This is a genomic window from Paenibacillus sp. CAU 1782, assembly GCF_054551715.1.
This window is the reverse complement of record NZ_JBTOLL010000001.1, coordinates 230687-288357: the sequence shown is the minus strand read 5'-3', so window position 1 is coordinate 288357 and position 57671 is coordinate 230687. Positions and strand designations below refer to the sequence as shown.

The following is a 57671-nucleotide window of genomic DNA, read 5'->3' as shown; positions in this document are numbered from 1 at the left end:
CTTGGCCGCCAGAAACGGCAGCGACTCCGCTCCCCGAATATCCCGGTTGCTTTCGATTACCACATCCTTGTCCAGAATGCTGTATTGAACGCTGCTTCCTGCGCCGATTTGGCCATTTTGCATAATAATGCTGTCCTTTACAACCGCGCCCCGCTCCACATGCACGCCCCGGAAAATAACGCTGTTGATTACCGTGCCTTCGATCCGGCAGCCGTTTGCGATGAGGCTGTTGGTAACGGACGAGCCTTCACAATAACGGGCCGGCGGCTCATCCTTGCCTTTAGTGAAGATGGGACCAGGCTGGAAGAAGAGCTGGCGCCACACGTCGGGGTCCAGAAGCTTCTTGTTGTTGGCGTAATAGCTAGCGAGCGTGTTGACCACGCCAAGGTAGCCCTCGTACATATAGGCGTAAACGTTCAGTTGATCAAGCCTGGAGAAAATCGCATGGCGCACCAGATGGTCCTGACCTTGCGCCAACGAGGTTTCTACCAGCTCCATCAGCAGGTCTTTGCGCATAATGTACATTTCCATGCTGCTGACGTCGCTCAGCATCCGGCCGTAATGGTCCTGGATGGCGGTAATGCGGCCGTCTTCATCCATTCGCACTTTACGGGCTTTGCCCGCCAGCTCTTCGTCGTGCCGCTTGCATACAACCGTGATGTCGGCTCCTTTTTCCACATGGAAGGCCAGCACCTTTTCAAAATCGATATTGCATACCATATGGCTTCTCGTAATGACGACATATTCCAAGGGGGAGCGGTTAAAATAGTCCCGATGCTGATAGAAATGATAGAGATCGCCTCTGCTGATCTCCTGAATATCGTCCGTGGCCGGCGGAAGGATAAACAATCCGCTCTGCCTGTGCTGCAAATCCCAATGCTTGCCGGAACCCAAATGATCCATCAGGGAACGGTATTTGGTATGGGCAAACACGGCAACCTTGCTAATGCCCGAACCTACCATGCTGGAGAGAACAAAATCGATCAGGCGATAGCGCGCTCCAAACGGCACGGTTGCCAGGCAGCGCCCTTGGGTCAAGGATTCCAGCTCATCGGATTCGTGAATGAGATTGATGACGCCGAGTACATGGTGCTTCATGGCTGCTCCACCTCCTGAAGGTCATGATCGCTTGTAACGTACTGCTCCACGGCTACAACGGTAATGGCATCGTCAGCGGGATCGCCTATCACTACCCCTGCCTGAATGACCGCTCCTTCGCCAATAATCGCACGGTAGATTTGCGCTCCCGCGCCAATGACCACATTGGGCATAATGACGGATTCCTTAATGACGCTCCCCCGCTCCGCGGTCACCCCGTAAAATAAAACGGAGCTGTCCACCTTCCCTTCCAGTATGCAACCCTCCGTCACAATGGAGCCGGACAGCTCCGCCGTTGCCGAAACGAATTGGGCCGGACGATTGGGGCTGACGGAGTAGATCCGCCAGGAGGGATCATGCAAATTCAGGGGGGAGCTGTCATCCAGCAAATCCATGTTGGCTTCCCATAGACTCTCTATCGTTCCGACATCCTTCCAATACCCCTTGAAAGGATAGGAATGAAGACGCAAGCCGTCGCGCATCATCGCGGGAATCAAATCTTTGCCGAAATCATGTGAGGAGCCCCGGTTCGCCTCGTCATAGATCAAATATTTTTGAAGAGCCTTCCAGGTAAAAATATAAACGCCCATTGACGCAATATTGCTGGTGGGGTTTTTCGGTTTTTCCTCAAAGGCCGTAATCCGGTCCTCGTCATCGATGTGCATTACGCCAAAGCGGCTTGCTTCCTTCCAATCCACCTGAATACCCGCGATGGTTACGTCCGCCTTAGAGCGCTTGTGATGCTGCAGCATGAGGTCATAGTCCATTTTGTAAATATGGTCGCCGGATATGATCAACACATATTCCGGGTCGTACCGCTCGATAAAGCCCATGTTTTGATAAATCGCGTTAGCCGTTCCCTTATACCATACGCCGCCCTTCTGCTTGACGAACGGCGGCAAAATAGCCATGCCGCCGTCGCGGCGGTCAAGTCCCCAAGGTGTTCCAATGCCCAGATACCGATTGAGCTCCAACGGCTGATATTGCGTCAGCACGCCAACCGTGTCAATGCCGGAATGCGCGCAATTGCTGAGCGTAAAGTCAATTATCCGGTATTTGCCTCCAAAATAGACGGCGGGTTTGGCCAAATCCTTGGTCAACACCCCCAATCTTTTGCCTTCGCCTCCTGCAAGCAGCATGGCAACCATTTCTTTACGGCCCATTGACAACAACTCCTTGTTAGAATGTGTGTCCCCTAATGGCTAGTCGTTTACATACACGCCTTGGTGAGCAGTATGAAGGTAAATGGGGGCAGTTTAAGACAGATGCTTTGGTCCCGGCCGTGCCACGGAATATCCTCGGAAACTAATGACTCCAAAACGTCACTCCGGCTTCCGCCGTAGGTACTGTCGTCGCTGTTGATGACCATTTTGTATACGCCTTGCTCCGGAACGCCAACACGGTAATCGGCATGAGCCCGGCGCGAAAAATTGGCAATTGCAAGCGACGAACTGGAGAAACCTCGCCGGATAAAGGATATGATGGCGTGTTCGGCATTATGAACATCGACCCACTCAAAACCTTCCGGTTCGGCATCCCGCTCCCACAATGACGGCGTGTTGCGATAAGCGGCATTCAGCGCGGCAACGTATTCCCGCATGGCGGCGTGAGAGTCGTATTGAAGAACCATCCAGTCAAGCTGGTCTCCATCTTTCCATTCGTCAAACTGGCCCCACTCTCCTCCCATAAAAAGCAATTTTTTACCTGGATGGGAAATCCAGTAACCATAGAACAACCGCAGTTGATGGAATTTTTCGTTGTAAGTACCGGGCATTTTGTTTAGAAGCGAGCGCTTCCCGTGAACAACCTCGTCATGGGAAAGCGGAAGCACGTAATTTTCGGAGAACGCATAACAAAGCGAGAAGGTGATGAGATGATGATAGCTTGGCCGCTGATCCGGCTCCAGCTCCATGTATCGGAGCGAGTCGTTCATCCAGCCCATATTCCATTTGAAATTAAAGCCGAGACCTCCAAGGTAGGTCGGTGAAGTTACAGCCGGCCATGCCGATGAATCCTCGGCCAGCATCAACGTATCGGGGTAATAATGAAACACCGTTTCATTCAATTTTTTGAGGAAAGCCAACGCGTCCAGATTTTCTCTGCCGCCAAGCTTATTGTATGTTAGCAAGTGGTGTGGTTTGTCCATGTGCAGATTCAGCATGTTGGCGACCGCGTCGACCCGCAAGCCGTCAATGTGATAAACGTCCATCCAAAAAACCGCATTGGAAATGAGGAAGCTTGCAACCTCATGAACGGAAAAGTCAAATGCTGTCGTCCCCCAGAGCGGAAGCTCCGCAAGTCCCGGAATCGCGCTTTCAAATAGGGGTTCTCCGTCAAATAGCCGCAAGCCGTGGCTATCCCTGCAGAAATGACCCGGCACCCAGTCCAGAATGACGCCGATGTTATGTCGATGGCAGCTTTCCACCAGCTTTTTCAACTGGCGAGGCGTACCGTATCGGCTGGTCGGGCTATAAAATCCGATGATCTGATAACCCCACGACTGGTCAAGAGGGTGCTCGGCCAGCGGCATAAGCTCAATATGGGTATATCCCATTTTCGCCACATAAGGCACAAGCTCCGCAGCCAGCTCTTCGTACGTATAAAAATATTCTTTGCCTTTAATCTTCCAGGAACCAGCATGAACCTCATAAATAAGGAGAGGATTTGAATAAGGGGGTAATGAGGCTTTATGCTCCTGCCATGAGCCTTCATCCCAATCGTAGTCCAGGACGTTGGCAACAATGGATGCCGTGCCGGGACGCCGTTCGCTGTAGAAAGCATAAGGATCAGACTTGACAAGGGTTTCGCCCCTTGCCGTCAGCAGCTCGTACTTGTAGAATTCCCCTTCTCCTAGACGGGGAATAAATAAGATGTGTACTCCGGTATTGCCGAACGGAACCATAATATGTTCGCCGCCGTTCCAGCCGTTGAAATCGCCAACAACCGAAACGGATGCCGCATGGGGGGCCCACACCGCAAAACGAACGCCTTCCACGCCATCCTGTTTTTTGAGATGGGCTCCCATAAACCGGTAGCTGTGGTAGGACGACCCCGTATTGAACAAGTAAAGCTCTTCCTCGGTCAAGCCGTCTTTTATGCTGAGAGTCATGCGCTGCATCACCTCCCGGAGCCGTTTATTTCTTTTATTATACATGCATCTTTGAAAAAGAAACAGCACGTTTTCATTTTTTTATAGAGGATTGCGAGGTTTTATGTCAGAAAATATCACATGGACTTGAAGGAGCGTCGCATTATCTGGAGCCCTTTGCGACTGAGACGCGGTGAATATAATAATGCCTGGAACAAAAACCTTTAGACACGGCTTGTTCCCCGCAATTGACCCAACTGCACTCTACCGTTTTTTTAATTCGACGAGGCCGTACCGTATTTGGATCGCCGTGCCGCAGCATCCGTTGATGATGCATGGCACAAAGCGACTTGGCTTTGACCGACTTGTCGCAGCCCGCTATTCCGCATGTTTCCACTTTAAGTTCCCCCTTGTTTGTTGGGAAAAGCCGTTGCATACGGCTTTTCCGATATGTATCAGTGTCAATTACGGTTTATCCCAATACGAGTCTTAAGGTGAAAAAGGAGTCAGATTGCCGATCGACAACAAATGCAGTTCATGCATCGCGCGGGTGCAAGCCGTATAGAACAACCTGCGTTCGCTCTCTCGGCTGTAAACCGAGCTTCCCGCGTTTGCAATAACGACCGCATCAAATTCGACGCCTTTTGCCAGATAGACCGGAATAACAACCATTCCTTTTATGAAAGTGGACGTTTCTTTCTGAATCAGCCGGATCTCTGGCAGCAGTGGAAGCAGCGCTTTATGCACTTCCTCGCTTTCAAGCGCGGTCTTGCAAATAATGGCCAGCGATTCATAACCTTCGGAATGCCAGGACCGGAGCTTTGCGCTTAGCCGCTCGGGCTGATGCGCCGAGTCAGAGTATTCAATGACCGGCTCGGGACCGGTGCGGTTAAATGGAATGATCTCTTCGCCGCCCGGAACCATTTTCCTCGTAAAGTCAACGATTTGCCTGGTCGAGCGATAACTCCGCTTCAGCACAATTCTTTCGCATTCCTCTTGCGGAAACAGCCCCGAAGCTGCATCCCCATGTATGTCGCCTGTGCCATGGGCAAAAATGCTCTGGTTGAAATCTCCCAGCACCGTCATGCTGCTTCGCGGAAAAATCCGTTTCAAATAATGAAATTGGAAGGGGGAATAATCCTGCGCCTCGTCGATAAAAAGATGCTTAACTGTCGTGTTGGTATGGAAACCCTCCAGCTTTTCTTTTAAATATAAATAAGGAGTAGCATCCTCATAGCTCATCACGCCAGCATTAAGCTTTTTCAGGCTATTGCTGCAAATTTGCGGCCAATCCGGCGGATAAGGCGCCGATTCGTCCGAATCAAAACGTTGAGCTGGCGAATCAACTCCGTTCCGGAACAATGCTTTGTAAATTTCCGGCATGTCCACAAATTTTAGCAGCTTAACGCCGCGGCGCAGCTTCTTGAACTTCTTTTGCACAACTTGGGCCGCCAAAAATTGCCGCTCCGATTGGTAATCGTCAAATGAAAAATCCGAAAATTTCCCTTTGCCCCGAAGCTCCTCATAAGCGCTCCCGTAATTATGAGTATCAAGCAGTTCGATGGCTTCGTCAACCCATTCTTTGCTCTGTTCATCCTTGGAAATTTTCGACAGTTCCTTCAACAGCCAAATCGCCAATTTTTGCAGCCGGTTCGGAATGGTCATTGAAGACTCCAGACAATAGAACTGGCGGGCGATATCCTTGGCTCCAATAATTGTTTTTCCGCGAAAACGAATATCCTTGAACTGAATGCCGGACGCGCCAAGCGTTTGAACATAACGGTCGATTTGATCCATAAATGGCATTCCGGATTTATAAACGATGCCGGCCCTTCTGATCTCCAGCTCGGCGTCTTGAGGCGCGTTCAGCATTTCTTCAAGACCAAGGAAAGGATCCTCGAGTTCAAACTGTTCACCCAGCCGATGCTCCAGGTATTGCTGATACGTCGTTTGCGTCATATTTTGCTCTCCCAGCTCCGGCAAGACGCTGGAAACATAACTGTTGAACATCGGATTTGGCGAAAAGAGCACAATCTGCTCCGCGCTTAAATGACCGCGATAGCGATATAGCAAATACGCTACGCGCTGCAGGGCGGCTGATGTTTTGCCGCTGCCCGCGGCCCCCTGCACGACTAGCAATTTGGCTTTTTCATTGCGGATGATCGCATTTTGTTCGCTTTGGATCGTGGCAACGATGCTTTTCATTGCCGCATCGGAGCCTTTGCCAAGCACCTCTTGAAGCAATTCGTCGCCGATCGTTACTCCCGTATCGAACATGCTTTTTATTTTGCCGTTGCGGATCATATATTGGCGTTTCAGCGTCATCTCGCCGGTTATTTCGCCGGCAGGCGTTTGGTAGGACACCCGGCCGGGACCATAATCGTAATAAAGGCTGGAGACTGGCGCACGCCAATCATAAATAAGGTATTGCTCGCCGGAGTCATCCAGCAAGGAACCGATGCCCAGATAGATGGCATCCGGCTTGGCATCCTTCTCTCCATCTTCAACGATGTCGATACGGCCGAAGTAGGGATTCTGCTCCAGCTTAAGAAGCGTCTGCAGTTCCCGTTCCATATGCTTATGGCTGCGCTCCCGCTCCGATAGCAGCTCTGCTTGCTGTTTCATGCTGGCATGTGTTTCGGCTGACTCCGCGGAGTCCTCGAAATTAACGGTTACATCGTCCCAGAAATTGCGGCGGATATCTACAATTTCACCACGAATGCCGCTGGTTTTTGTCGTCAGATTATCAATTCGATTCCCAATCAGCCTCACAAGGCCGTTTACCCGCTCCTGCTCCTCCTGGAGTCCATCATGAGTTGTATTGTACATAAGAGCCTCCTTCAGGCAAAAATCCGATTTCATCAATTCTTATTTTTCCGGGACCGCTCAAAAAGCGGAATGTAATGGACTTGATGTCCGACGGGCTGAGCGCGGAACGATCCTGCTCTCCGCCTTGAGTGTCGCCAAATAAGCTAATGGGGGCAACAACCGTCCTCAGCACCTCTTCCACCGGTTTGCCGTATTTTCTGTTTTTTATTTCCCCTTCCAGCCATGACATCGATAAAAACGATGTGTAGGCAGGCGGATCGATTGGTGCTATATCATCAAGGAGCAAAGTCAGCTCCCCTCCGGAACGTTCCGTCAGTACAACCTCAACCACCGGCAATGGGGGAAGGACATCGTCTTCTGCTTCTGCCGAATCGACACGATCTCCTGCATGTCCCGAATCATTAGCGGCGGAACGTTCATCCGCGATAAGTTCGGACTCTTCCAGACCGGGAGCGATCAAATCCCATTCCAAATTCGACACTGCAAAAACCAGGCTGCCTCCATCCAGTTGCTCCAGTTGGCGTTCAGCCTCCTCCGACAACTGAATTTCGAAGGTTGCTCCCGGTTCCTCCCACTCCAGCACCAGTCCCGTTGTTCCCTTGACGTTGCCATCCCTGTCCCGTACGCTTTCGTCTTCGATAACCGTCACATCCGAAGACGATGTTGCCTCGACCAATGGAGCATGATCTTGAAAGCGGGTCACTTCCACAAAATCAGCGCCTTCGTACCGGCTCAAATAACGCGTTGTATCCGGCAGCCATTGTTCGCCGCTTCGGTAGTCCTGAAACAGCCCCTTATAGCTTTCATTGCCTTGCAGCGTCGCTTCAAGGAAAGAGGAGACATAAACTTGGGCGATTTTTTGCTGTTCCCCTTGCGACAGCAGGTTCCTGCTGTTCAGAAACAACCCGCCCGGGAGACGTTCGTCCATGCGTCCCCAGCTTGTATTAAACTGGCTATGATTGGCATTTTCGATATACAGCGATGCTTTGAAACGTTCCTTGCTGCCGCTGAACGTCACTCTATTATATTGCCGGTCTCCGTAAAAATTATTGACATCCGCATCCTTTGCGCCCTGAATCGTCAAATAATTAACATCCCTCAATTCCGCATATTCATCATCAACCGCCCGATCAACCGGAGCGATTGCCACAACGGTTGTAATATCCATCTCCTCCAGCCCCTGCAATTCCGAATCCTCGTCGAACCATCGCGGCCAATCAGCCGCCATCGCCGCCGCCTGCCCGCCTCGCGAATGGCCGATCAGCGCTACGTTGCTCCAGTCAACGGAGTCGGAAAAAGCAGTTGCTCCCGATTCGTCAAGATTATGAATGACTTGCAGATGCTTTAATAGAAGCCATGCCCGGACTTTCATGTCTTCCTCAGGAATGCCAGACCAAACGGAAAAGTTAAGAAAGTTGGCATCTACCGATACCGCAATTATCCCCTTGCTGGCAAGCAGCTCGCCCAAATAGCCATAACCATCGTCTGAAAAATCCTCCATCAGATGATTGCCATGAACAATGAGGGCAAGCGGATATGTTCCTTCTTCGGCAGGCATCCATACTCTGCCGTTAAGCGGCAGGTTCTTTTGGTCGAACCCCCAAAACAAAGACCGCAGCCAAGGCCATTCTTTTATGTACGATGACGCATTAACCGGGGCCGTTTCATAGCTGCTGTCATCACCAAACAACTCTCGATGCCGGTCAGAGCCGCTGCCGTATGAAAAAAAATCCACTTCAAATTGTCCAGACTGCGATGGGTCGGCCACATCCAGCTCCATCGTTTCCAGCAATGCTTCTTTTGGGAAACGCTCAGGCCATTCCTCAGGGCCAGCCCAAAGAAAAGCATTCAGCAGCAGCGCCGCCAACACGCCCGTTACAGCCGCAGCCCCCAGTTTAATCCAGGATCGAAGTCCGCTTTTAACCAGAATACCCAACAAGAAGCCTGAAGCAAGACCCAAGACAGCATAAGATAGACTCAGCACGAGACTTACTTTCCAGCCAAATTCGGCGTAATGAAGCATTAAATAGGTTTCTGCCCCTATCAGAACAAACAATGAGCTGAGTCTTCTAGGCAGAGGCAAATAGACCATCGAAAAAAGCAGAGTCAGGACATAACAAGCTGCACAACCAAGCAAAGCCGCCATCGTTAAAAAGATTAGCTGATCCGGTATGGTTCCAAGTCCTGTTGGAATACCGGAAACTTGCAGGGACATGGCAACCGCTCCGAATAACGCTAAGCTTCCGGTTGCAAATCGGGAAAGGAAACCCTCTCTATCAAGACGTTTGGCAAACCGATCCTTTAGCCACGCGATCATTAGCCGTGGCCAAGAAGTTTTGCTGTTTTCCACGGCCTCGGTCATGGATTCAGCCCGATTGTCGGCCAATACCGACCATTCCTTGTCTCTATGGCTATCGGAACATCAAAAAAAGAACTCATTTGGTCCGTTGTCAGAACATTCGCCGTTTCTCCCGCAGCATAAACCCTGCCATCCTTGAGCAGCAACGTGTGGGTGAAGATCGGCATGATTTCTTCCACATGATGAGTGACATAAATAATGGTTGGCGCTTGCTCTTCGCCAGCAATCGTAGAGATCATCTCCAGCAGCTGCTCTCTCGCAAACAGATCCAGCCCCGTACTAGGTTCATCCAGAATAAGGAGCCTCGGATTACCCATCAGAGCCCGTGCGATAAGAATACGCTGACGCTGTCCCTGCGATAGCGTCTCATAGGTTCTATCCTTGAGGGCGGAGCAGCCAAGCCGATCCATCAGCTCTGCCGCCCGCTCCAGATCCTCGGGAAGCATTTCATCATAAACGCCGATTGTGGAATTTTTGCCGCTCAGAACTGTTTTTAGCGCAATTTCTCTACCGTACAGCCGTTGCTGGAGCGAAGTGCTGACCCAGCCAATTTCTTTACGAAGCTCACGCAAGTCATATTCGCCGAAGGCATGTCCCAATACGCTGACAGATCCCGACGTAGGCCATATATATCCGTTAACCATATTAAGCAGCGTTGTTTTTCCCGAGCCGTTCAAGCCAAGCAAACACCAATGCTCGCCCGGCTTAACCTGCCAGCCAACGTTATCCAATATGGTGCTGTCTCCCCGTTCCCAGGTTACATTAGCTATATCTATAATCATGTCTATACCTCCCGAACGTACAACTCTAGCGAGCTTTTCTTTCCTTCCAACAGGAATGTATATAATAAGATTTCCATGAATCTTCCATTTCTATTTTCATTTCCATTCTACCATATTTTTTGGCATAGAACCGTAAAGCGGGCTCTCCCGTTTGGAAGAGCCCAGCTTTTTTCACGAATTTGACCAAAAGCTGTATGACGGATTATATCCCTACATGGCAAACAATGGCGCGGCAATCAACCGGATGACGATTGCGATCAGACCAAGCGCAATACTCCAGCTGCCTAATCCTTTAGCGCCTTGACGGTAAGCAATAAAGCCCAGGACGACCGAGGTAATACCCATCAGCATCGGCCAGATCAGCCAGGAAGCAATGGCAAATACCAATGCGACCCAGCCTACAGCGGAGCCGGAAGCGCTTCGGTCTCCCTCCGCTCGGTCGGAGGAACGGCTTTGCACGGCATCATCCTTGCCGGTGATCGGCATGCCGTAGGCAAAGTCCGCGCCGATTTCCTCGTTAAAAGCTGCCATTCCACCCGGAATTATGCTTCCTCCGCCGGAACGTTCCAGTATATCGGCGCCATAGCTTCCTCCATCTACGTGGCTCTCCGCTGCGGCTTCCTCATGACGCTCCGTCACGTCGCTGACAGGGGCATGGCCATCGCCGGCCAAATTTCCTTGAACGATATTGTTTTCCGAATGAAGTTCCGACGCAGCATGGTTGTGATGATCCGCGTCTTTTTCATGACGATGTTCGTTGCCGTGGTTGTTATGACCGCTCATGTCTCCTCAATCCTCCTTTGGTTTAAAGGTGTTGCAGCAGGTAGCGGCAGACTCCTTGGCCAAATCCTCATGGGGCAGACCTAAACGGTCGCTGGAAAATTCTTCATGGAATGACGGTGATGAATGTTGATCGATATCAATGGCAATGGCATTTGCTACACATTGATTGCCTTCTTCCCAAAACGAGCAGTTTGCTACGCTGCAGGAAACGCCCTTTGGCATAAAAATCACCTCCGCTAAGGAGTTTCCCTCAAGCGGAGGCAATTCATTCTGCCTTATTTTTGTCCCTGCATACGGCGCTGGGTCATGTAGTCACTTTCGTAGTAAGACAAGTCATCGCGCAAATCTTCGAAAATTTTGGAAACGCCCAGAACGATATTGCGCGCCTCCCGAACCGGCTTGTACCGGAAACGGATAGCATCCTGTCCCGTGTAAGCGTAACGCCCATCTTCGGAATAACATTCGTTTTTAGGATAAAAGAAAGCGTTGACGCATTGATGATACGCTTCATACAATACGCGTTCACCATACTCATTATCGAAATTGGGCCTTCTGAGCAGAACGCCCAGCTTTTCAACAGCAACTTCCGAAAAAACAAGCAGATGGCGCAGATCAGACAGCAGACCCTTGTAAAAAAGCTCAGCCGCTTCTTCGCTTTGATCTCCTACAAGCTGGGATAAAGCATTCTGATTCAGAAACGGCTCCAGCTGTTCAACCGCTTCCTTTAGTTTGTCGCGAGTGGATTCCGTCAGCGCTTTAACGTTCGTTGATGGCATGGTGGTAGTTCCCCTTTCTACATTGCACACAAAAAAACTATAAACATCAACATCGTACCACAAATTCCAGTGAAACGGTATCTGAATTGTGAAAATGTCCGCATAATTTAGTGACGCAGATGCGACTCTAAGGTTAATGCATCTCATTTTATCACAAGACGGAGGATTTCTCATGCGCAAATCAAAATGGACCGCTGCTTTTGTGATTTTGGCCGCGGCAGCATTATTAATACCGGCCACCCCGTTTTTTCTAAAAGACGGCGACTCTCCGCCCAAAACCGTACCTTTCTCCGCCAATAAGGAACAAAGGCTTAAGCTGGCGGCCCTGCAAAACGATATGGACGCCACGGCTACTCTGATGTTGCTGGAATGCGCCAAGGACTTCCGCAACATTATGGCGGCAGACGGAGATTCCCCCAAGAAGGCAGAAGGCGAAATCAAGGCGTTGATGAAAGAGCACCCTCATCTTTCCCATATCCGTTGGATAGGAGCGGGCAAGGACGTGCAATGGGGCAAGCTGCCGCCATCCGCCAAGGACGACGCGCAGATCTACAGCGCGGAAGCCGCTAAAAAGATTGCAAAAGGCGCGAACTATGAATCCAAGCCGTTTGAGTCCAGCGACGGCAGCCGCTACGTTGTGTTGGGCGTTCCCGATCAAACCGGGAGCGGGCATGGTATTGTCGGCATCATGAAGCAAGATATCGTCAAGCAGGTTGAAATGCACCAGAAGCGCAATTTGCGCCTGATCCCCTATCCGGCCGAAGGCAATTACCGGATTGAATCCGTCAAACCGAATTCCACCGTGGACACAACCGTGCGGACGGGCGAAGACAACGGCAATGCCAGCCATTATCACGTCAAGGATGCGGTTGTCCATTTTGCAGCCCAGCCTACCCCCGAGCAATTGTCCAAAATTAAAGCCGATGTAGGCGCTGCGGTTATTCAGCAGCTTGGCGACACGTACGTTTTCCGATCCGATAAGGTGGAAGCCGACAATCTGATCCAGTATTTTCAGAACAACTGGAAAATTGAATATACAGAGCCCCATTACCTCTATTTGACGAATGATGAACGGGCAGCCAAAATCGTGCCCAATGACGCATTGTATTCCCAATACCAATGGAATTTGCCCTCCATTGCCGTAGAGCAGGGCTGGACGCTTTCGCGGGGCGACGAGGGGGTTGTAATCGCCGTGCTCGACACCGGCGTTCAGAGCAGCCACCCCGATCTAAAAGGCAGGCTGCTTGATGGGACAAATATCGTCAATACGGGGAAAACGCCTGATGACGACGTTGGACACGGCACGCATGTAGCCGGAATTATCGGAGCAGCCGTCAATAACGGCGAAGGAGTGGCCGGCGTTTCCTGGTTTAACAAAATCATGCCCATTAAAGTGCTGGACAGCTCCGGCGCAGGCTCGACCTACTCCGTGGCTCAAGGCATTATTTGGGCGGTCGACCATGGAGCCAAAGTGATTAATATGAGCCTTGGCAATTACGCCAAAGCGGACTTTCTGCATGACGCCATCAAATATGCGTACGAGCGCGATGTTGTTTTAATTGCGGCAAGCGGCAACGACAACACAGACCGTCCCGGCTATCCGGCAGCATACCCTGAAGTTTTTGCGGTGGCGGCAACAGCGAGCAACGACCAGAAAGCCTCCTTCTCCAATTACGGCGATTATATCGATGTAGCGGCGCCTGGCGACAGCATCGCCAGCACTTATCCCGGCAGCCAATACGCAGCCTTGTCCGGCACGTCAATGGCTAGCCCGCATGTCGCCGCTTTGGCAGGATTGATCCGCTCCATTAACCCCGAGCTCAGCAATGAGGAAGTGATGGAAATTATGCGCGTATCCGCCAGAGATCTCGGAAAAGCAGGCAAAGACAATTATTTTGGCCATGGCGAAATAGACGTCGACAAAGCGCTTCAAGCCGCTGCCAATTACGGCGGCGCCTTGCAGACCTTCCCCCAACAAGTGAAACGGAAGCTGGAGCGCGTTGGATCTTAAGTAGTGAAACTATGAGGGAGGGCATATGCCCCCCCATTTTTTTATTAGCTCATGTAGTATGAAAAAAAATCAATTCATGTAAAAAAAGACATGATCTCCGCGTTATGCAGACTCATGTCTTTTGTCTTTAGTATGGTCGTGCGGAAAGTTTGCCGTAAGCCGGGTTCTGTACTTCTGGTGGTACAAACGGGAACGACCCTCCCACTAGGAAGCGACAATCATCTATCTAGGCCGTCCATTGCTGAACAGCTCAAGCAACCAACCCGGATGCGCCTCGGGCTAAGGCTGCAGCCTTGCGGCTGCCACATCCTCTCGGTCTTGCTCCAGATGGGGTTTACCAGGAATACAGTCACCTGTACTCCTCGTGGTCTCTTACACCACGGTTCCACCCTTGCCTGTGCCAGCCCTTGCGGGGGCCATCGGCGGTCCATTTCTGTGGCACTATCCTTCAGCTCGCGCTGACTGGACGTTATCCAGCATCCTGCCCTGTGGAGCCCGGACTTTCCTCTCGCAGCAACGAGGCTGCCAGCGATTGTCTGTCAAACTTTCCGTAACAGAAATATTATACAGGGTATTGCTGCAAAGCTCAACAGGAAAAAGCTAGATAAACACAAACGGCTCTGTACTTAATCGGGAGGCGACAACCTCCGTGTTTGATTTGCTCTTCGAAAGCTTATCGTTCAGCCAATCCGCTACCTTCTGCTTCATCACTTTTTCAATATTGTGGCCTGCGTCGATAATGGTCATGCCTGCTGCTAAAGCATCGTGGGCTGTATGATAATCGATATCTCCCGTAATGAGAACATCCGCACCCGCAAACATCGCCCGGTTGACATAGCGAGCCCCCGCTCCGCCAAGAACGGCAGCTTTATTAATTTGACGGTCCAGAGGCCCTACCACACGCAATGTTGGCACTTCAAACGCCGCTTTCAGCTTAAACGCCAGCTCTTCCAGTGTAGTTGGCTGCTTGAGCTTGCCACAGCGGCCTAATCCGAAGGTCCTGCCCTTCAAATCGACGGGATACAGGTCATAAGCCACCTCTTCGTAGGGATGGGCTTTTAGCATGGCGCTGACCGTCTTGCGGTGCAGGCTGTACGGAACAATGGTTTCGATTCGGACTTCGTCCGCCCGTTCAAGCTGCCCTTGAGATCCGATAAACGGATTGGTGCCTTCACCTGGCAAAAAGGTTCCCGTTCCTTTGCTCGTAAAGCTGCAGCAGCTGTAATTGCCGATTTCGCCAGCTCCCGTGCGCCAGATGCTTTGCAGCACCTCTTCAAGATGGGACTCCGGCACAAACACAACCAGCTTGTACAGTTTATCGGTATGGATATCCTCCAGAGACCGCCGCCCCTTTTCCTCTATCCCGGCTTGATCCGCAAGCCAGTCGTTGATGCCGCCTTCCGCTACATCCAGATTGGTATGGGAAATGTAGACGGCAATATCATGCTTGATCAGCTTTTCGTAAAGCTTGCCCGCCGGAGTCGACGTATCCAGCTTCGCAAGCGGACGGTAAATGATGGCATGATGGGCGATGATCAGATTGGCTCCCAGCGCGATAGCTTCATCCACCACCTCGTCAGTCACGTCCAAAGCAACAAGCGCCTTCGGCACCTCCTTGGACAAAGTGCCCAGCTGCAATCCGATTTTGTCGTTTTCAACCGCATAATGCTTTGGAGCCAGCTGCTCCATTAACGAAATGATGGTTTGTCCGTTGGCAAACAATCCAGCACCTCCTTCAATAGGTCAATTTCCTTCCGGAACTGCTCACGCTTCACCAGAGCTTCCTGCCCGCTGGACTCTGCCATCTGTCCCCAAATTCGCTCCAGCTTGATTATTTCAGACTGCCATTTTTCCGTTAGCACAGTTGTTGGCTGACGCAGCAAATGGGGCCCCATTCTGATCAAAATCATTTTTTTGAGCTCAGGATGCAACGGTACGGGCAAAAAAGCGCCGTCATAAAGCGCCTCATTTTTGAGACTTGCTTCCTCGTCGCGCACCGCATGAAGCACTTCATAGGTTTTGCCGTCTTCCTCCAAAATGTTTTCATCTTCCAAATACCAATTATGGCTCAATAGCCACACTCTGACTGCATCCTCGCCGATATTGGGCTGAAGCACCAACTCGGAGACGCCTTCCAGCTTTCCGGCTGCCCGTCCCGCTTCCAGGATGGAAGACATCAAAGCGCCGCCCATGCCCGCTATCGAAACGACATCGGCTTCACCTGGCTCAAGAACGGCCAGTCCATCGCCCCGGCGAACGGACAGCCTGTCCGCAAGACCAGCGGACAGAGCAGCTTTTTGCGCCGCCTGGAACGGCCCTGGATTAACCTCTCCGGCAATGGCTTTTGAAATTTTTCCGCTTTGCAGCATATAAACAGGCAGCAGCGCATGGTCGGAACCGATATCCGCCAACACCGCGCCTTGAGGAATGTAATCCGCGACAAGCCGCAGACGTTTTGACAATTCAATCATTAGGTTACCCACACCATCCATTGTTTGCGCAGGGTGAAGAGAAGTCCGCCCCCTAACGCGATTTTTGCAATCAGCTGCAATTGCAGCCATGCGGAATCATGAACAACAAGCTGCGTATACAATTCCGGAAGAAACCAGGCAAGCGCGCAAACAACAAACATAACGGCAGCAACCGATTTGCTGAAGCGATGCAGAAACCAGCTGCTCCAGCCAAACAAAATGGCGATCGGAAGCCAATAAAGCTGTACCTCGTACCATGCCGGCACTTGATCCAAGCGTGAAAGCAGCCAGCCATACAGCACCAGCGAGGACAACCAGCCGCATAAGTGCAGCATAGGGAGTTTTCTCCAAATGCCGTATATGATCCAGAAAAGCGCACAGCCGCCCAATACGCCCATTTTCCAGCCCCAGGCGTCTAGCTCATGAAGCTCCAGAATATGTAATCCGCCGCCAAGCAACAACAGCGCCCCTACGCTAACCAACATGCTGGACATCGCCTTGCTGCGGTCTCTGAACCGATGGCCGAACCATAAAAAAGCCAGTGTGCCAAGCAAAACAATTCCGATTTGCAATGCCGGATGAAAAGAGCTAAAATAAAGCACAACAAAGGAAATTAAGGTAAAAGTTCCAAAAGTAAGCAACCATTGTTTGCCTGTTGCCCGTTGCACCGCTGCTATCGCTTTACCGACGGCATGATTCGGCTGCGGCGCTTGCCTTGGTGTTTCGGGATCGCTGTACAGATTAAGCAGAAATTCGCAATATTGCTCAGGCAACAGCTTACTGCGACTCCAATGCTGTATTTCCTTGAGAACGATTGCTCTGCGATCCTGTTCCATTGGACGCCATCCTTTCCTGTCCTTGCCTTGTTCTCATCTGAAAAAAAGACCTCGCTGCAAACGCAGAAAGGTCGATTTTCGGCATAGTGCCGTTATTCCAGAAAGTCTTTAAGCCGTTTGCTGCGGCTTGGATGGCGAAGCTTGCGAAGGGCCTTGGCTTCAATCTGCCGAATTCTCTCGCGCGTTACGCCAAATACTTTGCCCACTTCCTCCAGCGTACGAGTACGACCGTCATCCAGACCGAAACGAAGGCGAAGCACGTTTTCCTCACGTTCAGTAAGCGTGTCGAGCACATCCTCAAGCTGTTCCTTGAGCAGTTCGTAGGCAGCAGCATCTGCGGGCGCCAGCGCTTCCTGATCCTCGATAAAGTCTCCAAGATGCGAATCGTCTTCTTCCCCAATAGGAGTTTCCAGCGATACGGGCTCTTGAGCGATCTTCATGATTTCGCGGACCTTCTCCGTGCTTAGCTCCATTTCAACCGCAATTTCTTCCGGCGTGGGTTCACGCCCAAGCTCTTGCAGCAGCTGACGCGAAACGCGTATCAGCTTGTTAATGGTTTCAACCATATGAACCGGGATCCGGATAGTACGCGCCTGATCCGCGATCGCCCGCGTAATGGCCTGGCGAATCCACCAGGTTGCGTAGGTACTGAACTTGAAGCCCTTCTGGTGGTCGAACTTTTCAACCGCCTTGATCAAGCCCATATTGCCTTCCTGAATCAAGTCCAGGAATAACATGCCCCTGCCTACATAACGCTTGGCAATGCTGACGACAAGACGAAGATTAGCTTCAGCAAGTCGGCGCTTCGCCTCCTCGTCGCCATTTTCGATCCGGATTGCAAGCTCGATTTCATCATCCGCAGACAAAAGCGGCACACGACCGATTTCCTTCAGATACATTCTGACGGGATCGTTGATTTTAATGCCCGGCGGCAATGCCAAATCATCGTCGAAATTAAAATCGTCGCTTTCGCGCTCCTGCTCTTCAGCAGCCGGTCTGAGGGGATTCTCCTCATCGCTTTCGTTCAATACCTCGATGCCTAAATCGTCAAGCTGCTCAAAAAACTCGTCGATCTGCTCCGGGTCCTGATCAAAGGGAGACAGTTTCTCCATAATTTCTTTATACGTTAAGGAGGATCTTTTTTTGCCCTGCTCAATGAGCTGATCCTTCACGTGATCCAACTTTTGCTCGGTATCCAGCTCAGTATGTTGATCATTCGCCATATTCCGACTCCCTCCTCCCTGGAAACAACCATCCGGTCAACCTTTAAGCCCTCTTTCCAGGGTTATAATCTCAATGCCCAGCTGCGCTGCCGTCAAGGCATCGCCTGCGCGCTCGGCGCGTGCAAACTCTTCTTTCTTGCGTTCAATATTCCGAAGCAACGGCTCCCTCAGAATGGTTTCAATATATGCATTGAGCGACGTTTCATCCCGGGACGAGTTGTCTTCCATCAGCAGAATGGAAGATGCCGTCTCCTCCAGACCGGGGTCCTCAAGGGTTTGCACAAACCGGGCGGCGTCCGGCTCGTAGCCTTGTGCGTAGTAGGCGTACAAATAAGCGGCAAGCGCGGCGTGATCCCTTGCATTAAAGGCATCTCCCACACGCTCATGCACAATTTCGGCGATCTCTTGATCCTGCATCATCACATGCAGCAGTCTCCGCTCCGCATACATGTAAGCAGGCAAAATCTTGGGAGCACCGGGCGCACGGCGCTTTTCATTCCTACCATTATTCCACGAATTGTCGTTATTATCCCTTTGCGGTTTCTTTTTTTGCAGTTCCATTCGTATTCCATGGCAATCCTGCTTCAGCGCGTCAAGCGAAATGTCGAACTCGCGGGATAATTCCTTCAAATAGACTTCGCGTTCCGTGGAGGACTCCACGCCGGCTACAATTTCTACTGCTTCCATCAGGTAATTCTTGCGTCCCTCTTCTTTTAGCAGTATATGGTTTTTCCTTGAATATATAAGCTTAAATTTTGTAACTGAAACCGGACTGTCGATAATTTCCCTCAGGAAGGCGTCCGGACCGTATTCGCTTATATAATCATCGGGGTCTTTGCCCTTCGGCAAAACGGCCATTACCACCTTAAGTCCGGCGGCCTCGAGCAGCGGAATATTTTTGAAAGCGGCAGCTTGTCCCGCATCGTCGCCGTCATAGCAGAGAAGAACCTCCTCCGCATGACGGCGCATCATGGAGCAATGCTCCTCAGTCAGCGCCGTTCCCATCGTTGCAATTCCGTTATCCACTCCGGCTTGCCAGGCCTTAATGACATCCATATACCCTTCAAAAAGCACGACCTGTTTCCGTTTGCGGATGGCGGCTTTCGCCAGATGCAGATTGTAAAGCGTGCGGCTTTTGACGAAAAGCCTGCTTTCCGGAGAGTTCAAATACTTGGGCGATCCCTCGTCCACGATGCGCGCAGCAAAGGCCGAAGCCTTGCCATTGGCGTCATATAGCGGGAACATGATTCTTCCGCGGAACCGGTCCACATAACCACTGCCGTCATTTTTGGCGGAGATTAATCCGCCTTGTTCCAGCAAGACGGGATCATAGCCGCGACCAATCAAAAACTTGGTCAATACATCCCAATCATCGGGAGCGCATCCAATCATGAATTGATCGATCAGCTTGTCGCTCATTCCCCGATCCCGGAGATAACGCTTGGCCTTTTCTCCCTGCTTGGCATTATTCAGAAAATAATGATAGAACTTGACGGCCAGCTCATGGGCTTCGACCAGCTTCTGGCGGGTCGGGTCCTGCTGCGTCCCTCCATCCGAAGTCCAGGTCACTGGAATATCGGCTTCTTCAGCCAATACCCGTACCGCTTCCGGGAATGAATACCCCTCCATCTCTTCTACAAACCGAATAACGTTGCCGCTTTTTCCGCACCCGTAGCAATGAAAAATTTGCAATTCAGGCGTGACGGTAAAGGAAGGCGTCTTTTCGGAGTGAAACGGACACAACCCCTTCATATATTTGCCTTGCTTCGTGAGATGAACGTATTTCCCGACCGTGTCTACAATGTCATGACGCTTGCGGACAGCGTCAATGACCTCTTCCGGTATTTTACCGTATGTCATCGTTCATCACCTTCATCCCAAGCTCAAACGGGATTCGCTTGGAGTTCTAAGATAATATTCGCTAAAGCTCACATTTCTCCTGCTGTTCATGCAAAACTTTTGTCAACTTTTGTTGAAAAAGTTGTCTGTCGGCTTCGCTCATGGCTCTTGGCCCTCTTGTTTTGCCTCCGGCCCGACGCCGGCGGGCGCTTTCGTGCCGCCGATCCATCAAATAATCGATGTTGTCTTCCGTGTATTGCTCGCCGCGAGGCGATAATACGATTGCGCCTTTGCCAATAACAATGCAGGCCAGTCCAAAATCTCCCGTTACGACGATATCGCCAGACGATACGCTGTTGGCGATATACAAATCCACGGATTGGTCGCTGCGGTCCACCTGAATGACTTGTACGCCATCCTTCGGCAGCAGCAAATGGTCATAGGACGCAACCAACACAACGGGAACCCCCATTGCAAAAGCCGTTTCTTGAATTTGCTGTTTGACGGGGCAGGAATCCGCATCCACAACAATTGTCGATTTTGCCTTCATCCCGTATCCTCCCCGCCTTCCGAATTTCCATTCTACATTAATATACGTCAAACTAAATCGTAATCCTTCTTGAAGTTGTTCAAAAAGTCCGTTCTTTGCTAAGAAAAATGTCAGGCCGCATCGTGGTCGTCATATACGGATTTCTAAGGAGTCCGGATATATTCCATGATCAGGCTGGCGGTTTCCTCAACGGCTTTATGCGAAACATCAATGACGACACAACCCAGCTTTTTCATAATGCTCTCCGCATACTCCAGCTCTTCCTGAATCCGGTCCTTTGTTGCGTAGGCGGCCGTATTCGGCAATCCTAAAGCTTTGAGCCGCTCCTTGCGTATTACGTTTAAATACCCCGTATCGATCGTGAGGCCGATCACCTTGCGCTTCGGAAGCTTGAACAGCTCTTCCGGCGGTTTCAATTCCGGCACCAGCGGCACGTTGGCGACTTTGAACTTCTGATGCGCAAGATACATGGACAATGGAGTTTTGGAGGTTCGCGATACGCCAACCAGCACGATGTCCGCCTTCAAAACACCCATTGTATCTCTTGCGTCATCATATTTTACGGCAAATTCGACTGCTTCAACCTTACGGAAATAGTCCGCATCCAGCACATGGTTGAGGCCCGGCTCCTGCCGCGATTTACGGCCCGTGCGCTGCTCCAGCGTTTCAATAAACGAACCCAGCAGGTCAATTGCCGTAATGCCGGCTTCCTCCGCCAGCTGCCGCATCGCTTCGCGCAAATGCGGCCTAACCAGCGTATAGAGCACAATAGCTTCCGATATTGCCGCTTGCTCCGTAATTCGGGCTAACAAGCCTTCATCGGAAACAAACGGAGCGCGGCGAATGTCGGCATGAATCGGATGAAACTGGGCGATAGCCGCGCGTACGACTAGTTCGCCCGTATCGCCGGCGGCATCGGATACAACGTATACGATAACCTCCGGTTTGCCTGTTAAGTCAGACATATCCTCATCTCCACCCTTCCATGACGCGAGATTTTACCAGACAAGACGCGAAAAATCCGCGATCAGGCTGATATCAAGCGCAATGCTTTCCAGAGTCGCCAACCGGTTTGCGCGCACGGCTTCGTCAGGAGCCATAACCATGACGCTGTCGAAATACGCGTGAATCGCTGGTTTCAATTGGGACAACAATTGGATCGCCTTTTCGATTTCGCGGTTGCGGAAGGCTTCGTGGAATGCCTCGCGTCCATTAAGCCATGCTTCGTACAATGCGGCTTCAGCCGGCTCTGCAAACAGCGCCGTGTTTACTGCTCCGCCCTCGGACTTGGCAGCCAGATTGCTGACGCGGCTGAAGGCCTCCACAACTAATTTGAACTCACCTTTTCCGTCGCCAGCCGCAGCTGCGCCAACCGCCGCCGCACGGCTTGCCGTCAAGCCAAGATCATTAAATCCTGTCGCCATCACCGCATCTATCACATCATAACGATTGCCTTGCTCCGACAACCAGTTTTTCACGCGAAGGGCAAAAAAGTCGTTAAGTTCTTTACGCACATCATCGGCGGAACGTTTCAGACCACGCTGTTCGTGAACGCCAAGCGACAATCCAAACAGCTCATCCAGCTTCAGCTTGAACGGGGATGCCAGTAATATGGCAACGATGCCCGCAGCCTGTCTGCGCAAAGCGTAAGGATCCTGCGAGCCCGTAGGAATAATGCCGATGGAGAAGCAGCCCGTGATGGTATCGATTTTATCCGCCAGGCTGACAATGGCTCCCACGATTCCGGATGGTACGGCGTCGCCCGAGAAACGCGGCTGGTAATGTTCATTAACCGCCTTGGCAACGGCTTCCCTCTCGCCAAGCTTGCGGGCGTAATCCTCGCCCATGATGCCTTGCAGTTCAGGAAACTCGTAGACCATTTGCGAAACAAGGTCGAATTTGCAGATTTCAGCCGCGCGTGCAACGTCACTGGCCAATTCGCCTTCCAGCCCAAGGCTTTTGGAAATTGCAATCGCAGTGTCTGCAACGCGACGAGCTTTTTCGGCTACTGTGCCAAGCTCTTCGTGATACACGATGGATTCCAGCTTGGACAATGCATGCTGAATGGTAAGTTTATGGTCTTCTTCATAGAAAAATTTGGCGTCGGACAATCTGGCGCGGAGCACCTTTTCATTGCCCTTGGCTACAGTCTCGATTGAACGCAAATCGCCGTTCCGAACCGTAACAAAATACGGTAGCAGCTTTCCTTGATCGTCCAGCACCGGGAAATAACGCTGATGCTCGCGCATGGAAGTAATCAGCACTTCCTGCGGGATATTGAGGAATGAAGGGTCGAACGAGCCGAATAGCGCGCTAGGATATTCCACCAGGAACAACACTTCTTCCAGCAGATCTTCCTTGATCGCAATTTGCCAGCCTTTTTGCGCCTTCAACTCTTCGATTTGCTTCAGAATCAGGGCTTTGCGCTCCTCGATGTCCACAATAACCTGCTGCTCACGAAGCTTGGCCTGATAGAGAGACGGCTCTTCTATGATCGTCTCTTTGCCCAAGAAGCGATGGCCGCGGGAAACGCGATCCGTTGTTACGCCTGTAATCGTAAAAGGAATGACATCTTGGCCGAACAGCGCCACAAGCCAGCGAATCGGTCTGACAAAACGCAGCTCGTAGCTGCCCCACCGCATATTTTTTGGGAAGGACATCCCGGTAATGATGCCTTGCAGGCCTTCAGCCAGAAGCGTAGACGTTTCCTGCCCTATGCTGCTTTTGCGAGCATAAACATACTCGACGCCGCCCAGCTCTTGAAAATAGAAGTTTTCCGGTTCTACGCCTTGGCTGCGTGCAAATCCAAGCGCCGCCTTGCTCCAGTTTCCGGCTTCATCCTGAGCGATTTTGCGGGACGGGCCTTTGGCTTCTTCATTGCTGTCTTCCTGCTTTTCGGCTACGCCTTCCACCAAAACAGCCAAGCGGCGCGGCGTGGCGTAAGCTTTTACCGCTTGAAACGAAATGCGGGAATCCTGAAGCCATTTTTCGGTTTTTTCCTTCAACTGGTCAATTGCTCCCCGCACAAAACGGGCCGGCACTTCCTCCAGGCCGATTTCCAATAGCAAGTCCTTAGCCATTCTGCTCATCCCCTTTCTTCAGCAGCGGGAAGCCAAGCCGCTCGCGCTCCTCCAGATAAGTGGCCGCGCATGCCCGCGCGAGATTTCTGATTCTTGTAATGTAGCCTGTTCTTTCCGTTACGCTGATTGCGCCGCGCGCGTCCAGCAGGTTGAAAGCGTGGGAGCATTTAAGCGTGTAGTCGTAAGCCGGGAATACCAGCTTTTGCTCCATAATTTTTTTGGCCTCTTCCTCATATTTGCCGAAGAGCGAAAACAGCATTTCCGTATCGGAAAGCTCAAATGTATATTTGGAATGCTCGAACTCTGGCTGCAGGAATACATCGCCGTAAGTGACTCCTTCCACCCACTCCAGGTCAAACACATTTTCTTTCTCTTGAATGTAGGAAGCAAGACGCTCCATGCCATAGGTGATTTCTACGGCAACGGGATGGCAATCGATTCCGCCGACTTGCTGGAAATACGTAAATTGCGTAATTTCCATGCCGTCAAGCCAAACTTCCCAGCCAAGTCCCCATGCGCCTAAACCGGGATGCTCCCAGTTGTCCTCGACAAAGCGGATATCATGCTCCTCCGGATCGATGCCCAGCCGTTTCAAGCTTTCCAGGTACAGCTCCTGAATATTATCGGGGGACGGTTTCATAATCACCTGGAATTGGTGATGCTGGTAAAGCCGGTTAGGGTTTTCTCCGTAACGTCCGTCCGCCGGACGACGGGAAGGCTCTACATATGCAACATTCCATGGCTCCGGTCCGATGGAACGCAGGAAGGTCATCGGGTTTAACGTTCCCGCTCCCTTCTCGACATCATAAGGCTGTACAAGAATACAGTTTTGTTCAGCCCAAAATTGCTGCAGCGTCAAAATCATGCTTTGAAAATTCAAACCGCTCCACTCCTTCTCAGGTTCAGTAACGCCTCCGCAATGGATGGCGATGGAACAAACGCATCGGCACGCAAAAAACTCCCGCCGCTACGTCTGCTGTCAGACATAGGGACGAGAGTATGCTTCCCGCGGTTCCACCCTAATTGGCTGCCTTAAAGACAACCCGCTTTTCCCAAGCCGGACTCCGGAGCGCCTTTCGTCAAGATCGCCGCATCGGGCTTGCACTGTTCCCGACTCGCTGAATGAAACGGCATTTCCAAACTACTTTTTCCATCATTGTCCGATATTCATATTTCCCTATTGTATGATGCAGGGTAACAATTGTCAAACCAATTTATCCAGCTGATCCAAAAAGTTTCGCGACTTAAGCTGCAAGCCTAGCTGATGATCCATCAGGCTTCGCATCGCGGACTTCAGCTCGGCTTTTGTCTCCGGCGACACCGTAATATTGCCTAATCTTCGAATATCCATCCGGCGAAACAGACGCAGCAGCTTATGTGCCGATTCGCTAATAGGCAAGCTGCCGGGATCGCGGTAGCGGCAGCGAGAGCATAAAACACCGCCGGCCGCTCCCGACAAAGCAAACGGGCCAACGACGTTGCCGCATTGGACGCACTCATCCAATTCAGGAGAATAACCCGCCAGCTCCAGTATGCGCATCTCGTACAGATGACAAACGATGGCGGGATCCTTCCCGTCTTGCATAGCGCCAAAACAAGCCTTCAACTGCTGAAACAGGAATGAGCTGCTTTCATCCTCCTGCAGCGTTCGATCTGTAAGCTCCGCAACATAGGAGGCAAAAGCAGATAGATCCAGTTGACTGCGCAAAACATGGTGAGATTGGATCATCTCACCATGCTGAAGTGTTCCGAGGCCTTTGCCTCTTATAAATTGAAACTCTCCGTACGTAAAGGGCTGCGAAAGCGAACCATAGCGGCTTTTGACTTTTTTTGCTCCGCGCACCATTACGCCAGCTTTGCTTCCGGAATCGCACAAAAGCGTAACAATTTTGTTATTTTCCCCATAATCCATACTGCGAATGACGATGCCTTCCACCCGATACAGCATATCGGCTACTCCCCCACAAAACCCTTATCTAAAAATCGGCATCCGCCGCCTCGTACTCCTCGTCATCCATGCTGTCCTGCTCCGCCAACACGTGCCGATTGTTCACTTCTTTGTAAAGCATAAAGGATTCCACATCACCGGTCAACGCAAAATAGTTCCACGAAAAATCCCGCATGGCTATCCACCCTTTCCGCCTCGGAAATGCTGGGCGCGTCTGAAAATTTCGCAGGGAGCAGACACGCCCTAATCCAGACGTTTATAGGATGACATTTCAGGCGGCACCCTATCCGTAGCAAAATCAGTCAATGACGTTGCCGATGCTGGCGGGGCCCATTGGACGTTTTAATCGTGTCTGAAACCAAGATCCTTTAAGACACGCTCCTGGTTGCGCCAATCCTTCTTCACCTTGACCCAAAGCTCCAGGAATGTGCGGGAGCCAAGCAACGCTTCAATATCTTTTCTAGCGGCTTTCCCCACTTCCTTGAGCAGATCTCCCCGTTTGCCGATTATAATGCCTTTTTGCGAGTCGCGCTCCACATAAATGACAGCTCCGATATATACGACGCCATTGTCCTGTACCTTCATATCCTCGATCGCAACCGCGATGGAGTGTGGAATTTCTTCCCGGGTCAAATGCAGAATTTTCTCGCGGATCAGTTCGGCGCAAACAAATTGCTCGGGATGGTCCGTCACTTGATCCGCCGGATAATATTGAGGTCCCGCCGGCAAATATTTGGTCAATTGCTCCAGCAGCGTGTTAACGTTATTGCCTTTCATTGCTGAGATCGGTATGATTTCAGCAAAGTCGTACAAATCCTTATATTGCACAATAATCGGAAGCAGCTGCTCTGGTTCGACTTTGTCAATTTTGTTCATGACGAGAAACACGGGCGTTTTCACTTTTTTCAGCTGCTCGATAATAAAGCGGTCGCCGCCGCCGATGCCTTCCGAAACATCGACAAGAAACAAGGCCGCCTCTACTTCTTTCAAAGCGCCCTCGGCGGATTGATTCATGTAATTCCCCAATTTGGATTGGGGTTTATGGATGCCGGGCGTGTCCAGGAAGACGATTTGATAATCGTCAGTCGTATAAACGCCATGAATTTTGTTGCGAGTCGTTTGCGGCTTATCCGACATGATGGCTATTTTCTGGCCTATTAAATGATTCATTAATGTGGACTTGCCTACATTCGGCCTGCCGATAATGGCAACAAAGCCGGATTTGAATTCTTTCTTAGACATATTTGGTTAGTCCTCCTTGACCAGCGATGCGGGGGTAAAGGCTCCGGGAAGCAGCTCCGCTACCGAAGTCAACTGCCAGTTTCCTTGCAGATTGCTCATAATGACCGGCATGTCCGGCCCGCAAAGCTCCACCAGTACCTGACGGCAGACGCCGCATGGCGCGATTGGACCGTCCGTGTCGCCAATAACGGCAATCGCTTGGAAGGAGCCTGCCTGATGACCGTCCGCCATAGCCCGGAACAATGCCGTGCGCTCCGCGCAATTGGTTGCTCCATAAGCTGCGTTTTCCACATTGCAGCCGTGATGGATATGACCATTGCCATCCAGCAGCGCTGCTCCCACTGAAAAATGAGAATACGGCACATAGGCCGATTTCATGGCTTCACGCGCCGCAGCAAGCAAATCCTGATATTGTTTTGAAAGGGTATTTCCCCCCATACTTCATTCCGTCCTTTCTTGATTGCAAATCATTCGATCTTCCCCTTAATAAAAGACCAGCTTTAGCAAAGGCGGGCCAAGCACCAGCAAGCCAACAACCACTGCAAAAACCGCGGCGGCCAAAACGGCCCCCGCAGCTGTATCCTTGGCCGCCTTGGCCAGCGGTTTTCTTTCCGGACTTGCAAGGTCGACCACATGCTCAATTGCCGTGTTGACCAGCTCCAGACTGATAACAAGCGCCATGCTCAGGCACAGCAGAGCCCATTCCAGCACCCCCAGCGACAACACCAATCCTGCCGCTACAACGATCACAGCCGCGACACAATGAATCCGCATATTGCGCTGACTGCGAACGGCCTCGTAAATGCCTGAGCAGGCGTAGCCCAGACTGGAGAGAAATTTTTGCATTAGCGGGTTAATCCGGCGGCGCCAAGCACAGACTCCTGCTTTGCGGTCATAACCGCCTCGGCATCCGCATCCTCATGATCATAACCCAGCAAATGCAGGAAGCCGTGCACAAAGAGAAAGCCGATTTCCCGTTCCAAGGAATGGCCATACTCCTCGCTTTGGGCTTTTGCCCGCTCCACGGAAATAATGATATCGCCCAGCATGCCGGACAGCGGATCGCCTTCATCCTCGCTGTCAACTTCAAAAATAATGTCCAGCTCCTCAGGGCCGTCATCCAGCATGGCGAAGGACAATACATCCGTAGGCCGGTCAATGCCGCGATAATCCCGATTCATCTCGTGAATGCCGGCATCGTCCACAAAGGTCAGCGTAACTTCTCCGTCCTCCATGCCTTCGGCGGCGCCAGCGAGCTGAAGCATCTCGCTAAGCTTGACGATCCAGCTGTCCGGTATATCGATGATGTCTTGCTCGTTGCTCCAATCCAGTTGCAGGCTCATTTTGTCTCCGTATTCTCCTTTGTTTTGGCATCATCCGGGTATTCAATCCGGGAGTGAAAGATGCCGATAATGCTTTCTTTTAGAGACTGGGCAATTTTGTCCAGTTCCTTCAGCGTCAAGTCGCATTCGTTATATTGGTTGTCATCCAGCCGGCTTTTGATGATTTTATTAATCATCGCTTCGACATGCTCCACCGTTGGATTACGCAGGCTGCGCACTGCGGCTTCTACGCAATCCGCTATGCCCACAACGGCCGCTTCCTTGGATTGCGCTTTGGGGCCGGGATAACGGTAATCGTCTTCGGTAAAGTTGATTTCCAGCCCTTGCTCCTCCGCCTGCTTTTTCGCTTTGAAATAGAAAAACTTCAGCGAGGTCGTGCCATGATGCTGCTCGGCAATATCCCGAATCGGTTTAGGTATATTGTGCGCCTTCAGCATTTCCACGCCATCCCGCGCATGCGCAACAATGATGGATTTGCTAAGCATCGGCTCGATCGTATCATGCGGATTTTCGATATTGGACTGATTTTCAATAAAATAGTTGGGCCGTTTCGTTTTTCCGATATCATGGTAAAACGAGCCTACCCGGCAAAGCAGCCCATCCGCTCCAATCGCTTCCGCGGCCGCTTCCGACAGATTGCCCACCATGACGCTGTGATGATAAGTGCCCGGCGTTTCCGTCAGCAGCTTCCGCAGCAGCGGATGATTTGGATTAGACAGCTCCACAAGTTTGAGAGCCGACAATATGCCAAACGTAATTTCAAAAAACGGCATTAGACCGATAACCAGAATCGCCGTCAGCAAACCGCTTGCAAAGGCAAAAGCAATGGAATAAATAAACGGCATGCGGTCGAGATTTTCCGACATCATCAACATCGCCATTACAGCCAAGGAACCAAACAAGCTGACCATTATCCCCGCTTTCAGAATGGCGGAGCGCTGGCTGGCCCTATGAATAGAGAAAACCGCGGCAAGCGATACAACGATAATGAAGAAGCCGTATTTGAAGTCAAAAATTTGATTCTGCGATGTATTCAAAATAATACTGCCCATTAAAGCAAAAATAAATGAACCCATAATAGCAAGATGCAGATCCAATAACAGCGTAATCAGCATGGCGCCCAACGCGGCGGGAGCCAGGAAGCCCGCATAGGATGCCGCATCCGTCTGCGTAAGGGCGATGATCTGAATGGTCATAATGTTAATGACAAAAATCAGCCAAAGCATCAGCAGCTGGGAGTTGGTGTATTTAGGCTTTACGCCGCCGATGGAGCCGGATTGATGCAGATAGGCATACAGCATAACCACAAACATCAGCGACAGGATCAGCAGACCGGTTTGCGGCCAATAATGCTTTTTATCCTGCAGCAGATTGGAATCCGAAAGCAGCTTGTACAAATCAGGCGTTATAACCTCGCCTTTCTTCACAATGATGTCGCCTTCCTTGAAAACAACCGGAGTTGTATTCAGCTTGGCTTGCTCGCGCGCTTCCTCCGTTTTTTCGGTATCCAGAAACTTGTTGGGCATGATGACAAACCGCGCCAGCTCCTGAACAATTTCGCGGGCCGTACGGTTGGACAAGGAGCTGGCGTTCACCAGCTCCGCCACCTGGGTGCGAGCCGTTTCCGCTTCGCGGATCTGCTCGTTCATCAGCTTGCGGACAATATCCCGTGCAACGAGCCGCATTTCCGCAATCTGATCGCTGGTCAGCTGCGGCATCTTGTAGAACGTTTCCTCCGGAATCGTATATTGCTGCTCCTTGGCAAGCCGGGCCATTTCCTCCAGCAGCGTATTGTTGTAGGTGCCGCTGCTCCTGCTATTTTTGACAAAAGCGTCGATATGGCTGGCATAACGGCCCGGTATCTCGGAGCGGTAAATATCGATTTTGTTCTGAACCGTCACCTGATCATCCATATTCAGCTGTTCGATGCGATACAGGATTTGCTCGACCAGCTGGTCGTTGCGAAGCCCCACGATGGAAAAAACATCGTCGATCTTTTTGGCCGCGTCTTCCTCCGCTTGCCTTGTCGCCTTTTCGTCGCGAATCTGAAAGGGAGCCTTGATATCCTTGTCGCTTGCTTTTCCTTCGGTAATATCATAGGTTTCCGGTATAACGTGCGGGGCAAGGCTAAAATAAAAAAGCAGCACGAACAATGCCATCAGTACCCACTTGACGGCGGGGCTTTGCCTCCAGCCCTGCGTTTTCGCCCTTTCCTTGACGCTCGCAGGCTTGCTTGACCCGTTCTTGACCATGCGGCTCTCTCCCTTTCTAGACTTTATTTTCAGCATCCCGATTATAAGCCGTTATTATTTTTTGAACGAGCGAATGCCGTACGACGTCGCTTTCCACAAACGTGATCATCCCGATTTCGGGAATATCCTTCAGAATGCGCTGCGCCTCCATCAAGCCGGAGGATTTGCCTCTGGGAAGATCGATTTGCGTCACGTCGCCGGTAATAACCATTTTGGAGCCGAAGCCAAGCCGGGTCAGGAACATTTTCATTTGTTCCGGGGTGGTGTTTTGAGCCTCGTCCAAAATAATAAAAGAATCATCCAATGTCCGCCCGCGCATATAAGCAAGCGGCGCAATTTCGATCAGCCCGCGCTCAAGCGCTTTGGCGGTGGCTTCCGGTCCCAATACGTCATGGAGCGCGTCGTATAGCGGCCTCAAATATGGATCAACCTTCTCCTGCAAGTCGCCTGGCAAAAAGCCCAGGTTTTCGCCCGCTTCCACGGCGGGTCGCGTCAGCACAATTCGTTTAACGGCATTTTCCTTAAGCGCCATAACGGCTAGAACAACCGCCAGATAGGTTTTGCCCGTACCGGCAGGTCCGATGCCGAACACGATGTCCAGCTTTTTGATCGTTTTGACATAATGCCGCTGGCCAATCGTTTTCACCATAATTTTTTTGCCCCGGAATGTGCTGGCGATCTCTTTCTTGAACAGATCCAGCAATTCCTCAGCAGCCATCTCTCTGGCCAGTTCAAGCGCATAGGCAATGTCGCGCTCGGAAGGCGTATACCCGTTTCTTACAAGCTGCAGCAGCACGCTGTACAGCTGTTCCAGCGATTCCGCTTCCTTCGCCGGTCCGCTAATGACAATTTCCGCATCGCGGGAGCTTATCGTGCATTCTACCTGGTCGGCTACCAGTTTTAGAAACTTGTCCTGCGGACCGAACAAGGCCAGCCCTTCGGCAGCATTCCCAAGCGGTACTTTTAAGGTCGTTGTTTCAATTTGCAACAATTCTCAGTCTCCCTGCATTTGGACTATAGGCAATTCCTTGACGATAGATTGCTCTACTTCAAAAAGAACTTTCATATAAACTTTACCATTCTCCGCCTTTTCATGCAAAACAATTTCGTCCCTGAAGAGGACATCTATTCCAGCCTTTTCCATAATATCTGCTTTTGCGCCCAAAATTCCGTTGTTTTTTGCTTCTTCCTGTGTCAATTCCCGTTCGCGCATTTCCGCATCCATGATGGTTTCCTTCATTCGTCCGACGGGAAGCGACCATTTTCGCCATGACAGCAGTTCCATGTGTTCAATGCTCTCCGACTGCTCGAAGCCGGGATTGCCAAAGCCGCTCACCTGAAGCGCCCGGGAGCCGATAACGGCATACCATCTCGTTTTTTTGTCGCCCGTATAAACCTTTACCTTCTGGACCATGGGACTTGCAATATCATATTCATACCAGACAAGCCCGCGCACCGTTCCCTGTGCAACAACCGTTTTGTTATTGGTTTCCGAACCGATAATACCGGAAATCAACGTTTGTCCGGCTTTAACGCGCGTATTTTTTTTGACAACGGCCTTCCCCGTTTCCGCAACAATTTGCGTAATGACCGCATCGGCACTGGCTACCAAATGACGGGGATTTTGCAGGGGAGGCTTCTCCGGAAGCGTCATTTCGACTACTTGTATGCGCACTTTTGTCCCTTTTTTCTCCACGCCGACCCAGGTTGTTCCAGGCAATGCCGAGACCAGCCGTTTGGACAGCACGTCCGCATCCTGAAGACGGAAGGACCATTGCATGGGGTACAGGCCTTCGCTTTTTGCCGCGTTCAATACCTCTTCCCGGGTAAGCCGCGTATTCCCTTCCACATCAACGCTCCAGACCAAGGAGGAAAGCAAGAACAGCAGTACGAAAAAAAACGTCAAACCCGCCGCAAAGCCGATTCTGCGCTCTGCACGGCGAAGCAAGAAGGGCAATCCGTGACGCGAAATAACATGGACCCGGCAGCTTGTCTCCTTTAAATACGGGCGAAGCCGAAAAAAGTCGCTCACCGACAGCGTAAATCTCATGACGCCATTGCTTGTCCGGGCGATAGAGGACAAAGAAAGTCCCCCAGCCAGACATTTATTGACCAGTTCCTCGGGACTGCCGCCCCTAATTTCTACAACCACTTCGCCTTTAACCCAGATAACGCCTTGTCCCTTCATGGCGTCTCCCTCCCGTTACCATTATGGTATAAGCTCGATCCCGCTAATCAATCCCTCTATAAAAACCTCTTCACTCCAAATGGTCCGTATGACAAGGCCGCTGCCCCTAACTTCCAGTTGTCCTTTGCTTAATGCAAGCCTAAGCACTTCAGAAGAGAACCGTACGACGCCTCTGTGGTTTTCAATATAGAGCTGGCGGTCGCCTATCATCGTCAGCCTCGGCAAATCGTATACGACGTCCTGCGGCATATCCAGCAGCTCTGCCGTCATTTTTCGTATTTTCCGTTTCAGCTGTCGCATTGCCGTATCGTTGCCTCCCTCGCAAAAAAACTGACCAAAACGCAAAACTCCAACTTACGCAATATTCATGTGCTATACCAAAATATGCTATCCGGCGGGCAAATATGAAAATGGAGGCCGCAATACGAAAAAAACCCTTTGCTGTCCGGAGACAAACAAAGGGTTTGGAATTTGTGCTCTAATGCTATTGTCGCAGACGGCGCTTCGAACGGGGAGGACCCAATACTTCGGCCCACAATACAGCCTTGCGCATGTCTTCGGCGCTTGGTTTTCCCGACAGAAGCGCAGACGCGCGGGACACCGTGCGCTTGGAACGTTGCGGACCAGAGATATCCCCGGGCAGCTGGCTGCCGGAACGCTTAGGCTGAAGCCCGCCGCGCTCGCCGGCTCTTGCCGCTTCGGTCCCCCGATCAGTCAGCTCCCGCTCGGGACGGTTCACCGTTTGCATACCAGTACGGACTACCTGCTGCTTTGGCAAACCCGCTGAAGCTGGCTGGCTCTGACGTTCCGGCCAGCCCGCGTCCACTTGTTCAGGGACAACGCTGCCCGGCCATGGGCGCTGAGGCGCTCCTTCTTGTCTGGACGCAGGCTGCTGATCGGGGCTTGGTCTGCCATGACCGTCATCATGCATCGGACCGCCTAGGCCGCCTCCGCCAAAATCGGGCATGCCGCCCGGCTTATTCCCTTTGCCCTTGGGTTTTGCAAAAAGCCGGCTTAAAAGAAACAACCCGATAAGAACAACATAAATATTGCTCATTAAAAACTCAATGATTTTCAACGCTTGTCACCTCCCTCATGGAGTCAAAAGCAAAAATTGTCCCCATAATTAGGAGCGGCCATCACGATGATCGGTTTCTCCTTCAGTATCCCCGATGCTGGAACGCATTTTGGTATCAGCCTCGATGTTTTTCAGGTTCATATAATCCATTACGCCTAGTTTGCCGCTGCGCAAAGCTTCAGCCATGGCAAGCGGAACCTGCGACTCCGACTCCACAACGCGGGCTTCCATCTCGACAACCTTGGCTTTATTTTCCTGCTCCTGCGCAACCGCCATCGCGCGGCGTTCCTCCGCTTTGGCTTGAGCGATTTTTTTGTCCGCCTCTGCTTGCTCGGTTTGCAGGTGCGCGCCGATGTTTTTGCCTACGTCCACGTCCGCGATGTCGATCGACAGAATTTCAAACGCCGTACCGGCGTCAAGCCCTTTGTCCAATACGGTTCTGGAGATTAGATCCGGGTTTTCCAACACCGCCTTGTGGGAAGCCGAAGAACCCACCGTTGAAACGATACCTTCGCCGACACGGGCAATAATCGTTTCTTCGCCCGCGCCGCCGACAAGACGGTCGATATTCGCGCGAACCGTTACGCGCGCTTTAACCTTTACCTCGATGCCGTCTTTGGCGACGGCGGCTACAACCGGCGTCTCGATCACGCGAGGGTTAACGCTCATTTGAACGGCCTGCAATACATCGCGGCCTGCAAGATCGATTGCCGCCGCCCGCTCGAACAACAAAGGAATATTGGCGCGTTGCGCCGCAATAAGCGCATTGACCACCCGGTCAACGTTGCCGCCCGCCAGGAAATGGCTCTCCAGTTGATTGATATTCAGCCCTAAACCTGCTTTAGTCGCTTTGATGAGCGGATTTACGATACGGCTAGGCACAACGCGCCGCAATCTCATGGCCACCAATGTAATGATTCCGATACGAACGCCGGATGCCAACGCGGATATCCACAACATAATCGGGAAAAAGCTGAGAAACACCGATAACACAATTATAGCTAGCACAACAATTACAAATACGCCTACAATAGGGTCCAAACCAAACATGTACATGCCTCCATTTTGCCGCCAAAGGCGGGATTTTTAATCTTCTCGTCCAATTTCCTTCACCACGACCCAGGTACCCTCCGCCTTAACGACCTTTACCCTTGATTTGGCGGGAATAAACTCTCCGCCGGTAACCACGTCAACCCGGCTGTCGCCGATTAGAGCTGTTCCTGCAGGACGAAGCGGCGTTAGTGTTGTTCCTTCCAGACCAATCAGGGACGTTTTGACATCAGCGGACAAATAACCTTCTTCGGTCGTCAAGCTTTCGCGCAAAATAAATTTGTTCCATATGCCGCGTCCTTTGTTGGTTCTTGCAAACAGCACTACGATGACGACGGATACGGCGAATGCCACGCCAAGCGTCAGGAAACCCGATTGTGGCGTCGGAGCTGCGAGTATAATGCCCGTAATCAATGCGCCTCCCCCCAATATGCCTAATATACCGAAACTTGGAATAAATAATTCCAATGCCAGGAGCAAGATACCGAGTACGAACAATACGACGGTTTCCAGCCCCGCCAATCCCGAAATATAGGAACCAAAGAAAAACAACGCAAAGCTTAACAAACCAACAATGCCCGGAGCTCCAAATCCTGGAACGAACAACTCGATTGCTACGCCAGCAATGCCAAGAATAAGCAATACAGTGGCAACGATAGGGTTAACCAGAAACTTGGCAACCTGTTCAGCAATCGAAGGCTCCACATGGATTTGCGTTCGTCCTTCCAGCTTCAGCCAGGCAACAACCTCTTCCACCGAATTGGCCGTACCCTCGGAATAGCCGACTTGTTCCGCTTCGGAAGCCGACAGGGACAAAATATCTCCTTTCCCCTTTTCCACTCCGATTTCCGGCAAGGAAATCACGGCGTTTACGTCAACCATTGCAGCCGCAATGGCAGGATCTCTGCCATTTAGCTTGGCCGCTTCGCTCATTTGGCTCACCCAGAACGACACGGTTTTGGGATCGTCGATCAGATCGCCCGCGCCGTTTACAACTGCGGCAGATCCCATGCTGCTTCCTTTTTGCATCACAATATTGTCGGCGTTCAGCGCGATATAAGTGCCGGCTGAAACCGCTTTGCCTTGTATAAAGGCAGTTGACGGAATGGGACTGGTGCGAATCAATTCGCCAATCTCGCTTGCGCTGTCTACTCTGCCTCCAAGCGTGTTGAGCACCAAAATGATATGCTCCGCTCTGGCTTCGTCGGCTTCCTTGTAAGCGCGTTCCAGAAACGCTTGAAGACCTTGGTCAACCTTTTCTTTGACGGGAATCACATAAACCGCAGGTCCGGTAGATGAATTGGCTCCTTCCGTTTCTTCAGCCTGCGACGCGCCAATAACGGACACAAACGACAGGAGCAGGACTGCTGCCAGAAGCAGAGGCAGTGCCATGCGCAAAACACGGATAGACCGTTTGTTCAAACTGTCTCCTCCTTTGTTTATTTTGCTAAGCAATTAGTGAGTGTTCAAAAAGCGACTCTTTGAATAACTTTTAATACGCAGAGCTATGTATATTGTTTCAAATAGATAGCCATTCATGCAACTGTCGCCACGGATATGCCGGAATAAAGGGAAAACCAATAAGGTAATCATGTACGTGGATGGGCAGGCGCGTTTCATTTAGTGTTGAGTTTTTACGCCATATGGTAAAAAAGCACCCCATAAAGGGGTGCTTTGTCAGTCCGTATGTTGGCTATTGCAGAAATTGCTGTACAGCTTTGTTTACTAGTTTACCGTCAGCGCGTCCTTTAGTTTTAGGCATAAGGGCGCTCATAACTTTCCCCATATCCGCTTTGGAAGAGGCACCGAGTTCTTGGATGGTCTGCCTTACTATCTCTTGAATCTCTTCTTCAGTGAGCTGTTCGGGAAGGTATTGACTAATAATTTCAATTTCTGCAGCCACACCCGACGCTAGGTCGTCACGGCCGGCATTTTTAAATTCTTGGAGGGAATCTTTACGTATTTTGACTTCCCGACTTAATATATCAAGCACTTCATTATCGTCCAATGGACGCTTAAGGTCGATTTCCAAGTTTTTAACCGACGCGCGCATCATTCGTATGGTCGTTAGCTTGAACTTGTCCTGACTCTTCATGGCTTGCTTCATATCGTCGGTCAATCGCTCGCTCAGGTTCATTATGGAAGGATCCTCCTAAAACTTTCTCTTGCGCGCAGCCTCGGACTTCTTCTTGCGCTTTACGCTTGGCTTTTCATAATGCTTGCGTTTTTTCACCTCAGCCAAAACACCGTCTTTTGCGATGGAGCGTTTAAAGCGGCGAAGCGCAGCATCAATAGTTTCGTTTTTGCGAACTTTAGTTTCAGACACCAGTTTTCCCTCCCTCCGAAACAGACCGTCCAGAGCTTTAACACGGTTTATCACACTTCATTATACGGTAAAGCATTTCCCAATGTCAACTTAGTCAGTCTGCTAATAATGCGCCCAGCTTTTTGCCGCCGAGCAAATGGATGTGCAAATGGTAAACCACTTGGCCGCCATCCCTGTTTACATTGTTAATCAGACGATAACCGTCCTCCGCGATCCCTCGTTCCGAGGCGATATGGCGGGCTGCCGCAAACAACTCGGCAATCAGGGCGGCATCTTCCTTCTCCACATCATTCATCGTGGGGATATGTTTTTTGGGAATGATGAGTATATGTACGGGAGCGGCCGGCTGAATGTCTTCAAAGGCAAGAACATGCTCATTCTCGAAAACCTTCTTCGACGGAATGGAGCCATCCACGATCTTGCAAAAAATGCAATCCATTTTTCTTCAACCTCCTATCCTTTCAGCTTACTCTATCATAACGAAAATTCGCCGCTTAGTCCAATCTTTGCCTGTCCGGCGCTAATGCCGTTCCCGGCACAGGCCGCTTTTGGCGCAAAAAACCTCCAAAACGACCGTATTGCCGGGAACGGAACGCCTGTCAGAAATAATAAGGCAGCAGCGAAAGAGCCAGCAATGTCCCCAGCGGGAACGTCCGCCTGAAGAAACGCCTGCGGGGATAATAGCCATAAGGGCCATAGGGATAACCGCCAAACGGGATAAAAGCTCTTGCGTCGCCCTCGCCTTCCCCAAACGGAACCGCAATGCACAAAACTTCGTCATCCACATGCTCCACGATTCCATCAAAACACATGCCGTCCGCCGTTTGCACCAGAACATAACGATGCATGTGCTGCTGGCACATATCCTTTTTGGCGGTTGCCGCAAATGCCGTATTTTCCATAGTCATCAGCCTCCATTCACACCATCATATGCAGGTGCGGGCTAATGGCTACCCGAACGCTTGTTAAAACAAGAGGCATATGCGGATTAAGGTTTGGCCGGCCAATGGGTTATTGGCTGTTTTCCGAATCCGTCGTTTCCAGCGTCATGCCTTCGGTAAAAGTCAGCAGCAGCTCCTGAAGCCTCGCTGCGATATGCAGCCATTCATGCCCGCCGGCAAGCCGGATCATGGAGAGACGGTCGCCTTTTACGGCAAAATGAAATTGGGACACGGCCTCCTCCAATTGCCGAAAGGAAGACTCGGCATCCTCGAGTTCCTGGATTTCATCGGCTGACAATGCGCCGTCCCCCCCGGAAATGTCCCCGAGCAAATCACGCAACTCGATCATGTAGTAGCTGACCGCGCCGGGACCGCTGGAAAAGCTGTTTGGCTGCAGTTGCTTCGCGGTGGACAGCAGACTGAGGAGATCGGCTCCCCCCTTCGACATCGACTTCGCCATAATGCCAGCCGCCAGGCGCGCATCGCCCCCGGATTCATTGCTTGCGGCCATTTCACTGTAAGCAGTCTGCCAAAAGGCCAGTTCATCCCTGATCCATTCTAAATTGGCAATAATGTCCTCGCCTTGTTCAACCTTCTCGCTTTGACTGAATCCGATGTTTTTGGTCGCCAGCAAAATATTCCCCATCAGGCTCATAACAAGGATAACCAGCGTAATGGCCAGCGCCTTGGAGCGACCGCCCTGCTTTGCCTGCCCCTGCTCTTTCAACGCATTTCCTCCCCCTTTTGAATCCCCCTATTTCATTCGGACATGTCTTCCCCCATCCAGAAAATAGACGTACAGCTCATCCACTTCCCTGCCCAACATGGCGGACACGGCCTCGCCGTAAAGCTCAAGCTGAAACCGGTGGCGTTCTGCCGCCTGATTCCAGTTGCCGCCCGCAATCCGGTCGGTTTTGTAGTCCAGCAAAACAAGCCCCGCTTCGTCCCAGAAAAGGCAGTCGATAACGCCTTGTATCATGACGGGTTCGTCTCCGCCCTCCGGCAATGGCATCCCGTGTACGCGGCTGGCTGGAAGCATGCAGCTGAACGGCACTTCGCGTCTGATCCACTGGGCAGCCGCCAACCTACGCCCCAGTTCCCCCTCAAAAAATGCGGCAACCGAGGTTTTATCGATGCTGTCGGCCTGCTTTCTTGTCAGAAGACGCTTCTGCACCATGTGATCCAGCACATCCTCCACCGTACGTACGCCATCGTGGCCCGAAAGAGGCATATGCTGCATCAGAAGATGACTGGCAGAACCTCTTTCTGCCGCAGTCAATTTTTTCTCCCCCATAAAAGCCGGCCTCCGCAGCCTTAAGGAAAAGGATTCCGAGGACGAGGACAACTCCGCTCCCCCGGAAATACGCTCGTTTAGCGCCGCATCCCCGTTTCTATCCTCAACTCTATCTCCGCTTTCGCCTACCAATTGTCCAGCGTCCTCCGCCGGCTCTTCAAGCAGCCTTTTCATTTCCGTCACAGACGTTTTGGCCGCTAAAGAAGCCGTCTCTGCATGGGGATAGGACCAATTCAGAATCCGTTCCAGCTCGTTGTCCAACTTGGCTCCCTCCAGAAGCGCCATGCCGGCGATTCCCTGGATTCGCTCCTCCCGAAGGAATGTTTCCTCTAAAAGCCCCTCTGAAGCTGCCGCCGCCAGACCCGTTAACGCCGAGGCCGGAATAGAGCCTGCCCGCCAATCTGGCGATGGCGGAGACGAAACCCATGCATCGGCGGTTTCATCACGGTTCGCGCGAGCCAGCAACCGACTTGATGCCATCGGTCCCAGCCAGTCCAGAAAGGAACGCGCCGATGACACCACATAATCGTTTAAGGTGCCGTCGCCGTTAAGCGCCGTGTGCCAGCCTTGCAGCTTCTTGGCAAGATCCGACACGGTGCCGACAAGAAAAAGTTTCTCTTTTGGTCTCGTCAGCGCTACGTACAAAATCCTCATTTCCTCCGCCAGCATCTCCCGGCGCAACGCTCTGCGGATCGCCAAAAATGGCAAGCTCGGATAACTGATTCGATCCTCCGGATCTATAATGCGGGGCCCAAATCCAAGCTCTTTGTGTTTGAGAAACGAGCTTCGCAAATCCTGCTGGTTAAACAGCTTGCCCAATCCCGCAACAAACACAACGGGAAATTCCAGCCCTTTGCTTTTGTGAATCGACATGATCCGGACTACGTTTTCCTGCTCGCCCAATGCACGCGCCGTCCCCAGATCGCCGCCGCTGTCCCTCATCCGCTCGATAAACCGAAGGAAACGGAACAATCCCCGGAACGAGGTGGCTTCGTATTGCCGCGCGCGGTCGTGAAGCGCCCGCAAGTTGGCCTGACGCTGAACGCCGCCCGGCAATCCGCCGGCAAATTCGTAATAACCGGTTTCCCTGTAGATCCTCCACAGCAGTTCTGCCAATGCTCCGCCCCTGGCTTCATCGCGCCATTTCTCAAGCTGATCCAGAAAACGGGACAATCTCCCCTTTATCCTGTTTTCCATTCCATCATGCCCCGCGGCCTTAAGCACCGCCTCGTAATAAGGCAAGCCGGGAGACAAGATGCGAATTTGCGCCAGCTCCTCCGCAGTAAAGCCAAACAATGGGGAACGCAGCACTGCGGCAAGCGGAATGTCCTGATACGGATTGTCGATAATTCGCAGCAGCGACAGCATGGTTACAATTTCCGTCGCCTCAAAATAGCCGCTGCCCAGTTCCGCATACGCCGGGATGCCCATACCTTGAAGCTCCTCGATAATAATGGGAGCCCATTGCCTGGTTGCCCTTAGCAAAATAACGACATCGCGCCACTCCATCGGGCGATGCGTTTTTCGTTTGCCGTCGTAGACCGTAAAGCCGCTATCGGCCAGCCTTCTCAGCTCGCCGGCAATCCAGCGGGCCTCAAGCTGTGCGACTTTCAGATCCTCCGCCGAATCGGCCTCCGACGCAGCATCGACGGATTCATCAAAATGATCTGGGGAATCGTCGGCTTCGGCCGCAGCGGCGTCGGCGCCGCGATCCAGAATGCCGAATTCCACGCGGCAGCTCTCCGGCGGATTTGCGGGAGGGTAAGCGGCTCCCGCCACCAGCTCGGCGCGGCTGTCATAATCCATTTCCGCCACCTGCTCCCGCATGATGGCCCGGAACACCGCATTGACGCCGTCTACCACCTCATTGCGGCTGCGGAAATTGCGAGCTAGATCGATGCGAAGGCCTCCGTCGGAATGCCCCCCGCCTTCCGGCACGGCGCCTTGAGAGCCGTCCCGTGTTGAATACGATTTGTACTTGGCGAGAAAAAGATTGGGCTCCGCAAGCCGGAACCGGTATATGCTCTGTTTGACGTCGCCGACCATAAAGCGGTTGCCCGCTCCATCTCTGGCAATCAGGCTGACAATAGCTTCCTGCACCATATTGGTATCCTGATATTCGTCCAGCAAAATCTCCTGGAAGTGCTCTCTGTATTCCAATGCGGCCGAAGAAGGAATCAGGTTGCCCGGCTCCGAAGCCGCATCGCGCAAAATGCGAAGGCAATAATGCTCCAAGTCGCCGAAATCCAGCAGTCCTTTGCGGCGTTTGGCTTCTTCGTAGCGGCTGCCGAACTGGATTACCAGTTCCGCAAGCTCCCCCATAAGGGGCGCAAGCTCCGCGAGCTCTTCCAGGAATTGCTCCGGCGTCCGTCCAAACAGCTCGTCCGCAAGCGAAGAAACCAGCTTTTTGGCAGTATCCCTCAGCTCCTTGACCGCCTCCTGCAGCGCCTTGTCATAGCCGTCGCCGCGAAGCGGCTTCAACTTGCCAAACGTCGCAGCCCGGAACAAATCTCCCCAGTTCCGCCATGGCAAAGTTTCCACGGCATCTCTCAGCGCCGCTACAACGGCACAATCCTCCGAGAGCGTGGCTGCGTAGGGGTCAGGACCGCCAGGCAGCGCGCACAGGCGCAGCGCCTCCGTTAGCTGGCCTTCGGCTCCATCCAATGCAAGCGCCACATCGCCGTGCAGCCGCTCAACCCAGACGCCAGATTCCAGCTGGTCGATGGTTTCCGCGCAAAAAGACTCCGCAGCCGCCCTTAACCAATGATCCGGCCAGGGATGACTGCCGGCAAAGTCGTAGAGCTGCTGAACCAGGGCATAAAGCGGCTCATCGCCCCGCTCGCCGCCGTAACGCTCGGCAAGCCGCAAAAAAGCGCCGGAGCCCTCCTCCGTGCCGCTGTATTTGTGCTCGAACAGCTCATCCAGAACGTCCAGCCGCAGCAGCTCGCTTTCTGTCTCGTTGGCGATCCGAAAGCCGGGATCAAGCCCGATCATATGGTAATAACGTCTGATAACGTCAAGGCAAAAGGAATGCAGCGTCGTAATGGACGCACGCCCCATTAACGCCAGTTGCCTGCGCAGGTGCTCGTTATCCGGCTGGCGCTCCAATTCCTTCTCCAGCGCCATGCTGATCCGCTCGCTCATTTCGGCAGCGGCCGCTTTTGTAAATGTGGCTACTAGCAGGCGGTCAACATCGGCGCTTGAGGAAATGCGCCGAATGATGCGCTCGACCAAAACTGCCGTTTTGCCGGAGCCAGCCGCCGCCGCAACGAGCACGTTCCTTCCTCCGGTAACGACGGCCGCCCACTGGTCATCGCTCCATTGGCTTCCTTCGGGCTTTGGCGTATTCTCATCTGTATGCATACTCGTCAACCCCTTCCCAGCCGCTGCCAAACCTCATCCTTTGTAAGCTTGCCCAGCTTTCGATACTGATTGCCGGCCACTTGCTGGTCAAACTGGCAAACTGCCCTGTAGTGGCAAAATTGGCAAGGCGTTTTATCCCCGAGCCGGTAAGGCTCGATGGATACCTGGCCTTCCTGAATGCATTCCCCGATATCGCCGATCATGGTACGCACTGAATTCCTGAGCACGGGCCAATCCTCTTCGCCGATAACAGAGGAACTGCTGTAAAAGCCGCCATCCCTTTTTAGCGCAACAGGCAGCACCTCCGAATATCCGCTCTCAAGCTCGCCATCCATCAATCGCACAATATCCGCATCCGCCGTAAGCAGTCCTCTCATCTTGTAGCGTCCCAGCAGCTTTTTTTGAGCCTCCTGGTTCGTCAATTTGTTTGACATCGCCATTACGGGGTTGTGAACATGGAAATACAGCACGCCCGCGGGAGAAGCGGGACGGCCGAGCCAGGTCTCCGCATAGGTCAGCAGGACGTCCAGATACGTTAGCATCTGGAGCGACAGACCTTGAGCAACCTCCTCCAGACGCAGCGACGTCTGGCTGGATTTATAGTCCATTACGCGAAGAAGCAAGCCATCCTCCGTCTCCGCGGCATCAACTCTATCGATCCGGCCAATAACCTCCAGACTGGAGCCGCCGGGAAGCGAAAGCTTAAGCGCGGGCAACGTGCCTCCAGGCCCGAAGCCCACCTCCGTCCCGACGGGGCGGAACTCCGCCCTTCTGGCATGCTCGCCCAGCACAACGGCCGCCTGGGCTACAATTTCCTGAAGCTTTCGGGCGATAAACTGGAAGCGACCGCTGCTGAGCAAGATTTGGGATTGAAGTCGCGGCGCCAGTTCCTCCACCGTCTTGCGCGCTTCCGCTTTGATCTCGTCCTTCGTCATCCTGCCCCAGCCGCCGCCTAAGCCGTTTCCGAGCCTGCTCATGGCGGCATGGAACAGCTGCCCGACATCCGGCGCTTCCAGACGGTACAGCTTGCGTTCGCGCAGCTTTAACCCATGAATGGCGAAGTGCTGGAACGGGCAGGAAACAAAACGTTCCATTCGTGAAACGCTAACGACCATATCGCGTCCGTACAGCTCCCGCGCCACCCTTTTCGGAAGAGGAGGCTCCTCATTGCTATAAAGAAGCGATCGCGACAGCAGCGCAAGCTTGCCCTGCCAATCCGGGCGCGCCGCGTACCAATTGTACAGCCCCCACCAAAACGGCGGCGGCTCCTGTCCGCTCTGCAGCCAGCGTCCCAGCACGGACCCCAGGTACGCTAGCGAACGGCCGGGTTGAACGATAAAGGCGGCCTGTTCCTGCTCTGTCATGGATAACGAGGGTTCAGCTGCCCCTTCCTGAATGTGTATACCCGGAAACAATACGGTGACATGGCGGATCAGTTCGGAGGGCAGCAAGCTTTTGCCTTCCTCGTCTGCCTGCGCATAGCTGATCCATAGATGACTCGAAGGCGCGGCCAGAGCATTGTAAATCATAAACCGTTCGTCAAGCAGCCTTCGTTTGGCTCCCGGAGCAAGTCCCATTCCGCGTTCCGCAAGGACGTCCCGCTCGCCTTCCGTCAGGATGCCGTCTTCCTTCATGCGCATTGGTATAACGCCATCGTTAGCGCCAAGTACATATACCGCCTTCACTTCGCCGGAACGAGTCCGGTCCAGGCTGCCAATCAGTACCTGGTCCAGCGAAGGCGGCACGGCAGCCAGCTTCAAGCTGTCAAGCCCGGCCTCCACCATGCCCGCGAACAGTTCCGGCTCCGCCTGCTGGTCTCCCGCCAGCTCCGCAAGCTGATCCAGCAAGCTCATGATGCCGTCCCACAACTGCCGGTGGGAACGCGACCTGCGCACATTTCCTTTTGCCAAGTCTTCTTCGGCCCAAAGCTCCAGGCGGTCGGCAGCATCCGTCTCATCCAGCAAAGCGTACAATGCCTCGCACATTTCCAGAATGCTATTGCTCTCCTTCAGCCGCTTGCCGAACAGTTCAAGCGGAGGGACAATGGCGCTCCGCGCGGCCATGGCAATTTCAAATTCCGCTTTGGCTTTGTCGCTAACCGAAAATTCCATCTCAGAATCTTCATCCAGCGAAACAGCCGCCAGCGGCTTCCAGCTTGCCTCATTCAACCATTTCCAGCCGTCAATGCCTGCTGCAAGGCAATAGTTCTCCAACTGATCGAACCATTCCCTTGGCAAGCTGCGGTCGATCGGGAACACCATTTCCGTTTTGACGCAGCGGAATACAGCGTCGTAATGCCAGCCGTGCAGCACCGTTTCCAATGCCGAACGGATATATTCCACCAACGGATGATGCAACGCCTTTTCCTTGCGATCCACAAAATAAGGAATGCCGAAATCCTGGAATACAAGGCTCAGATAGTCGGCATAGTCCTCCGAGTTGCGGACGAGCACGGCCATTTCCCGCCAGCGAAGACCATCCTCGCGTGCCCGCCGCAGCATGTCGCGCGCAATCGTCTCCACCTCCGCTCTCCGGCCAGGCAGGGCGTGCAGCGATATCCCGCAGCGGGGATCGAGATGCTGAAAAATCCTTTTTTCCGGCACCAGCATTGGCATCCGGCTGCCATAATGGCGTTCAAGATGACGCAGCATATCATTGTTTCTGAAGCGGGGCGAATTAGCCCCGTCCAGTTCAAGCGCCGGCAGCACCTCCGCGCCGCAGGCTTCGGCAAGCTCCATCAACGCCGCGCAGGTTTCGGCGGCGGGGTGGAACAAATCAAGCTCATGGGGCCGCTCTCCAGCCTGATACAGCTTATCCAGCGTTAACGAAACCGTAACGTCCGCATGAGCGATCAGCTTGCCAAGCACGCTGTATTCCCCCGGCGTGAAGCCATGAAAGCCGTCTACCCAAATTTGCGAGCCGGACATGGACGGAGCCTCTGAAAAGCCGTTTTCGAGAAAGGTCAAATAATCTTCGGCGTCAATGTATTTGCCCGAAAGCTCTCCCTCCATGGCGCTATAAAGCAGCATTAGATCATGCAGCTTGTTATCCAGCAGCGGGGACGTTCCCCATTCATGGTCCGGGATTTCACCCGGAGAAGCGGAATCGATGCCGTAGCGCTTCCATTCCGTCAGCAGGTCTGACAGCCGATCCATAAATCCCGGCTGTTCGGCTCCTCCGCGAAAAAGCTTGAGTTCCGGCGAAAGCTTGTGAACCAGCTTATATAACAGCATATGTTTGCCGATATCCCCGATTGGCACCAATGCCGTGCCGCCGGTTTCCTGCATAACCCGAAACGCCAGACGGCGAAAGCTGAGCGCTTGCGCGCGCATTGTGCCGGCGAACCCGCTTCCATGGAGCATATCGTATTCGCTCTGGAACGTGGCCTGCTCCGGGACAAGCAAAATGAGCGGAGGCCCGTCAGGACTTCCGCTAACTTGTTCTCTTATTTCGGTCAGGCAGCGGAAGCTTTTTCCGCTGCCCGCCCTTCCGATGATCAACCGCAGCGACATTGTAAATCTCCTCCCCTGACGGTTACTCCTTAACTGCTATTTGCTCCGCACCTCGAAGATGCCGAATTTCAAATAATGACCTTCGCGCATGTCCAGCAGCTGCGGATGATCTTTACCGGCCGCTCTCCACTCCACAAGACGGAGCACTTTCCCCGCATCCGCCGCCGCCGCGGCGATTGCATCGCGGAACAGCTCCGGGCTCATATGGTAGGAACAACTGGCTGTCACGAGATAGCCGCCTTCATTAACAAGCTTCATGCCATGCAAATTGATATCCTTGTAACCGCGGGCGGCTCCTGCTACTGCGCCTTTAGACTTGGCAAAAGCGGGCGGGTCGAGTATGACGACATCCCAGGTACGGCCTTGTCCGCTGAATTTGGAGGAGGTATCCGTCTTCCCCGCAGCGCGGGCCGCACGGTCTTCCAGCCCTTTAACCTGTTCCCGCAAATAGTGAAAGGCATCCGCTGCAACAAATTCAACTCGATCCTCAAAACCATTTAATTCCACATTTCGTTTCGCCGTCTCCAGCGCATGCTCGGAAATATCAAGGCAAGTCACCCGCTTTGCTCCGTATTTGCAAGCATGCAGCGTAAAGCTGCCTGTGTGCGCAAAACACTCAAGCACGGTTGCGCCGTCCCAATAAGGAAACGTCACGATTTTTCCGTTGGCGTTAAGGGGAACCAATTCTCCCGCTACTTCCGGATTTTCGCCCAGCGCTATACCGCTGCGGCTGCCCCAGCCTGTCATCAGCGGCTCCAGCGCGGCGCGATTTTCCCGCTGGTCATAGAAATATCCGGTTTTTTGGCCTTCCGCAATATCAACTTCAAGCTTTAATCCGTTTTCCAGGATTCCGACAGATGCCGGGCAATGACCATAAAGAACGCCTGTTATTTCCTGGAGGCCTTCCAGTTTTCTTACGCCTACATCGCTGCGCTCGTATATGCCCTCCGGACTGAACACTTCAACCAGCGCCTCCGTAAGCTCGGCCCGTCTAAGGTCGATGCCTAGCGTCAGCAGTTGAACAACAAGCACGCTTCCGAATCGGTCCACGATCAAACCGGGCAAACTGTCTGCTTCGCCGTAGACCAAGCGGCAATCCTTATCTTTCACGAAGCGCTGCCGATGTTCCTTGCAACGCTCCAGCTTTTCGACAAAAAAAGCCTTGTCCATCTCTGCGACGGGGCTCCATGAAATGACGCGAATGCTGATTTGCGAAGTCGGATTCCAATACCCCGTGGCCAAATATTTGCCGTGGTGAGTCACTACATCGACCAAACCGCCTTCACTGGCGCCTGCTTCGACGTTTTGAATTTCTCCGGCAAAAATCCAGGGATGGCCGTTTTCCGTTCTTTTTTTCCGTTCTTTTTTCAAAAATGCTTTGGGATGGCTCACCGATTAACTCGTCCTCTCCATGCGGGGGTGTCATGCCTGTCCCGCTTATGGCATATAAATATTAATCACACTCCGGTATTGCTGCGTGTTCCTATTGTTCTTTATTTTCCATTTTAAGGAGATCTAATGTTATGTCGATATCCAGCCTGCTATTGGCGTTGTCCGGCTTTGGCGTTTTTCTGTGCGGCATGAAATTGATGGAACTTGCCCTTCACCGCCTGGCCGGACCTTATCTGGACAAAACCCTGGGTGAATTCACCGCAACCCCGCTTAGAGGCTTGGCCACCGGCGCAGCCGCCTCCGCTGTGCTTCAGAGCAGCACGGCGGTTACCGTCGTTTCCATTGGCATGGTCAACGCCCGCCTGCTCAGCTTCAGCCGAACGCTTGGCATTGTACTGGGCACCAACATTGGCACCTGCCTGACGACGGAATTGATTGGACTAAATATCAGCCATGCGGCTGGCCCCATGCTTGCCATCTCAATTGGACTATGGCTGTTCACCGTGCTGGCTGGCGAAATGAATCTGATACCGTACAGAGGGAACCGCGCCTGGCTGAAGAGCTTGCGGTCGGCTTCTCTGGCGCTTGCAGGCTTTAGTCTGCTTCTGATGGGCCTGTCCATGATGCAGTCCATCGGACCCGATATTCAGAACAGCGGAGTTTACGACTGGTTTATCGGCAAAGCGGCAACCAGTCTGTGGTGGGGTCTTGCCGCAGGGATAGCGCTGACGGCAGCCGTTCATAGCAGCGCTGCCGTGATCGGCATGGTGATGGGGTTTGTGATGCTGGGCGCCATGTCCCCTGAGCTCGGCATCGCCATCGTGCTCGGCGCCAATATCGGAACCTGCAGCACGGCGCTTCTGGCCGGCATCGGGGGCACAAGGGAAGGGCGCTACGTCGCATATGCCCATACCGTGCTTAATATTGGCGGAGCGCTTCTGTTCATGCCCCTGATCGGCGAGCTGGCGCTTCTGTCGGACTGGCTATCTCATTCGCCGTCTTCGCTAGTCGCCCGCGCGCAGACCATTTTTAATGTGGCATGTTCCTTGATTGCACTGCCTTTTTGTTATCTTGCTATTTGGAACAGGATAGGATAGGCCAGACATACCAGAGCCAATTTACGCCTAGTTCGTGTCTATGCCAAGCAGCCTTAGCGCGCCTGCAACAATCCGGTGATTGTTGTCATAGCCGGATTGCTTCTGGCGTCTCCAGGCTTCCAACGGCTCAAACCAGTCAACGCCTCTGATTTCTTCTACCTGGGCCTGATGAGTTCCGCCCACGGCTTCCACCAAATAGTAGTGGACTTCCTTGTTCACAGTTCCATGTTGGGCATGCTCGTATTGATATTTGATCTGGTCGATTGGCTCTATAATAGCGCCCAACAGACCGGTTTCCTCTCGAATTTCGCGCAGCGCCGTCTGCTCGACCGTCTCTCCCGGCTCCATTTTGCCTTTGGGAAGAGAAACTTTTCCGTAACGGTCCTGAATGAGCTGAATTTGCAGCTCTCCCTGCTCATTGCGGCGGTATACGACGCCGCCCGCTGATATTTCCAACATGCCTCTTCCCCCTTGCAGCCTTTATCCATTAGTATATGCAGCAAAGGAATCCTTCATCTTTTGAATCCCGCCGCTGCCGTTTTATATTACGCTTTGACGGTTTCCGGACGTTCGTATTTGTACGAGTGGACGTCCTCGTCCTCTTCTTCTGATCCTTCTCCGTTGACAGCGGAAGCGCGAAGCGCATCCAGGCTTTGGCCATGGTTAAGCGGCCTGCCGCCCCCGCGTGGGGAGGCAATGGAGGATTCACTGCGTTCCCGATCTGCCTCCAAAACCCGAAGAAGTTGGCCCGTGCACTCATTAACGCCCGCTTCCGTCACCTTTACGCGGCACAATTGGCCGATCAAGGCTTCGGAGCCGGCAAACGCAACATTCAAGTAGTTATCGGAGTGGCCCATAACCCACTCTTCCCCATCGCTGCCTTTAACCACTCTCTCGGGAATGATGTCCAGCACCTCGCCTACGGACTGCTTCGCATATTGAAGCTGCAGCTTTTCGGACAAATCGATAAGCTTGTGCACACGCTCGTTTTTGACTTCCTCATCGACCTGATCTTCCATTCTTGCCGCTGGCGTTCCCGTCCGTTTGGAGTAAGGGAATACATGCATTTCCGCAAAAGCAAGCTCTTCCATCAGCTTGTAGCCCGCTTCAAACATCTCGTCGCTTTCGCCCGGGAATCCAACGATTACATCCGTTGTGATGGCAACGCCGGGCATCGCTTCGTGAAGACGTTTGATTTTGGACGCAAATTCTTCCGTCGTATATTTGCGGCGCATCCGTTTAAGCACAGTGTTATCGCCTGCTTGAAGCGGAATATGGAGATGGCGGCACATTTTGGAGGAGCGGTTCAACACGTCGATCATCTCGTCGTCAATTTGGCTTGCTTCAATGGAACTGATACGAATCCGCTCCAGCCCTTCCACTTTATCCAGGTCCCACAGCAGGCTGGTCAAGTTGTAGTTTTCCATATCGTCGCCGTAGCCGCCGGTATGAATGCCCGTCAGCACAATTTCCTTGTAGCCTGCGGCCACAAGAGAGCGGGCTTGCTCCAGCACGCTTTGCGGCTCGCGGCTGCGCGAAAGGCCCCGGGACCAAGGGATGATGCAGAAGGTGCAGAAGTTGTTGCAGCCTTCCTGGATTTTCAGAAACGCGCGCGTCCGCTCCGTAAAGTCCGGCACGTCCAGCTCCTCGAAGCTGCGTGTTTTCATAATATTGCGAACCGCATTGACCGGGGTGCGATCCTGCTGGATTTGACCGACAAAATCCATAATCTTCTCGCGGTCCTGCGTCCCGATAACCAAATCGACGCCGTCGATCGCCATAATTTCCGCTGGCGATGTTTGGGCATAACAACCCGTTACGGCAATAATCGCGTCCGGATTTCTCCGGATGGCGCGACGGATGATTTGGCGGCTTTTTTTGTCCCCCGTATTGGTGACCGTACATGTATTAATGACATAGACATCCGCGGTGTCCTCAAACTCCACCTGCTCGTATCCTGTATTTTTGAACAGCTGCCAGATGGCTTCCGTATCGTAAAAATTCACTTTGCAGCCCAGTGTATAAAATGCAACTGTAGACGTCATGGCTGCGCTCCCCCCATTTCTCCAGATTCATATAATAAACAGGTCAAACCTGTTATTCCCGCTGTTTCAGCCCGCAATATCCGCTTTCCGAGACCTGTCAAAATAGCTCCCGCAGCTGCTGCTTCTTCGGATTCACGCTGTGTAAAGCCGCCCTCAGGCCCAGCGATAAGCAAAATGCGTGGCGGCGCTTCAATCCCGCTGCGCCGGGAACGCCATTCCTTTACAGCGTCGCCGATGCCGACGCCATGAGCAGAATCGCCCGCCCGTTCATAACAAAATAGCGCCAGATCGTATAACGGGATGTCCGCCAGAAGCTGCTTCCAGCCCTTCACGGATTCCACTCCCGGAATCCGATGCCGATGGCTTTGCTCGGCTGCTTCCTTTGCGATTTTGCTCCAGCGCTCCAGCCGCTTCGCTTCCTTCTTGCCGTCGTATTGGACAATATTCCGCTCCGACTGAAAGGGCAAAAACGCAACCGCGCCAATTTCTGTCCCCTTCTGGATAACCAGCTCCATCTTGTCGCCTTTGGGCAAGCTTTGGGCAATGGTCACTTGCCAGCGAGGCTCGCTGTCCTGCGGAAGAAGCTCCTGGATCTTGCCGCGGACTTCCTGACCGCCCAGCTCAACCACTTTGACGAGCGCGCTGCGCTCGCCGCCGTCGCAAGCGACAAACTCGTCGCCCGCATTCATTCTCATTACTCGCGAGGCATGATGGGCGTCCTCGCCCCGCAATATAACAAAGCCGTCCTGAAATTGCTCAGGCGCAACAAAATAGCGCTGCATCTCTTGTCAAACCACCTTTTAGAGGTTAAAGTCCATCTTTCATCATAGCATGTCTATCGACAATAAATCCATTTAGATGACAAAATTGACCAATCTGATCACAAATAAGGTTATAGATTCAGTCCATCCCAATATCGGGGTTATGGTCACTGCGCGCAGCGGCGGAATAAAGACCAGCAGCAGGAAGATGATAATGCCCCACTGTGCATTCTGTTCGATTTTGAATCGCAGGTTGAGAGGCAGAAATTCCATAACGATCCGGTAGCCGTCAAGCGGCGGCAGCGGAATAAGGTTAAAAACAAACAGCAGGAAATTAAAATGAATGAAATACCCGAAAAACAATTCAACCGCTGTTTTAACTCCCTCTGACGCGCCATCCATAATGCCAAAGCGATACAAGGCCATCAGCAAAAAGACGGATACAATGCCAAGCAGGAGATTGCTTACCGGCCCCGCCGCTGTAACGATAACGCTCATCAGGCGCGGATTGCTGAACCGGCTTGCCCGTACCGGAACGGGCTTGGCCCAGCCAAAACCTGCAAGAATAATTAAAATAAAACCAAGGAAGTCCAGATGCGCTACGGGATTAAGCGTAACCCGCCCTTCCTTGTACGCCGTATCGTCGCCAAACTTCCATGCGGTAAACGCATGGGCAAATTCATGAAAGGTAAAGCAAAGAATGATGGAGAGAACAATAAACGGCAGCTCGTCTAGCGAAAACCAAAAAAAGTCGCTCAGCTGTATCAGTCCTCCTATGCTTTTTCTGCTACAAACGCAATCCAATCTTCATCGCGGTGTTTCTGGGCGATACGGAAGCCCGCGGCAATCAGCCCTTGCTCCACGTCATCTTCTTTGTTCTTGTAAATACCGGATGCGATGTAAGTACCGCCGGGCTTCAACGCCGCGTATACATCATCCAGGAACAACAGGATGATTTCCGCCAAAATGTTAGCCACGACGAGATCCACGGGCAGCGTTACCGCAACCGGAGCTTGGGCAGCTGTGTCGCCGCCTGCCGGGGATTCATCCTTCAGTACGCCAAGCAAGTCGCTTAGCTTGATTTGAATATCCTCGGACAAGCCGTTAAGCGCCACATTTTCGGTCGCGCTGGATACCGCAACGGGATCAAGGTCAAGCGCAAGCACCTTTTTGGCGCCAAGCTTGACCGCGCCGATTGCCAATATGCCGGATCCAGTGCCGACATCGATCACCTCTTCGCCGCCTTTAATGACGCCCTCCAGCGTCCGAAGGCAAAGAGCGGTCGTAGGGTGGGTGCCCGTTCCAAACGCCATGCCAGGATCCAGCTCAATGATTACTTCGCCGTCAGCCGGTTCGTACGATTCCCAAGTTGGCTTGATTGTAAGCTTTTCGGAGACGCGGATTGGTTTAAAATATTGCTTCCAAGCAGTAGCCCAATCCTCATCATCCACTTCCGCCGATGAATAGACTACGTCCCCAGGGTCGATTTCGTATCCGCGCAGTTCCTCGACACGCGGCTTCAATTGCTGTATCAGCTCTTCGGGATCGCTGCCTTCTGCGAAATAACCCTTAATAACGGCTTGCCCTTCCGGTATATCGTTCAAGGGAAGCTCATACCATTGTCCAAGCGACGTGTCCCGGGGTTTGTTAAGACTTCCCGACTCCTCAATGGATACGCCTCCCGCTCCCATTTCATGCAAAAAGTTAGAGATCATTTCAGTAGCTTCTTCGGTTGTATGAATAGTCAGTTCATGCCATTTCATTTGCTTTGCCTCCTACATTTCAATAAAGCCTATCCTCTATTGTACAACAGAGCAGCCCTTTGGCACAAAAAAAACGTTCCGCGCTATTCGCCGCGGAACGCTTTCTTCATTTTATCAAAAATGGATTCATGATGTTCGTTCTGTTCGTTTGTTTGCTGGCCGCTAAGCCCGCCAAACTGGCGAAGCAGTTCCTTCTGTTCTTCACTTAGATTGGACGGCGTTACGATCGTCACTTTGACGTGCTGATCGCCCGTGCCGTAACCCCGCAGCTTGGGCACGCCTTTGCCCTTCAGTCGGAAATAGGTTCCCGTTTGAGTGCCTGCCGGAATTTTCAGCTTAACCTTTTCCGTCATCGTCGGAATTTCGATTTCATCGCCAAGCGCCGCCTGTACAAATGTCAGCGGAACTTCGCAATAAATATCATCGCCTTCGCGCTCGAAGAAATCATGCGACTTGACGCGCAGCACGATATAAAGATCGCCAGGCTGTCCGCCGCGCAATCCGCCTTCGCCTTCGCCGCTCATGCGGATTTGGGCGCCATCGTCCACGCCAGCTGGAATGTTGACTTTGATTCTGCGCTGCTTTTTAACTTTCCCTGCACCGTGGCATGATCCGCATTTTTCACGGATGATTTTGCCCGTTCCGCTACAATTGGAACACGCTCTCCGATTGACCATGCGGCCAAACGGCGTGTTTTGCACGACTTCCTGCTGACCGGAACCATGGCAAACGGAACAATTTTCCGGCTTGGTGCCCGGTTTTGCACCCGTGCCGAAGCAGGTATCGCAGGACTCGGTACGCGGAATCGTAATCTCGGACTCTTTTCCGAAAACCGCTTCCTTGAATTCAATGGTCATCGTATATTGAAGATCATTGCCGCGCTGCGGCGCATTGGGATCGCGGCGTCCGCCGCCCCCGCCAAAAAACATATCGAAAATATCGCCAAAACCGCCAAAATCTGCGCCTCCGGCTCCACCCATACCCGCATTGGGATCCACATGACCATAACGGTCATAGGTAGCTCGTTTGCCATCATCGCTCAATACGTCGTAGGCTTCCTTAACTTCCTTAAACTTCGTTTCCGCATCCGCGGCTTTATTTACGTCGGGATGATATTGGCGGGCCAGCTTGCGGTATGCTTTTTTAATATCATCCGACGAAGCGTCCTTGCCAAGCTCCAGCACCTCGTAATAATCGCGTTTTTCAGCCAACCGTTGTCACCCCCGTCCTGTTCTTTACGCTGCAGCCGCCAAAGACGGCGCAAAACGCGTGAAAGGAGGTCAAGAACAGCGCTTCGCCGTCCCTGACCTCCGGACGCCGCTCCTAACAAGCGGCGGCGGCATAGCCTGGCGGTACCGCCCAGAAAGCGGCGACTGCCTGCTACAGCAGTCTTTAGCATACCAGGCCGGCCTGTTGCCGTTCCTTAATTTTTGTTGTTTTCGTCCACGACTTCGTAATCGGCGTCAACTACATTGTCTTTGCCTTTGGAAGAAGCTTCTCCGCCAGCGCCCTCAGGCTGCTCTCCGCCTGCTTGCGCCGCTTGCTCATACAGCTTAGTGGAAAGCTGTTGAATAATAGCGGTCAATTCTTCAGTAGCCGCTTTGATTTGCTCCAAATCATCAGTTGCGACTGCTGCGGTTACTTTTTCTTTCGCCGCGTTTGCTTTTTCGACTTCGGAGGCGTCAACCTTGTCCCCAAGATCTTTCAACGTTTTGTCAACGGAATAAACCAGTTGATCGGCTTCGTTTTTGGCTTCGACAAGCTCACGGCGCTTACGGTCTTCATCAGCATGAAGCTCCGCGTCCTTCATCATTTGATCAATCTCGGCGTCGCTCAGGCCGCTGGAGGAAGTGATCGTAATTTTTTGGCTCTTGCCAGTTCCTTTGTCCTGAGCGGATACGTTCACGATGCCGTTGGCGTCGATATCAAACGTAACCTCGATTTGCGGCACGCCGCGCGGCGCTGGAGGAATATCGCCAAGCATGAAGCGTCCCAGCGTTTTGTTGCCCGCGGCCATCGAACGCTCACCTTGCAGCACGTGGATTTCTACGCTTGTTTGGTTGTCCGCATAAGTCGAATAGACTTGCGATTTGCTTGTAGGAATCGTTGTGTTGCGCTCGATCATTTTTGTAAATACGCCGCCAGCTGTTTCGATGCCCAGAGACAACGGAGTTACGTCGAGCAATACAACGTCCTTAACGTCGCCCGTCAAAACGCCTGCTTGAACGGCAGCGCCCAAAGCAACAACCTCGTCCGGGTTAACGCCTTTGTGCGGATCTTTGCCGATCAGCCTTTTAACCGCTTCTTGAACGGCAGGAATACGAGTGGATCCGCCGACCAGAACAACTTTGTCGATATCGGACGGGGACATGCCGGAATCCGACAGCGCTTGACGAGTCGGGCCAAGCGTACGCTCAACCAGGTCAGCGGAAAGCTCTTCGAATTTGGCGCGAGTCAGATTTGTCTCCAAATGCTGAGGCACTCCGTCTACCATTGTAATAAACGGCAGGGAAATCGCGGAGGACACTACGCCGGACAATTCTTTTTTCGCTTTTTCGGCAGCGTCTTTCAGACGTTGAACTGCCGCTTTATCTTTGGAAAGGTCGATGCCTTGCTCTTTTTTGAATTCAGATACCAGGTAGTCGATGATCACTTGGTCGAAGTCATCGCCGCCCAGCTTATTGTCGCCGCTAGTCGCTTTAACTTCAAAGAATCCGTCGCCAAGCTCAAGAATGGAAACGTCGAATGTGCCGCCGCCAAGGTCATAAACAAGGATCGTTTGATCTTCTGCTTTTTCCAGGCCGTAAGCAAGAGCAGCAGCCGTTGGCTCGTTGACGATACGCAGAACTTCAAGGCCTGCGATTTTGCCCGCATCTTTGGTCGCTTGGCGCTGGCTGTCGTTGAAGTAAGCCGGAACGGTAATTACCGCCTGGGTTACGGTTTGGCCCAGGTAAGCTTCGGCGTCAGCTTTCAGCTTTTGCAGAATAATCGCGGAAATTTCCTGCGGCGTATATTCTTTATCGTCGATTTTTTCCTTATGATTGGTGCCCATATGGCGTTTAATGGAAATAATGGTACGGTCGGGATTCGTAATGGCTTGGCGTTTTGCTGTTTCGCCAACCGTACGCTCGCCGTCTTTTTTAAAGCCTACAATGGAAGGGGTTGTGCGGTTTCCTTCCGGATTTGGAATAACGACGGCTTCGCCGCCCTCCATTACAGCTACGCAAGAGTTTGTAGTACCTAAGTCAATACCGATAACTTTACTCATGGCTTGGTTTCCTCCTCAAAATATGTCTGTTATGTGTATGATAGATGCCGTCCGCTCCACGGCGTGATTAGCCGCTAACTTTAACCATAGCGGGGCGGATTACTTTTTCCTTAAGCATATAGCCCTTTTGAACCTCTTCGACAACAATGCCTTCTTCATGTTCGTCAGATTCCACCTGCATGATCGCTTGATGGAATTCCGGGTTGAATGGCTGGCCAACGGTTTCCATCACCTTCAGGCCTTCGCCCTCCAGGGATTGGTTGAGTTGACGGAAAATCATTTCCACGCCTTTAGTGAAGGATTCCAGGTCGCTGCCTGTTTCGGCTGCCGCAATCGCCCGTTCAAAGTTGTCGACAATCGGCAACAATTGACCGATCAGCTTGGCAGATGCATATTGGGCGAGCTCTTCCTTTTCCTTTATGGTACGGCGGCGGAAATTGTCAAAATCCGCTTGCGCCCGCAAATATCTTTGTTGGCCTTCCTCTACCTGCTTTTGCAGTTCTTCAAGAAGTCCTGCGCCTTCACCAGCTGCTTCGCCGGATTGTTCGCCATCCAACTCCGGAGCGTCTGCTCCATCCTCTTGACGGCTTTCGGTTTCCTCGGCCGCTTTTGGGGCTGTTTCTTGCTCCACTGCTTCGTTATGTTCTGTACTCACGATTTCACCTCCTTAAAATGCCTGCATTGCTATATCGCTTTAGGGATGCCGCTTGCGTTATTATTACTTATACCATTTGCTTAGCAGCTTGCCCATATCCTTGGACATGAGGTCGATCAAGCTGATCACCTTGCCGTAATCCATTCGTGTTGGTCCCAAAATGCCTATCGTTCCCAATGCTTCTCCATCAATGGAATAAGTGGCTGTTATCAGGCTGCAATCGCTAATGGCTTTGTGATCGTTTTCTGTGCCGATGCGCACTTGAATGCCGGAAGGCAATCCCGAAAACATCTTCATTATAGTTGGTGTTTCCTCCAGCAGGTCCAGAATCGTTTTGACTTTGTCAACGTCCTTAAACTCCGGCTGGGTCAGCATATTGGTTGTTCCGCCAAGAAAAACGCGATGCTCCTCGTCGTTGGTCAACGCGC

Annotated in this window: 51 protein-coding genes and 1 other RNA gene (2 of these 52 running past the window's edge); 2 read left to right on the top strand and 50 right to left on the bottom strand. The window is 52.3% G+C overall.

What is annotated here, in order from left to right:
* The 10 genes from glgD to ACX93W_RS01290 form a co-directional block, all read right to left on the bottom strand.
* A protein-coding gene (gene glgD, locus ACX93W_RS01335) for a glucose-1-phosphate adenylyltransferase subunit GlgD (RefSeq protein WP_459390522.1) crosses the window boundary here: on the bottom strand, positions 1–1098 show its 5' portion. Its footprint begins 15 nt before the window's first position; the window shows 1098 of its 1113 coding nt (coding positions 1–1098); the start codon lies at positions 1096–1098; its stop codon lies off the left edge, out of view.
* Positions 1095–2261, bottom strand: coding sequence for a glucose-1-phosphate adenylyltransferase (locus ACX93W_RS01330; RefSeq protein WP_459390521.1), 1167 nt, complete (start codon positions 2259–2261; stop codon positions 1095–1097). The genes glgD and ACX93W_RS01330 overlap by 4 nt, the downstream gene beginning before the upstream one ends.
* 47 nt (positions 2262–2308) lie before the next feature.
* Positions 2309–4207, bottom strand: a complete 1899-nt coding sequence (gene glgB, locus ACX93W_RS01325) for a 1,4-alpha-glucan branching protein GlgB (protein ID WP_459390520.1) — start codon at positions 4205–4207, stop codon at positions 2309–2311.
* A gap of 142 nt (positions 4208–4349) precedes the next feature.
* Complete coding sequence (locus tag ACX93W_RS01320; RefSeq protein ID WP_459390519.1) at positions 4350–4583, bottom strand: hypothetical protein; 234 nt, start codon at positions 4581–4583, stop codon at positions 4350–4352.
* Between the two features lie 92 nt (positions 4584–4675).
* Positions 4676–7015, bottom strand: a complete 2340-nt coding sequence (gene helD, locus ACX93W_RS01315) for an RNA polymerase recycling motor HelD (protein ID WP_459390518.1) — start codon at positions 7013–7015, stop codon at positions 4676–4678.
* Entirely contained in the window at positions 6996–9401 is a 2406-nt protein-coding gene (locus tag ACX93W_RS01310; protein ID WP_459390517.1) for an alpha/beta hydrolase, read from the bottom strand. The genes helD and ACX93W_RS01310 overlap by 20 nt, the downstream gene beginning before the upstream one ends.
* Entirely contained in the window at positions 9374–10156 is a 783-nt protein-coding gene (locus tag ACX93W_RS01305) for an ABC transporter ATP-binding protein (protein ID WP_459390516.1), read from the bottom strand. The genes ACX93W_RS01310 and ACX93W_RS01305 overlap by 28 nt, the downstream gene beginning before the upstream one ends.
* Before the next feature lie 210 nt (positions 10157–10366).
* Positions 10367–10939, bottom strand: a complete 573-nt coding sequence (locus ACX93W_RS01300; protein WP_459390515.1) for a hypothetical protein — start codon at positions 10937–10939, stop codon at positions 10367–10369.
* A gap of 6 nt (positions 10940–10945) precedes the next feature.
* Entirely contained in the window at positions 10946–11161 is a 216-nt protein-coding gene (locus ACX93W_RS01295; protein WP_459390514.1) for a DUF1540 domain-containing protein, read from the bottom strand.
* Positions 11162–11214: 53 nt separating this feature from the next.
* Positions 11215–11715 (bottom strand): YpuI family protein, encoded by a 501-nt coding sequence (locus ACX93W_RS01290; protein WP_459390513.1) that lies wholly within the window; start codon positions 11713–11715, stop codon positions 11215–11217.
* Between the two features lie 172 nt (positions 11716–11887).
* Between ACX93W_RS01290 and ACX93W_RS01285 the strand changes: the two genes are divergently transcribed.
* Entirely contained in the window at positions 11888–13726 is a 1839-nt protein-coding gene (locus ACX93W_RS01285) for a S8 family peptidase (RefSeq protein ID WP_459390512.1), read from the top strand.
* Positions 13727–13866: 140 nt separating this feature from the next.
* Here ACX93W_RS01285 and rnpB read toward each other — a convergent pair.
* The 31 genes from rnpB to ACX93W_RS01130 all read right to left on the bottom strand — a co-directional run bounded on the left by rnpB (position 13867) and on the right by ACX93W_RS01130 (position 47654).
* Positions 13867–14274, bottom strand: an RNA gene (rnpB, locus tag ACX93W_RS01280) — RNase P RNA component class A.
* Positions 14275–14326: 52 nt separating this feature from the next.
* The gene (locus tag ACX93W_RS01275) at positions 14327–15448 is read right to left on the bottom strand and encodes a Nif3-like dinuclear metal center hexameric protein (RefSeq protein ID WP_459390511.1); all 1122 of its coding nucleotides are present in this window, start codon (positions 15446–15448) and stop codon (positions 14327–14329) included.
* On the bottom strand, positions 15415–16197 hold the full coding sequence (locus ACX93W_RS01270) for a tRNA (adenine(22)-N(1))-methyltransferase (protein ID WP_459390510.1): 783 nt from the start codon (positions 16195–16197) through the stop codon (positions 15415–15417). Before ACX93W_RS01270 ends, ACX93W_RS01275 begins: the two co-directional genes overlap by 34 nt.
* The gene (locus tag ACX93W_RS01265) at positions 16197–17033 is read right to left on the bottom strand and encodes a hypothetical protein (RefSeq protein ID WP_459390509.1); all 837 of its coding nucleotides are present in this window, start codon (positions 17031–17033) and stop codon (positions 16197–16199) included. The genes ACX93W_RS01270 and ACX93W_RS01265 overlap by 1 nt, the downstream gene beginning before the upstream one ends.
* A gap of 92 nt (positions 17034–17125) precedes the next feature.
* The gene (gene rpoD / locus ACX93W_RS01260; protein WP_459390508.1) at positions 17126–18256 is read right to left on the bottom strand and encodes an RNA polymerase sigma factor RpoD; all 1131 of its coding nucleotides are present in this window, start codon (positions 18254–18256) and stop codon (positions 17126–17128) included.
* A 36-nt stretch (positions 18257–18292) separates the two neighbouring features.
* Complete coding sequence (gene dnaG / locus ACX93W_RS01255; RefSeq protein ID WP_459390507.1) at positions 18293–20116, bottom strand: DNA primase; 1824 nt, start codon at positions 20114–20116, stop codon at positions 18293–18295.
* Positions 20117–20177: 61 nt separating this feature from the next.
* Positions 20178–20645, bottom strand: a complete 468-nt coding sequence (locus ACX93W_RS01250; protein WP_459390506.1) for a YaiI/YqxD family protein — start codon at positions 20643–20645, stop codon at positions 20178–20180.
* A gap of 143 nt (positions 20646–20788) precedes the next feature.
* Positions 20789–21610 carry a pyruvate, water dikinase regulatory protein gene (locus tag ACX93W_RS01245; RefSeq protein WP_459390505.1) on the bottom strand — a complete coding sequence of 274 codons (822 nt, stop codon included), beginning with the start codon at positions 21608–21610 and terminating at the stop codon, positions 20789–20791.
* Positions 21611–21643: 33 nt separating this feature from the next.
* Entirely contained in the window at positions 21644–23725 is a 2082-nt protein-coding gene (gene glyS, locus ACX93W_RS01240) for a glycine--tRNA ligase subunit beta (protein WP_459390504.1), read from the bottom strand.
* Positions 23718–24605 (bottom strand): glycine--tRNA ligase subunit alpha, encoded by an 888-nt coding sequence (glyQ, locus tag ACX93W_RS01235; protein ID WP_459390503.1) that lies wholly within the window; start codon positions 24603–24605, stop codon positions 23718–23720. The genes glyS and glyQ overlap by 8 nt, the downstream gene beginning before the upstream one ends.
* Positions 24606–24929: 324 nt before the next feature.
* Positions 24930–25673, bottom strand: a complete 744-nt coding sequence (recO, locus tag ACX93W_RS01230) for a DNA repair protein RecO (protein WP_459390502.1) — start codon at positions 25671–25673, stop codon at positions 24930–24932.
* Positions 25674–25701: 28 nt separating this feature from the next.
* Positions 25702–25848: a YqzL family protein gene (locus ACX93W_RS01225; protein ID WP_459390501.1), complete on the bottom strand. Its 147-nt coding sequence runs from the start codon at positions 25846–25848 to the stop codon at positions 25702–25704.
* Positions 25849–26015: 167 nt separating this feature from the next.
* The gene (era, locus tag ACX93W_RS01220; protein ID WP_459390500.1) at positions 26016–26915 is read right to left on the bottom strand and encodes a GTPase Era; all 900 of its coding nucleotides are present in this window, start codon (positions 26913–26915) and stop codon (positions 26016–26018) included.
* Between the two features lie 6 nt (positions 26916–26921).
* Positions 26922–27353 (bottom strand): cytidine deaminase, encoded by a 432-nt coding sequence (locus ACX93W_RS01215; RefSeq protein ID WP_459390499.1) that lies wholly within the window; start codon positions 27351–27353, stop codon positions 26922–26924.
* 45 nt (positions 27354–27398) lie between these two features.
* Complete coding sequence (locus ACX93W_RS01210) at positions 27399–27761, bottom strand: diacylglycerol kinase family protein (protein ID WP_459390498.1); 363 nt, start codon at positions 27759–27761, stop codon at positions 27399–27401.
* On the bottom strand, positions 27761–28258 hold the full coding sequence (ybeY, locus tag ACX93W_RS01205; protein WP_459390497.1) for an rRNA maturation RNase YbeY: 498 nt from the start codon (positions 28256–28258) through the stop codon (positions 27761–27763). The genes ACX93W_RS01210 and ybeY overlap by 1 nt, the downstream gene beginning before the upstream one ends.
* On the bottom strand, positions 28255–30510 hold the full coding sequence (locus ACX93W_RS01200) for an HD family phosphohydrolase (protein ID WP_459390496.1): 2256 nt from the start codon (positions 30508–30510) through the stop codon (positions 28255–28257). Before ACX93W_RS01200 ends, ybeY begins: the two co-directional genes overlap by 4 nt.
* Before the next feature lie 16 nt (positions 30511–30526).
* Complete coding sequence (locus ACX93W_RS01195; protein WP_459391978.1) at positions 30527–31498, bottom strand: PhoH family protein; 972 nt, start codon at positions 31496–31498, stop codon at positions 30527–30529.
* Between the two features lie 6 nt (positions 31499–31504).
* Positions 31505–32698 (bottom strand): sporulation protein YqfD, encoded by a 1194-nt coding sequence (gene yqfD, locus ACX93W_RS01190; RefSeq protein ID WP_459390495.1) that lies wholly within the window; start codon positions 32696–32698, stop codon positions 31505–31507.
* Between the two features lie 21 nt (positions 32699–32719).
* Positions 32720–32998, bottom strand: coding sequence for a sporulation protein YqfC (gene yqfC / locus ACX93W_RS01185; protein WP_459390494.1), 279 nt, complete (start codon positions 32996–32998; stop codon positions 32720–32722).
* A 184-nt stretch (positions 32999–33182) separates the two neighbouring features.
* Complete coding sequence (locus tag ACX93W_RS01180) at positions 33183–33776, bottom strand: hypothetical protein (protein ID WP_459390493.1); 594 nt, start codon at positions 33774–33776, stop codon at positions 33183–33185.
* 48 nt (positions 33777–33824) lie between these two features.
* Entirely contained in the window at positions 33825–34826 is a 1002-nt protein-coding gene (floA, locus tag ACX93W_RS01175) for a flotillin-like protein FloA (protein ID WP_459390492.1), read from the bottom strand.
* A gap of 36 nt (positions 34827–34862) precedes the next feature.
* Positions 34863–36248: an NfeD family protein gene (locus ACX93W_RS01170; RefSeq protein ID WP_459390491.1), complete on the bottom strand. Its 1386-nt coding sequence runs from the start codon at positions 36246–36248 to the stop codon at positions 34863–34865.
* A gap of 271 nt (positions 36249–36519) precedes the next feature.
* The gene (locus ACX93W_RS01165; RefSeq protein WP_459390490.1) at positions 36520–36963 is read right to left on the bottom strand and encodes a GatB/YqeY domain-containing protein; all 444 of its coding nucleotides are present in this window, start codon (positions 36961–36963) and stop codon (positions 36520–36522) included.
* A gap of 15 nt (positions 36964–36978) precedes the next feature.
* Positions 36979–37152, bottom strand: a complete 174-nt coding sequence (gene rpsU / locus ACX93W_RS01160; RefSeq protein WP_005547957.1) for a 30S ribosomal protein S21 — start codon at positions 37150–37152, stop codon at positions 36979–36981.
* A gap of 94 nt (positions 37153–37246) precedes the next feature.
* Positions 37247–37591: a histidine triad nucleotide-binding protein gene (locus ACX93W_RS01155; protein ID WP_459390489.1), complete on the bottom strand. Its 345-nt coding sequence runs from the start codon at positions 37589–37591 to the stop codon at positions 37247–37249.
* 160 nt (positions 37592–37751) lie between these two features.
* Positions 37752–38054 carry a hypothetical protein gene (locus tag ACX93W_RS01150; protein WP_459390488.1) on the bottom strand — a complete coding sequence of 101 codons (303 nt, stop codon included), beginning with the start codon at positions 38052–38054 and terminating at the stop codon, positions 37752–37754.
* Between the two features lie 109 nt (positions 38055–38163).
* Entirely contained in the window at positions 38164–38820 is a 657-nt protein-coding gene (locus tag ACX93W_RS01145; RefSeq protein ID WP_459390487.1) for a hypothetical protein, read from the bottom strand.
* 27 nt (positions 38821–38847) lie between these two features.
* A complete protein-coding gene (gene addA, locus ACX93W_RS01140) occupies positions 38848–42750 on the bottom strand; it encodes a helicase-exonuclease AddAB subunit AddA (protein WP_459390486.1) in 3903 nt (1300 codons plus the stop codon).
* A gap of 5 nt (positions 42751–42755) precedes the next feature.
* Positions 42756–46262 (bottom strand): helicase-exonuclease AddAB subunit AddB, encoded by a 3507-nt coding sequence (gene addB / locus ACX93W_RS01135; RefSeq protein ID WP_459390485.1) that lies wholly within the window; start codon positions 46260–46262, stop codon positions 42756–42758.
* A gap of 36 nt (positions 46263–46298) precedes the next feature.
* A complete protein-coding gene (locus tag ACX93W_RS01130) occupies positions 46299–47654 on the bottom strand; it encodes a class I SAM-dependent rRNA methyltransferase (RefSeq protein ID WP_459390484.1) in 1356 nt (451 codons plus the stop codon).
* Positions 47655–47785: 131 nt separating this feature from the next.
* Between ACX93W_RS01130 and ACX93W_RS01125 the strand changes: the two genes are divergently transcribed.
* Complete coding sequence (locus ACX93W_RS01125) at positions 47786–48751, top strand: Na/Pi cotransporter family protein (protein WP_459390483.1); 966 nt, start codon at positions 47786–47788, stop codon at positions 48749–48751.
* A 27-nt stretch (positions 48752–48778) separates the two neighbouring features.
* Here the strand turns inward: ACX93W_RS01125 and ACX93W_RS01120 are convergent, their stop codons facing one another.
* From ACX93W_RS01120 to hrcA, 9 genes are all read right to left on the bottom strand, one after another.
* Entirely contained in the window at positions 48779–49210 is a 432-nt protein-coding gene (locus ACX93W_RS01120) for an NUDIX hydrolase (protein ID WP_459390482.1), read from the bottom strand.
* A gap of 86 nt (positions 49211–49296) precedes the next feature.
* Positions 49297–50796 carry a tRNA (N(6)-L-threonylcarbamoyladenosine(37)-C(2))-methylthiotransferase MtaB gene (gene mtaB, locus ACX93W_RS01115; RefSeq protein WP_459390481.1) on the bottom strand — a complete coding sequence of 500 codons (1500 nt, stop codon included), beginning with the start codon at positions 50794–50796 and terminating at the stop codon, positions 49297–49299.
* Positions 50793–51578 carry an RsmE family RNA methyltransferase gene (locus tag ACX93W_RS01110; protein WP_459390480.1) on the bottom strand — a complete coding sequence of 262 codons (786 nt, stop codon included), beginning with the start codon at positions 51576–51578 and terminating at the stop codon, positions 50793–50795. Before ACX93W_RS01110 ends, mtaB begins: the two co-directional genes overlap by 4 nt.
* A gap of 72 nt (positions 51579–51650) precedes the next feature.
* The gene (locus tag ACX93W_RS01105; protein ID WP_459390479.1) at positions 51651–52361 is read right to left on the bottom strand and encodes a site-2 protease family protein; all 711 of its coding nucleotides are present in this window, start codon (positions 52359–52361) and stop codon (positions 51651–51653) included.
* The gene (gene prmA, locus ACX93W_RS01100) at positions 52331–53320 is read right to left on the bottom strand and encodes a 50S ribosomal protein L11 methyltransferase (RefSeq protein ID WP_459390478.1); all 990 of its coding nucleotides are present in this window, start codon (positions 53318–53320) and stop codon (positions 52331–52333) included. Before prmA ends, ACX93W_RS01105 begins: the two co-directional genes overlap by 31 nt.
* Before the next feature lie 83 nt (positions 53321–53403).
* Positions 53404–54531 (bottom strand): molecular chaperone DnaJ, encoded by a 1128-nt coding sequence (gene dnaJ, locus ACX93W_RS01095; RefSeq protein ID WP_459390477.1) that lies wholly within the window; start codon positions 54529–54531, stop codon positions 53404–53406.
* A gap of 212 nt (positions 54532–54743) precedes the next feature.
* Positions 54744–56588 (bottom strand): molecular chaperone DnaK, encoded by a 1845-nt coding sequence (gene dnaK, locus ACX93W_RS01090; protein WP_459390476.1) that lies wholly within the window; start codon positions 56586–56588, stop codon positions 54744–54746.
* Positions 56589–56655: 67 nt separating this feature from the next.
* Complete coding sequence (gene grpE / locus ACX93W_RS01085) at positions 56656–57243, bottom strand: nucleotide exchange factor GrpE (RefSeq protein ID WP_459390475.1); 588 nt, start codon at positions 57241–57243, stop codon at positions 56656–56658.
* 63 nt (positions 57244–57306) lie between these two features.
* Positions 57307–57671, bottom strand: partial view of a heat-inducible transcriptional repressor HrcA gene (hrcA, locus tag ACX93W_RS01080; protein WP_459390474.1) — the final stretch only. 661 nt of this gene lie beyond the right edge of the window; the window shows 365 of its 1026 coding nt (coding positions 662–1026); its start codon lies beyond the right edge, outside the window; it ends in the stop codon at positions 57307–57309.

What these genes read in the sequence shown, in the direction of transcription:
- ACX93W_RS01330 (WP_459390521.1), bottom strand. Translation starts at nt 2,261, where the DNA reads ATGGGCCGTAAAGAAATGGTTGCCATGCTGCTTGCAGGAGGCGAAGGC.
- glgB (WP_459390520.1), bottom strand. Translation starts at nt 4,207, where the DNA reads ATGACTCTCAGCATAAAAGACGGCTTGACCGAGGAAGAGCTTTACTTG.
- helD (WP_459390518.1), bottom strand. Translation starts at nt 7,015, where the DNA reads ATGTACAATACAACTCATGATGGACTCCAGGAGGAGCAGGAGCGGGTA.
- ACX93W_RS01305 (WP_459390516.1), bottom strand. Translation starts at nt 10,156, where the DNA reads ATGATTATAGATATAGCTAATGTAACCTGGGAACGGGGAGACAGCACC.
- ACX93W_RS01300 (WP_459390515.1), bottom strand. Translation starts at nt 10,939, where the DNA reads ATGAGCGGTCATAACAACCACGGCAACGAACATCGTCATGAAAAAGAC.
- ACX93W_RS01295 (WP_459390514.1), bottom strand. Translation starts at nt 11,161, where the DNA reads ATGCCAAAGGGCGTTTCCTGCAGCGTAGCAAACTGCTCGTTTTGGGAA.
- ACX93W_RS01290 (WP_459390513.1), bottom strand. Translation starts at nt 11,715, where the DNA reads ATGCCATCAACGAACGTTAAAGCGCTGACGGAATCCACTCGCGACAAA.
- ACX93W_RS01285 (WP_459390512.1), top strand. Translation starts at nt 11,888, where the DNA reads ATGCGCAAATCAAAATGGACCGCTGCTTTTGTGATTTTGGCCGCGGCA.
- ACX93W_RS01270 (WP_459390510.1), bottom strand. Translation starts at nt 16,197, where the DNA reads ATGATTGAATTGTCAAAACGTCTGCGGCTTGTCGCGGATTACATTCCT.
- ACX93W_RS01265 (WP_459390509.1), bottom strand. Translation starts at nt 17,033, where the DNA reads ATGGAACAGGATCGCAGAGCAATCGTTCTCAAGGAAATACAGCATTGG.
- rpoD (WP_459390508.1), bottom strand. Translation starts at nt 18,256, where the DNA reads ATGGCGAATGATCAACATACTGAGCTGGATACCGAGCAAAAGTTGGAT.
- dnaG (WP_459390507.1), bottom strand. Translation starts at nt 20,116, where the DNA reads ATGACATACGGTAAAATACCGGAAGAGGTCATTGACGCTGTCCGCAAG.
- ACX93W_RS01250 (WP_459390506.1), bottom strand. Translation starts at nt 20,645, where the DNA reads ATGAAGGCAAAATCGACAATTGTTGTGGATGCGGATTCCTGCCCCGTC.
- ACX93W_RS01245 (WP_459390505.1), bottom strand. Translation starts at nt 21,610, where the DNA reads ATGTCTGACTTAACAGGCAAACCGGAGGTTATCGTATACGTTGTATCC.
- glyS (WP_459390504.1), bottom strand. Translation starts at nt 23,725, where the DNA reads ATGGCTAAGGACTTGCTATTGGAAATCGGCCTGGAGGAAGTGCCGGCC.
- recO (WP_459390502.1), bottom strand. Translation starts at nt 25,673, where the DNA reads ATGCTGTATCGGGTGGAAGGCATCGTCATTCGCAGTATGGATTATGGG.
- ACX93W_RS01225 (WP_459390501.1), bottom strand. Translation starts at nt 25,848, where the DNA reads ATGCGGGATTTTTCGTGGAACTATTTTGCGTTGACCGGTGATGTGGAA.
- era (WP_459390500.1), bottom strand. Translation starts at nt 26,915, where the DNA reads ATGTCTAAGAAAGAATTCAAATCCGGCTTTGTTGCCATTATCGGCAGG.
- ACX93W_RS01215 (WP_459390499.1), bottom strand. Translation starts at nt 27,353, where the DNA reads ATGGGGGGAAATACCCTTTCAAAACAATATCAGGATTTGCTTGCTGCG.
- ACX93W_RS01210 (WP_459390498.1), bottom strand. Translation starts at nt 27,761, where the DNA reads ATGCAAAAATTTCTCTCCAGTCTGGGCTACGCCTGCTCAGGCATTTAC.
- ybeY (WP_459390497.1), bottom strand. Translation starts at nt 28,258, where the DNA reads ATGAGCCTGCAACTGGATTGGAGCAACGAGCAAGACATCATCGATATA.
- ACX93W_RS01200 (WP_459390496.1), bottom strand. Translation starts at nt 30,510, where the DNA reads ATGGTCAAGAACGGGTCAAGCAAGCCTGCGAGCGTCAAGGAAAGGGCG.
- yqfD (WP_459390495.1), bottom strand. Translation starts at nt 32,698, where the DNA reads ATGAAGGGACAAGGCGTTATCTGGGTTAAAGGCGAAGTGGTTGTAGAA.
- yqfC (WP_459390494.1), bottom strand. Translation starts at nt 32,998, where the DNA reads ATGCGACAGCTGAAACGGAAAATACGAAAAATGACGGCAGAGCTGCTG.
- floA (WP_459390492.1), bottom strand. Translation starts at nt 34,826, where the DNA reads ATGTTTGGTTTGGACCCTATTGTAGGCGTATTTGTAATTGTTGTGCTA.
- ACX93W_RS01165 (WP_459390490.1), bottom strand. Translation starts at nt 36,963, where the DNA reads ATGAACCTGAGCGAGCGATTGACCGACGATATGAAGCAAGCCATGAAG.
- ACX93W_RS01155 (WP_459390489.1), bottom strand. Translation starts at nt 37,591, where the DNA reads ATGGATTGCATTTTTTGCAAGATCGTGGATGGCTCCATTCCGTCGAAG.
- ACX93W_RS01150 (WP_459390488.1), bottom strand. Translation starts at nt 38,054, where the DNA reads ATGGAAAATACGGCATTTGCGGCAACCGCCAAAAAGGATATGTGCCAG.
- addA (WP_459390486.1), bottom strand. Translation starts at nt 42,750, where the DNA reads ATGCATACAGATGAGAATACGCCAAAGCCCGAAGGAAGCCAATGGAGC.
- addB (WP_459390485.1), bottom strand. Translation starts at nt 46,262, where the DNA reads ATGTCGCTGCGGTTGATCATCGGAAGGGCGGGCAGCGGAAAAAGCTTC.
- ACX93W_RS01125 (WP_459390483.1), top strand. Translation starts at nt 47,786, where the DNA reads ATGTCGATATCCAGCCTGCTATTGGCGTTGTCCGGCTTTGGCGTTTTT.
- ACX93W_RS01120 (WP_459390482.1), bottom strand. Translation starts at nt 49,210, where the DNA reads ATGTTGGAAATATCAGCGGGCGGCGTCGTATACCGCCGCAATGAGCAG.
- mtaB (WP_459390481.1), bottom strand. Translation starts at nt 50,796, where the DNA reads ATGACGTCTACAGTTGCATTTTATACACTGGGCTGCAAAGTGAATTTT.
- ACX93W_RS01110 (WP_459390480.1), bottom strand. Translation starts at nt 51,578, where the DNA reads ATGCAGCGCTATTTTGTTGCGCCTGAGCAATTTCAGGACGGCTTTGTT.
- prmA (WP_459390478.1), bottom strand. Translation starts at nt 53,320, where the DNA reads ATGAAATGGCATGAACTGACTATTCATACAACCGAAGAAGCTACTGAA.
- dnaK (WP_459390476.1), bottom strand. Translation starts at nt 56,588, where the DNA reads ATGAGTAAAGTTATCGGTATTGACTTAGGTACTACAAACTCTTGCGTA.